We start from the raw sequence: 54,969 nt of genomic DNA on the forward strand, positions 1-54,969 counted from the left end.
TGTAGCTCACAGTGGTTTGTGTGGCGAGATCTAAACGTTATCGTGGCCAGCGTGCCTCTTCCCTCCCTTGGCCGCTTGAGCAGCCGCACGAACCTGAAAGCCGCCGCGTCTTCTGGGCGTCATCGTGGTGCCGCGAAGCCTGCGGACGACGGTGCCGTCGAGGACACCGAGCTCACCTCGTACCTGGCCGCGCTGGCTCCGGACAACGATCTCGAGAGCACCGGGTCCGGCAAGCGGTTCGGTGAAGCGCAGGTGTACCAGCTGCGGATGAGCCTCGTGGCCAGCCAGCAGCTGAAGGACATCGCCGCCGAGCGGCAGATCTCGCCGCAGGCGCTCGCGCAGGAATGGATCCTCGAGCGGCTCAACTGGGAGGGACAGGCCTCCTCCGTCCACGACCAGCGGCAGCAGGCCGGTGCCGGCGAGGTCAGCGACCTCACCGACGAGTTCCACTTCCCCGCCAACGCCTTCGACGCGCCGGCCGTTGCGCGCCGCTAAGCCAGGCGCCGCACCAAGAACCCATGAGAAAGGGCCCCCGGCTGCCGCCGGGGGCCCTTCGCTCAGGCCTTAAGACGCACAAAGGGCCTGCGAGGCTTGTTCAGCCTCGTTTCAGATCGCGCGGACCTTCTGGGCCTGCGGACCCTTCTGGCCCTGGCCGACCTCGAACTCCACTCGCTGGTTCTCCTCGAGGGTGCGGAAGCCGCGGCCCTCGATCTCCGAGTAGTGAACGAACACGTCGCCTTCGCCGCCGTCCTGCGCGATGAAGCCGAAGCCCTTCTCCGCGTTGAACCACTTCACAGTGCCTTGCGCCACCGCTGTACTCCTCGTTACACAGATCCGCTTCGAATGCCACCGAAGCGGCACCCCGACCGTCCCGGGCGGTTCCAACGAGTCGAGTCAAGAGCGTGTCGGCTCCATGGCTCGCGTCAGAAGTTCCGCGAGTGTGAAGCCACTAACACGCAAAACGACGGCCTGAGAGCAGACTACCGGGATCTGGCCAAAGTTGAACCCCGTGATCGAGGCGAAAACCGGCTCTGGGCACCAAGGTCACCGGAACGTCGTAGGGCTCCCGCCCCGTTCTGTCGTACCCACCGGCTAGTCTGACGCAGCACAGCGACACCGTGATCACCGGATACGGCTCGGAGTCGCCCGTGCCCCCTCCGTTAAAGCCCGCCACGACCATTGTGACGTTCGTCACGCCAAGGTTACTCAACGTACCTGGTCCGCGGGGCGTCTCGAAGAGGGGAAGCACCAAAGGGGCAAAGGGGAATGGGTGTGACGGTGAGGACTTCCACGCGGCGCCGGGGCGCTGCCGTGGCACTGGGCTTGGTCGCCGTGCTCACGCTGGGGGCGTGCAGCAGCGAACCGACGGTGTCGGCGAGCGGCACTTCGGGAGGCGGCCCGACCAGCTCGCCCGCCCCCAGTGCGCAGCCCGCGAAGCTGACGGTGACGCCGGCGGGCGGCGCCCAGGACGTCGCGCCCGGCGAGCCGGTCGGCGTCCAGGTCACCGACGGCACGATCACGTCGGTCACGCTGACCAACCCGGACGGCAAGCAGGTCCAGGGGCAGGCGTCCGCGGACAAGAAGAGCTGGGCCACCACCGAGCAGCTCGGCTACGGCAAGACCTACACGTGGTCCGGCCAGGTGCAGGGCGCCGACGGCAAGAACGTGGCCATCGGCGGCGCGTTCACCACGGTCAAGCCGAAGCGCCAGATGGCGGCCAGCCTGAACGTCGGTGACGGCCAGACGTACGGCATCGCGATGCCGATCGCGCTGACCTTCCCGAACCGCGTCACCGACAAGGCCTCCGTCGAGAAGGCGCTGTCGGTCGAGACCACGCCCAAGACCGAGGGCTCGTGGGGCTGGATGGAGGGCGACACTTCGGTGCACTGGCGGCCGAAGGAGTACTTCAAGCCGGGTACCACGGTGAAGGTCAACGCCAAGATCTACGGCGTCAAGCTCGGTGACGGCACCTACGGCAAGCAGGACGTGTCGGCCAGCTTCACCATCGGCCGCTCGCAGATCGTCAAGGGCAACACCCAACAGCACACCATGCAGGTGATCCGCGACGGCCAGCAGATCGCCGACTACCCGGTGAGCTACGGCCTCGACTCCGACCCGGGCCGCGTCACCCACAGCGGCGTGCACGTCGTGATGGGCAAGCAGGCCACGTACGCGATGAGCAACCCGAAGTACCACTACGAAAACGTCGTGGTGCCGTGGGCGGTCCGGATCTCGAACAACGGCGAGTTCATCCACGGCCTGGCCGCCTCGGTCTGGGCGCAGGGCAAGAAGAACGTCTCGCACGGCTGCCTGAACCTTTCGCCCGCGCGGGCCAAGGAGTACTACGACGGCGTGCTCACCGGCGACCCGGTCGAGATCACCGGCAGCACGCAGACGCTGACCGCGAAGGACGGCGACTACAGCGACTGGACCTACGACTGGGCGGGCTGGCAGAAGCTGTCGGCGCTCGCCCACTGATCGAAACGGCGCCGAGACACCGGGAAACAGCCGGGCGGCCGGGAAGTCCTCTGCGGGCTTCCCGGCCGTTCGCGTTTCTCCTCACGGAAACCGCCGAAACCCGCGAAATCCGATGCAACCCCGGTGATCACCCACCGCATGACTTAGGGCAGAGGCGCAGCGATCCCTGCCGCGCCCGCGAGAATGAGGAGCTGTCTTGCGTATCCGCATCGCCCTGACCCTCGGCGCGCTCGTGCTCGCCGGTGGCGCCCTGACCGGTGGCATCGCGCTGGCTTCGGAGGCGCAGGCGCCGGCCGCCCCCACGACCCAGGTGACCCGGCCGGCCGAGCCGACCGTGGCGCCCGCCCCGGCCACCCGGACCCGGCCCCAGCAGGCGCCGAGCGCTGTCCCGGCGACGTCGCGCGCCCCGATCGCCGTCCCGGCTCGCCCTGCGCGCGTCCCCCGCGCCGTGCCGGCCGGCCCGACCGGCGACCTGCACCTGCCTGCCGTGTGGGAGACCCGGTAACCAGGTGATTTCCCGCTCCCGTCCGTCGACCGGGCCGGGCTCGCCGTGGGACGGCGAGTTCGCCCGGTACTTCGGCGAGCGCGCGCACAGCCTGCGGTCGACCGCCTTCCTGCTCTGCGGGGACTGGCACCAGGCCGAAGACCTCACGCAGGCCGCGCTGCTCAAGATCTACCTCGCCTGGCCGAGGCTGTCGCGGCACGACGCGCTGGACGCCTACGCGCGCAAGGTCGTCCTGCGCACGTTCCTCGCCGAGCACCGGCGCAGCAGGTGGAAGCGGGAGCGCCTCACCGATTCGCCGCCGGAACTCCCGGCGGAACCCGCGCGGGACCAGGACCTGCTGGTCCGGCAGGCGCTGGCGGTACTGGCGCCCAAGCAGCGTGCCGTGCTGGTGCTGCGGTACTTCGAAGACCTGAGCGTCGAAGAGACGGCGCAGGCGCTCGGCTGCAGCACCGGCACGGTGAAGAGCCAGGCCTCCCGCGGCCTGGCCACGCTGCGCAACCGGCTCGGCCCGCACTACGGTGCGCTGACGTTCAGCGCACCCACGGAGGGGAGGTGACGAACATGGACCCCGAAGACGACGTCCGCGCGATCCTGACCGGCGCGGCCGGCGGCCCGCAGCCGCCGATGCGCCTCGAAGCCGCCGACGTGATCGAGCGCGGTGGCCGGGTCCGGCGACGACGCAAGCGCTTCGCCGTCGCGGGCACTTCGGCCGCGACGGCGGTCGTCCTCGCGGTGGCCGGTTTCCTGGCCGGCCACCGCGCCGGGCCACCGGAGCCGGTGCAGCCCGCCGGCCCCGGCCTGTCCACGGTCGGCACCACGTCCGCCACCCCGTCGCCCACGGAGCTGCCGGTCCCGGCGACGTCGATCGCACCGCAGCCGCCGTCGGCCGAGCCGGACCAGACCCGCTCGCGCACCCAGCGGACGTCCACCCCGCAGGCGCCGTCCGCGGGCCCGCGGACGGTTTCCCGCCCGGCGCCGATCACCTCCGCGCCCAGCTCCGCCACGGCCACGGCCGCGACCCGGCCGGCCGAGCCGGGAACGAGCACGACGCGCTAGGTGGCCCCGGACGCACGTGTGCCCCGCCCGGTGATCCGGGCGGGGCACACGGCTATCCGGCAGCCGCTCAGCGTTGAGCGGCCGCGGAGGCCAGGTGGCCGCTGTTGTCCTCGGTGTCGATCTGTTCCATCGGCACCTGCGAGGTCTCCGGGATCTTGATGATCGGGATGATCGCGATCAGCGCCGCCGCCATCAGGTAGTACGCCGGCCAGTCCTCGTTGCCGGTGCTCTTGATCAGCGCCGTCACGATGACACCGCAGGTCCCGCCGAACAGCGACGTCGAGATGTTGTAGCCGATCGCGAACGAGCCGTAGCGCACCCGCGTCGGGAACATCGCCGGGAACGTCGAGCCGATCACCGCGAGCATGAACACCAGCAGGATCGCCACGATCAGGAACCCGACGAACAGCCACAGGATGCTGCCGGACTGCATGAGCTTGAGGCAGGGCCAGCTCAGCACCAGGAACCCGATGGCCGCCGTCAGCAGCAACGGTTTCCGGCCGATCCGGTCGGACAGCGCGCCGAGCGGGATGATGATCGCCATCTGGATGACTTCGACCGCGATGATGATCAACGTCGCCGTGTTGTCGTTGATCTTCAACGTGTCGGTGAAGTACGTCGGCATCGTGGTCAGCAGCAGGTAGTCCGCCACGTTGAGCAGCAGCACGATGCCGATCAGGTTGAGGATCATCCGCCAGTTGCGGACGAAGATCTCCTTGAGCGGCGCCTTCTTCGGCGCCTCGCCCGCGGCCTCCATGCGGCGGAACTCGGGGGTGTCCTCGAGCTTGTTCCGCAGGTAGAGCCCGACCAGGCCGAGCGGCAGCGCGACGAAGAACGGGATCCGCCAGCCCCAGGCGTCGACCTGTTCCGGCGGCATCGACAGCGTCACCGACAGCACCACGAGGTTGCCGAGCACGTAGCCGGCCAGTGTGCCGAGTTCGAGGAAGCTGCCGAAGAAGCCGCGGCGCTTCGTCGGGGAGTACTCGGCGATGAACGTCGCCGCTCCGCCGTACTCGCCGCCGGTGGAGAAGCCCTGGATGATCCGCAGCAGCAGGATCGCGATCGGTGCCGCGATGCCCATGCTGTAGCTGCCCGCGTAGGTCGGCAGGACGCCGACCAGGAAGGTGCAGCCGGACATCAGCAGGATGGTGATGGCGAGGACCCGCTTGCGGCCGAGCTTGTCGCCGAGCGGCCCGAAGAACGCCCCGCCGAACGGCCGCACGATGAACCCGACCGCCAGCAGGGCGAGCGACTTCAGGACCGCGTTGCCTTCACCGGGGAAGAACTGCGTGCCGATGCTCACCGCGATCGCGCCCGAGGTGAAGACGCCGTAGTCGTACCACTCGGTGGCGTTGCCCATGGCCGACGCCCACACGGCGCGCTTGACGGTTCTCTCGTCCACTGACGGTTTGCCCGTCGTTGCTGCTGTTTCGCTCATGCCGGCGACGACTCCTCCCGTGCAGTGCCCACTGGGCCGTTCGAGCTCATCAGCCCAGTCTTGACCGGCTCTCCCGCCTCGGCAGTCTGAGCCGGAAATTGTCTACGGTGGGGAACTTTCCGGCTACTGAGAGACGCACGTTGCCGACATACCTCGCGGGTCGGGCGCGACGGCCGGCTACCCGCCGGTTAACGTCAGCGCATGAGTCGTGTTTCTCAACCCTGGCCGCCGGTGCAGGTGGAGCCCGCGGTCCCGCACCCGAAGGCGCCGGAGCCGGGCACCGAGCTCGGCGTGCACTTCGCGGAGTGCTTCGGGTGCGGCGACGAAGCCGACGCCGGCCTGCACCTGCGCTCGACCGTCGGCGAAGGCCAGGTCGTGCACTCGCGGTTCACCGTCACCGCGGCCCACCAGGGCGCTCCTGGGCTCGCCCACGGCGGGCTGCTGGCCTGCGCGTTCGACGAGGCGCTCGGTTCGACGGTCGGCAACCTGATGCGCCGCCCGGCGGTGACCGGCAAGCTCGAAACGGACTTCCGGCGGCCGGTGCCGGTCGGCTCGACGCTGTTCATCGAGGCCCGGCTGGACGGCATCGCGGGCCGCAAGATCTACGTCAGCGCGGACGGCCGCCTCGACGCCGAGGACGGCCCGATCGCGGTGAGCGCGCGGGCGCTGTTCGTCGTCGTCGGCTTCGAGCACTTCAACACCCACGGTGACCCGCAGGCGCTGGAGAAGCTGGCCGCGCAGCACGAGAAGAACCAGCGAGAACGCGCCGAGCGCGACTGGGAAATCAACCCCTGACCGCTCGCGACGGCCTCAGGTGAGGGTGCGGGGGCGGATGGCGTTGGCCCGGTCGACCAGCTCGATGCGCTGCTCGATCGTGCCCGCCAGCCGCGCCAGCGCCCGGTAGCACCGCTCGAGGCCGAACCGCAGTTCGCGTTCCTCGAGCCGGCACCCCAGCACGCGCGCGCCCGGCGTCGGCTTGCCCTGCTTGAGCCATTCGTGCGCGGCTTCGAGCACGCCGGCGGACAGCTGCGTCCGGCGTTCGGCGTCCAGCCGGAGCCGTTCGAGCCGGGCGGACGCGTCGAGCAGGTCGTGCTCGGTGACCGGGGTCTCGCGGCCGTTGGCCTTGGTCGTCGTCGTCTTGATCTTGATCGCCGCGACCTGCGCGTCGACGTAGTGGGTGGAGGACGGCGGCACGGTCTCGAGCACCTCGACCGCGCTGGCCCGCGCGCCCTGCGCCAGGTACACGCGGGCGAGGCCGAAGGCGGCGCTGACGTAGGTGCGGTCGGTGCGCCAGACGAGTTCGTAGAACCGCGCGGCGGCGAAGTAGTCGCCGACGCCTTCGGCGCTGATGCCGAGGGCGAGCTTCGGGGCGACTTCGCCCGGCAGGTCGTCGTAGACCGCTTCGAACGCGACGTGCGCGACCCGCGAACGGCCGCCCGCGAGTTCGATCAGGCCGCGGTACCAGTCGATCCGCCAGTCGTGCGGGAAGCCGTTCTTGATGGCCAGGTACTGCGCGGCCTGCAGCTGCCGCTGCGCCTCGGCGAACTCGCCCAGCTCGACCCGGGCGCGCACGATCCGCAGCCGCACCTCGATCGACTCCCGCGGCGCGCCGGCCAGTGCCTCGATCGCGGCCCGCGGGTCGAGCGCGGTCGTGGTGGCGAGCACGCCCGCGGCCGGGTCGTCCGTGTCGACCTGCGGGATCGGCAGCCCGGCGACGACCTCGTCCGCGCCGGGCAGCGGCACGCTGGCGCCGGCTTCGGGCACCACGAGCTGCACGCCGAACGTGCGGCTCTCCGGGCCGAACACGGTGGACACGCCGGGCCGCGGCTTGCCGGTGCCGAGGGCCATGATCTCGCGCAGCACCCCGGTGAGCTGGTCGGCCATCTCCTCGGCGGAGAGGAAGCGCCGGTCCGGGTCCGCGTGCGTCGCGCGCCGCAGGAACCGGTAGTAGGAACCGAACAGCGTGAACAGCGGGACGGTGTCCGGGCCGGGCAGGGTCGTCTTGAACTTGCTGGTGTAGCCGGTGAACTCGAAGCTGAGCACGGCGAGCGTGCGCCCGACGGTGAACAGGTCCGACGCCACCGACGCGCCCTGCGTCGGCAGTTCCGGCGCGCTGTAGCCGGTGGTGAAGAACAGCGGGCTTTCGTAGTCGTCGGTGCGGCGGACCGCGCCGAGGTCGATCAGCTTCAGCTGCTCGTTGGTCTGGATGACGTTGTCGGGTTTGAGGTCGCAGTAGAGCAGGCCCTGGCTGTGCAGGTAGCCGAGCGCGGGCAGGATTTCCAGCCCGTACGCGATGACCTGGCCGATCGGCAGCGGCTCCGGGCGGCGGCTTTCCCGGTGGTGCGCCAGCGCGAGCTGCCGCAGCGACTGGCCGCCGACGTACTCCATGACGATGTAGCCGGTGGTCGTCCCGCTGTGGGCGTCCGGGTGCTGCACGAAGTTGTGGATCTTGACGATGTTCGGGTGCTCGACCTCGGCGAGGAAGCGCTGCTCGTTGGCCGCGGCCGCCATCGCCGTCGCGTCACCGGTGTCGATCAGTCCTTTGAGGACGACCCAGCGGTCGCTGACGTTGTGGTCCTGCGCCAGGTAGATCCAGCCGAGGCCGCCGTAGGCGATCGCGCCGAGGACCTCGTACTGGCCGCCGACCAGCTCGTGCGGCTGCAGCTTCGGGAGGAAGGAGAACGGCGCGCCGCAGTTCTCGCACTTCCCTTCCGGCGAACCGGGTTGCCCGTCCTTGCCGCGGCCGACCTTCGCGTTGCAGCTGCCGCAGAACCGCTTTTCCTCCGACACCACCGGGTTCGTCAGCACCGCGGACGCCGGGTCGCGCGCGGGCACCGGCGGGACTTCGACCAGCCCGGCGCCGAGCCGGCCGCGGCGCGAGCGTGACGTCCGCGAAGACGTCCGTCGCGAAGTGCCGGGGAACGAGCCGGGTCCCGAGCCGGAGCCGCTGCCGGTCCCCGTTCCGGTGCCGGTACCCGTGCCGGTGTGCCGTCCTTCGCTGGTGCGCTCGGGCAGCACGCTTTCGGTGCCGGGGTCCGGCAACGGCGTGCCCGGCCCGGTGTCCGGCCGGGGCAGCGGCGGCATGATGCTCTGGGTTTCCGGCGCCGGCGCGGCGAGCACGCTCGTCGGCTGGGGCGCGTTGGGGTCCGGGCGCACGGCCTGCGTCGGCTCGACCGGCGGCGCGACGGGGTTCATGCTGCCCGGCGGGCGCGTCGGGTCGTCCGCGCCGGGGATCGGTCCGCGCGCGGGGGCGGGCTGGCCGCGCGGCGGCGTCGGCGGACGGCGCACGGGGGCGTGGAAGACGGTCTCTTCGCCGCCGGACGGCTCACCCTCGTCCAGGCGGCCGGAGATCGACGGCTCCGGCGTCTCCCACCGCACCGGTGGCGGCGGCTGCCAGTTCGGCTTGGCCACCTGCCCCTCGTCCGGCGCGGCGTGCCGAGGACGGCGCGGCTCCTCCGACACTGCTACCTCCCGGATCCCTGCGACGTGCGGAGATCGATTCTAGTCGCGCTCGAGTTGCGTTCACTGGTACTGCGGCGACGGTGGCGAAGCCGGTCCGAGCCGGGCTTCCACCCAGCGGCGGTAGCTGTCCTGCCACACGCCGTTGCCGCGGATCTGGTCGAGCACCGCGTTGACGTACCGGACCAGGTCTTCGCGGTCCTTCGGCACGCCGATGCCGTAGTTCTCCTGGGTCAGCGGGTCACCGCGGACCTCGAGCGTCGAGTCCTGCGCGGCCATCCCGGCGAGGATGGTGTCGTCGGTCGACACGGCGTCGACCTGGCCCTGCTGGAGCATCACCAGGCAGTCCGACCAGTTGTCCACCGAGATCGGCAGCGGTTTGGCCGGGTCCGTCGCGATCTTCGCCAGCGACGTCGACTTCTTGGTCGCGCACACCCGCTTGCCGCTCAGGTCCGACAGCTTCTGCGCCTTCGACTCCTTCGCGACCAGGATCTTCTGGCCGGCCACGTAGTACACGGAGGAGAACGCGACGTCCTTCTTGCGCGCGCAGGTGATGCTGTAGGTCCGGACCACGATGTCGACCTGGTGCTTCTTCAGCACCTCCTCGCGCTGCGAAGACGGGATCGCGCGGAACTGCACGTGGCCGTCGGCCGTGCCGAAGATCGCCTTGGCGATGGCGTACACCATGTCGATGTCGAAGCCCTCGAGGTTGCCCGAGGTGGGGTTGCGGAACCCGAAGAGGTAGGTGGTCTGGTCGACGCCGGCGATCAGCTTGCCGCGCTTCTTGATGTCGGACATCGTCGAGCTTTCGGGGACCGCCGTGCTGCCGGCCGGCGCCAGGCTGGCCAAGGGGTTGCAGCTGGTGTCGGAGCCGCCGCCCGCCGTCGCGTCCGGGCCGCCGACGTGCGCGGGCTGCGGCCAGGCCGCGTTGCTGACCGGCGCCGGGTCGACCGGTTTGCCGGCACTGCCGCAGGCCGCCGCCAGCAGCGCGACGACCGCCAGCACGCCCGCCCGGACCGTGTTACGCCGCCTGCTCACCGGTACTCCCTCAGTCGCTCCCGGATTCCCATGGTGACACCCGCCGCGGCGACGATCGCCAGCACGGCCAGGCCGGGGGCGAGGAAGGTCAGCGCGCGGTCGCCGTTGTGGGTGTCGTCGAGGAAGTCCTGCCTGCCGACGTCGATCGCCGCCTGGAGGCTGTCGTCGAGCCGCCGGAACGCCGGCGCCGAGCCGCCGTTCGCGTCTTCCTGCACGGCGGAGTTCACGGCTTCCTGGTACGCCCCGGCGTTGTCCTGGTCGCGCACCTGTCCGTGTGCCTTCAGCCAGTCGGTCGCGGCCTTCGACGCGTCGTCGACCTTGGTGGCGCCGGCGCCGTCCTTGATCAGGCCGCGGGCTTCGGCGAGGAGGCCGCCCTGGCCGTCTTGGCCGACCAGCTGGACCGCCTTGTCGGCGAAGTCCTTCTCGTACGCGCCGCCGTCGCCGCGGGCGACCAGGGTCAGCGTTTCGTCGGCGCGGGCCTGCAGCGCGGCGATCCGCGCGCGGACGAGCACGTCGACGCGGTGCGAACCGTCGTCCTGGCCGCTGCCGACCAGGCTGCCCTGGACGATCAGCGCGACCGCGCCCCACAGCAGCGAAACCACGACGGCGGCCGTGGCGACGACGAGCCCGACGTTGAGCAGCCGGTTGGTCCGCCGGGTCAGGTAGACCTGGGCGACGATCAGCGCGGCCAGCAGGGCGACCACCAGGATCGTGGCGAGCCACGGGAAACCGGTGGCGCTGTCCTGCTCTTCGATGAGCCGTTCGGTGTCGATCCGGTAGAGGTCCTGGGCGGCGGGCAGGATCTTCGCCCGCATCAGCTCGGACGCCTCGCGCAGGTAGGACGCGCCGACCGGGTAGCCGAGGCGGTTGTTCGCCCGCGCCGTCTCGACGAGCCCGGTGTAGACGGGCAGCTGCTGGTTCAGCATGTCGACCGGGGTGGCCGCGTCGGCGACGTCCGCGGCGTCCGAAGCGGCCTTCGCGAGCGCGGCGCCGGCTTCGGCGATGTCCCGCTCGTAGCGCTGGCGGAGCTCGGGTGGCTCGGTGCCGATGGAGAGGAACGCGCTCGCGGCGGTCGCGTCCGCGTCCGAAAGCGAGCGGTAGACCTGCTGCGACGCGGCGGCGAGTGGTTCGCGGTGGTCGATGACGCCGGAGATCGTGTCGTCGCGGTCCTGCACCGACAGCGTCGCGACGAGCCCGGCGACGAGGGCCAGCAGCACCAGCCCGACGGCGATCACGGTGAGCCTGCCGGGCGTGGTCGCGGCCGACCGGATGACCGCGCGGACCCCCTGGCCCGGCAGGTCGAGCAGCCCCAGCAGGCCGCTGCGGCCGCCGGTGCGGTCGCCGCCGTCCGGTGGCGACGGCTGGGGTGCCGGCGCGGGCGCCGGGGCCGTCGCAGTGCTGGTCATCCCGGAATTCCTCCCCTGCCATCCGGGGCCTCGCCCCAGGCTGGGGGCTTGGCGACCCGGAGCCCCCGAAAAAGATCGCTGTGAGCCGTACCCGCAGAAGGTAGCCGAGTCGCCGCGCGCGCGGGCACCGGCACCGCCCGCTGTCATCAGCACGTGATCTGGGCGGATGTGTTCCGGCGCACACCGGTGATCAGGTCCGGACTTCCGCCAGCACGCGCCACTGGCCGTCTTCGGGGCCCGCCGTCAGCGTGCCGCCGGCGAGGGCGAGCCGTTCGCGCATGCCGGCCAGGCCGAATCCTTCACCTGTCCGGGTGAATCCCGCGAGCGCGTTGCGGACGTCGAGCCGGACGACGCCGGGTGCGTGGGTCAGCCGCATCCGGATGTCCTGGCCCGGCGCGTGCTTGCCGGCGTTCGTCAGGGCTTCCCGCGCGATGCCGACCAGGGCGACCACCGCCGCCGAGGTGAGCGGCCGGGTTTCGCCGTCGGCGTCGAACGCGACGGTGACGCCGTGGTCGCGAGCGTGCGCCGACGCCGTCGCGGCCAGGGTTTCGGTGAGCGGCAGGACGTCCCGGCGGAGCGCGGCGACGGCGTCGCGCGCTTCGGCCAGGCCGTTGGCGGCGAGCTTCCGCGAGCGCCGGACGGACCGCAGTGCACCGTCCACATCGGACTTCTCGGCCAGCAGCGCTTCGGCGAGCTCGAGCTGGACGCCCAGCGCGCCAAGGGAATGCGCGAGGAGGTCGTGGAGCTCGCGGGCGATCCGGGTGCGTTCGTCGAGCGCGGCGGCGCGGGCGTGTTCGGCCTGAGCGAGCCGCGTCTGCTCCAGCAGGGCCTCGCTCTGCGTCGCCTGCACCTCGTACTGGCGGCGGTTGAGCCCGAGCAGCACCAGCAGCAGCATCACGCCGGCGTCGGCGAGGGACTCGCCGAGTGACTGTCCGGCGAGCGCGTGCGACGTCACCGCCAGTGCGACGTCCAGGAGGCCGGCGGCGAGGATCGCGCCGACGCCGACCGAGGTGAGCGTGGCGAGCCGGCCGAGGGCGATGACGGACAGCAGGATCGCCGACGAGTCCCCGGCCCAGCCGACGATCGCCGCCGGCACCGCGCTCGCGGCGGCGAGCAGCGCGGCCGCCGTCCTCGGCCGCCGTCGTGTCTGCAGGACGAAGCCCAGCCAGCAGGCGGTGGCGACGCCGTAGGCGATCCAGACGCGGGGGTCGGCCTCGCGGGCGGTGATCAGGGTCGCGGCGAAGAAGAGCGTGCCGAGCAGCTGCACCACCAGCCAGCTCGGCGCGATGGTGTCGGGCAGGCGGTTCGGCACGCGTCCATGATCGCGTGTTCCGGGTGGGTCAGCCGCGGATGGCCGGGGCGAGCGAGTGCGGGAGCACCGCTTCGGGGTCCGGCGGCCGGCGGACGATCACCTCGACGTCGTCGGCGAAGCGGTACGGCTTCGCGCCGAGGATGCCGCCGAAGTGCCGTCGCAGCCGGGACATCTCGGCACGGACGGTCACCGTCCGGCCGGCGTCGCCGAAGAGGTCGCCCGACAGCTCGGACGCCGACCGGCCGTCGCGGTGGCTGGCCAGCACGTACAGCACCTCGGCGTGGCGCGGGCTGAGCCGGTGCGTCCAGGTCCCGGCGGCACTGGCGACGATGAGCTCGGGTGCGCGCGGCGACCGGACGTCGAGCACGACGCGGGTGGGCGGGGCGGCGTCGTTCTCGGTCAGCCGGAGCAGCCAGCCGCCGGGCACCGGCTCGACCGAGCAGTCGCCGTACGTCGGCAGCCAGGTCCGCCCGGGCCCGAGGCCGGTGGGCAGCGCGACCTTCTCGACCGGCGCGACCCCGGCGGCCGCGGCGACCCAGCCGTGTTCGTCGGCCACCATCGCGCGGCCGCCGACCTTGGCGAGCACCGGGACGGCGAAGCCGCGAAGGCGTTCGAGCTCGGTGAGGTGGGTGGTGCGCAGCTGGGCTTCCGCGAGCCGTGTCACGACGTCGACCAGCGCCAACGTCGTGGCGTGGACGGTCGGGGCCGGGCCGGAGAGGTCGACGACTCCGAGCAGCCTGCCGTCACGCGGGTCGTGCAGCGGTGCGGCCGCGCACGTCCAGGAGTGCTGGGCGCGGACGTAGTGCTCGGCGGAGTACACCTGGATCGGGCTGCGGGCGACCAGCGCGGTGCCGATGGCGTTGGTGCCGACGGACTCCTCCTGCCAGTCGACGCCTTCGACGAACCCGAGCCGGTCGGCGCGGCGGCGGACGGCGGCGCTGCCGTCCCGCCAGAGGACGGCGCCACCGGCGTCGGCGATGACCATGATGTGCGCGGCCTGCTCGGCGAGGCTGATCAGGCCGCCGCGCAGGACGGGGAGCGCCTCGGCCAGGCCGCTCGCCCGGCGGCGTGCTTCCAGCTGTTCGAGGCTCAGGACGGGCGCGGCGGCCCGGCTGTCCGGGTCCAGGCCGAGGCGGCGCATCCGCTGCCAGGACGCGCCGATGACCGGCCGGAGCCGGCTGGGCAGCGCCTGGCCGTTCAGAGCCGCTTCGTGCACCTGCGCGAGGACACGGGCGTGCCGCCGGGGATCCGCCCCGGCCGGCAACGCCGCCTCGAGGTCTCGCTGCCCCAACCGCCGCTCCTAGTGCTGTGCCTCCTCGGAGTCTGCCGTCTCGGCCGGGTGATCGGTAGGTGGCGAGCGTCGCGGTTTTTGCGGTCAGTAAGAGAGGTAAACGTCGGTTTCGAGGTCGTCCGCAGCGGATTCGGGAGCGGAGGCCGAGTTTTCGATCAGCCGGGCGACTTCGGCGTCGATCGCGTCGAGCACCTGTTCTCGCAGCTCACCGCTGTCGGTGACGCGGGTCCGGAACCGCTGGAGGCAGTCGCCGGCGTGCCGCGGGAAGCCGGCTTCGATCAGCGTCGGGCCGCCGCCGCCACGGGCCCGGCCGACCGCTTCCCCGGCGGCTTCGTGCACGGCGAAGAAGTCGGATCCGTCGACGACGATCCCCGGCACGCCGAGCCCGGCCACCCGATCGGCGTAACCGGTGTCATCGGTGACGAAGATGGCGGGCAGGTGCCAGGCCGACGCGAGGTTCAGCGCCTCCAGCGTCGTCCCCGGGCCGTCCGCGAGGAAAGCCACGCCGACGCCGCCGGTGTCCTGCTGTTTGGCGGCGATGGCGGCGCCGCAGATCAGCAGCGGGACTCCACCTCGTGTTTCCGTGGCGGGCAGCCGGTGGTGCCGGACCCCGGCCAGGACGGCCCGGACGTCGACGCCCTTGGCGATGCGGTGGGCCGGCCGGCGGTGGGTGCCGGCGATGGCGTCGCGGCCGTCGAGGTGGAGGCAGACGCCGGCGGCCAGGGCCTCCTCACCGGCGTCGCGGTGGGCGCAGTCCCCGGTCGCGCGGACCTGCTCTTCGACGGCCCGGATGGTCCGCATGACGCGGTACGCACCCCGGAGGGCGTCCGTCATCTGCGACGCTCCTTCCCCAGATCGGTTTCCGCGCGCAACAGGCCTTTTCGCGCCGCCTCCGCCATCGCCGCCCGCACGTCGACGACCCACGGCCCGTCCGGTTTGAGCTCGACGAACGCGCTCTCGCCGGTCTTGAGCTCGAGTTCGCGCTCGCCGTCGAGCGCGATGACTCCGCCGGCCGCGGCGAGTTCGACGCGTACGCCGGGCTGCAGGAGCCCCCAGCCGCGCACGCCGACCGGCCGCACGAGCCCGGGCGCGATCGGCGCGTGCACGACGTACGGCGTCTCCTCGACCGGCCCGAGCTGCAGCGCAACGCCGTCCGGGCTCGAGCGAGGGCTGGGACAGAGTTGGCCTGGAACGCTCGAGAGGCCGATACCGTCCGGCTCGGCGAAGGTGCAGTACAGCTCGGTGAGTGAGGACGGGTCCCACAGCGCCCGTGCCCCGATGTGCCTGCTCAGCGACACGCAAACGTCGACGAGGGCGATCTCCCGGCGGGCTTTGGTGACGACCTCGAGCACGCTGACGCGGTGGGTCACGAGGTCGGGATCGATCTGGCCGGTGGCGATCAGCCCGGCGGCCAGGCCGGCGACGGTCGCCTCCCGCATCTGCGGGAAGGCGTTGTTGGTGCCGGTGGAGAGGGCGAGCAGCGGCACGTCTTCGCAGGCCGCGGCGGCGACGCGGGCGGTGCCGTCCCCGCCGAGGACGACGATGACCCCGGCGCCGGCCTCGACCATGCGGCGCACCGCGTTCGTGGTGTCGGCGGCGGTGCCGGTGATGGCGTCGTCCTCGCAGAAGTCGACCTTCGGCCACGAGCCGCCGCGGCCGAGGGCGCGCAGGACCGCGGCGGAGATCCCGCCGAGGTCGGTCGAAACGAGGGCCCGGTCGAGCCCGGTGACGGCGAACGCCGCCAGCAGCCGCTGGACCATGTTCGCCTTCTCGGCGGTGGGGAACACCGACGCCTGCGCGACCAGCCGGCGGATGTCCCGCCCCGATGCGGGGTTCGCGACGATCCCCGCCACCGTTTCACCCACCGGGCCTCCCGTTCTTTCGCCGGAGAACAGGAGACTCCGTGAACGGGCGAAACGGAAGGGTTGCAGGGCGTTGCAGTGCCGGCGACCGCACGGCCGCGGCGACGCAGATCACACCGCGCGTCTCACCTGGTGATCTCCAGTGGACTGTCCAACCGGGAGTGGCGGGCGGGGAAGAACCAACCGGGAGGGGATCCTGGCCGGGGGCTACGGGACCAGGTCGGCGACGCCGTCGTAGGTGAAGCCGGCCTCTTCGACCGCAGTCCGGACGTTGCCCTCCGGCAGGGCGGATTCGGCGCGCACGAGCACTCGGCCGGCCGCGACATCGACGTCCACTCCGGCCACTCCGGGCAGCGCGGCGATTTCTTCGGTGACCGATTGGGCGCAGTGCCCGCAGCTCATCCCGGAAACGGTGTAACCGTGCTCGATCATGGTGCGCAGCCTACGAAAAGGGCCGCCACCCCGTACGGGTGACGGCCCTTTCCCAAGATCAAAGTCAGATCACGGTGACCGACGTGGCCTGCGGGCCCTTCTGGCCCTGGCCGATCTCGAACTCGACGCGAGCGTTCTCCTCGAGGGTGCGGAAGCCGTTACCCTGGATCTCGCTGTAGTGAACGAAGACGTCGCCGCCACCGTTGTCGGGGGTGATGAAGCCGAACCCCTTCTCGGAGTTGAACCACTTCACAGTGCCCTGAGTCATCAAAAATCTCCATGTGTAACACCAAAACAGGAAGCCACTTCGGCGACCCGGGTCAGCACCCGGACGGTTTGCTTCCTCGGTGAGGAGACACTACGCCCGCTGAATTCCTGCGAGCGTGACTCATCACGAACACAAAAACCGAGACCTTAAGTAGTAAAGCACACCTTGACCAGGGCGGACAAGCCATCTTCACCCGCGCGGGGTGAGCTATTCGCCACTCGCCGGGCGGAGCCCCTCGGTGGCGAACGGCGACCGCCAGGTGGCGTCCCTGTCCGCGGCCACCACGGCGTCGTCGTGGGCCTCTGAGCTGGCGCTGAACAGCACCGGTACGACACCGGAGGACTTCCGCGCCGGTTCGGATGCGTGCTGGTGATCGGTCACGTCGAAACTCCCCTCGTTCCCTGCCCGCTTCGGCGCGGGTCATGACCGTGATGGTGCCGTGCGGCACCGACAGAAACCGGTTGTCTCCCGCCGGGACCCGGCCGGGAAGGTTCAGCGGTGAACCACCACCGGAACACCGTCAGGTTACCCGAGCCAACGCCCTGCTACCACACGACATTCCCGGATTTTCCGGAACGAAACCGAGCAAAACCGTTACTGGGCGGGAGGTTGCGGACGTGCCTGCCCGAGCAGGGCCGAGATCCGCACGTCCGGGGTCACGACGTCCGGGTCCGTGCGCACGTCGATGACGCACGGCCGTTGCCTCACCAGCGCGCTGGCGATGATCGGCTCGAGCTCTTCCCGATCGTCCACGGTGTACCCGGCCGCGCCCAGCCCGCGCGCCCACGAAGCGAAGTCGGTCAACGGGATGGACACCCCGGTGAGCCGACCGTACGTGCGCGCCTGGTGCATGGCGAGCGCGCCGTGCACGCCGTTCTGGAAGACGACCACCATCACCGGCGCCCGGTACCGGACGGCCGTTTCGATCTCCTGGCCGGTCATGAGCGTCCCGGCGTCCCCGACCATGGCCACGACGGTCCGCCGCGGCTCGGCCAGTTTCGCCGCCACGGCGGCCGGCACGGCGTAGCCCATGGCGGCGTTGCTCGGGCCGAGCTGGCTGCGTGGCGCGGTGAAGCACCAGTAGCGGTGCATGAACTGCGCGAAGTTGCCCGCGTCGCTGGTCACGATGGTGTCCTCGGGCGCGAGCTTCCGCAGCGCGCGGACGACGTCGACCGGGTGCACCCGGGTGTTCCCGCTGGTGTCGGGCGGGGTCATGAAGGTGTGAACGGCCGCGTTCGCCGCCGAGGCCCGCCTCGTCCGCGGCGACGCCACCTCCCGCAGCTCCCGCAGGAACGGCTCGACCTCCGAGTCGACGCGGAAGGTCAGCCCCCGCCGCTTCGGGCTGACGTCGATGCCGGTGCCGACCATGACCAGCGTCTGCTGCGCGGTCGGGTAGCGGTAGGCCTGCGTCGTGACCTCGTCGAGCTGGGTGCCGAGCGCGAGCACCAGGTCCGCGCGCTCGAGCGCGTCCAGCTGCCGGGCCGGGATGCCCAGCCCCAGGTGACCGGCGTAGCGGGCGTGGTTCTCGGGGAAGGCGTCCTGCCGCCGGAAGGCGTTGTAGACGGGCAGCGCGAGCTCATCGGCGACGGCGATCAGCTCGTCCCGCGCCGACCGCGCCCGCCCACCGACGATGACCACGGGGTATTTGGCCTCGTCGACCAGCTGCGCCACGGCGTCAGCCGAACGGCCCAGCGTCCCGGACGCGGGCGGCCGCACCCGCGCCATCGGCTTCGCCGCGTCGTAGGGCATCCCCCAGATGTCGCAGGGCACGCCGAGGACGACCGGCCCCGGACGTCCTTCCTGCGACGTCGTCAGCGCGTGCGCGAGCAACCCCGGCAGCCCGTCCGGGTCGGTCACCCGCAATGTCGACTTGGCGATCGACTCGAACATGGCCGTGAGGTCCGACGTCGGCAGCTCCCCCGACGACGACGGCACCGGTTCGATCGCCGGCGTCTCCAGCAGCACGACCATCGGCGTCTCGTCCTGGTACGCCGTTTGGACGCCGATGGCCAGGCTCGCCGCGCTCGGCCCCCGGCTGGCGAGCAGCACGGCGGGCCGTTCGGTGAGCTTCCCCTCGGCCTCCGCCATGAACGCCGCGCCCGCGTCGTGACGCGCCGAGACCAGCGTGATCTCCCGCTCGCGTTGCAGGGCGTCGAGCAGTTCAAGGAAGGACTCACCGACCACCGCGTACACGCGGCGGACACGCGCCTCGGTCAGGATCCGCACGGCCGTCTGGGCGACGGTCGCTCCCAGTTGGTATCTAATGAGGAGAGCTTAGGCGGGCACCGTTCAGTGCAGTCAAGTGATCTTCACCGAAACCGGACAAGGATACGCCGAATGTCCGCTTTGACCGACTGCTAGCCGATCAAGGGAGCGAGGACCGCAGACTTGGCCGCGACCGAACATGAAACTGTTTTTACTTATGGTGCCCCGGCCCTGAAGTACGGCACCGGCGCCAGCGATGAGATCGGCTACGACCTCACCCAGTACGGCGCGCACCGCGTGCTCGTCGTGACGGATCCGCAGGTCGCCGCGACGGGCTGGCCCCGCCGCATAGCCGACGGCATCGCGGGCTACGGCATCGACACCGAGGTCTTCGACGGCGTCCACGTCGAGCCCACCGACGTCAGCATGCAGAAGGCGGTCGACTTCGCCCGCGGAACGGGCCCGTACGACGCCTTCGTCGCCGTCGGCGGCGGGTCGGCCATCGACACCGCCAAGGCGGCGAACCTCCTGACCAGCAACGACGGCGACCTGATGGACTACGTCAACGCCCCCGTCGGCGGCGGCCGCGCGCCGGCCAGGCCGCTCAAGCCGCTGGTCGCGGTGCCCACCACCACCGGCACGGGTTCCGAGAGCACCACGGTCTGCGTGCTGGACGTGCTGTCGCTGCGTGTCAAGAGCGGGATCAGCCACCTCCGGCTGCGCCCGACCCTGGCCGTCGTCGACCCGCGGCTCACAGTCAGCCAGCCACCCGGCGTGACGGCCGCCAGCGGCATGGACATCCTGTGCCACGCCGCGGAGAGCTACACCGCCAAGCCGTACACCGAGTTCGAGCGCAAGCGCCCGGAGCAGCGCGTGCCGTACTGCGGCTCGAACCCGCTGGCCGACATGTTCGCCGAGCAGTCGCTGCGGCTGCTGTCGTGGGCCCTCCCGGCCGCGGTGCGCGACGGTGCCGACCTCAAGGCCCGCGAGGCCATGGCCCTAGCCGCGACGTTCGCGGGGCTCGGCTTCGGCAACGCCGGCGTGCACATCCCGCACGCGAACGCCTACCCGATCGCCGGCCAGGTCAGGGATTTCCACCCGGACGGCTACCCGGGCGACGAGCCCATGGTCCCGCACGGCATGGCCGTCTCGTTGACCGCGCCCGCCGCGTTCCGCTTCACGTTCGACGCGGCACCGGACCGCCACTTGCGTGTGGCCCGCCTCCTGGCGCCCGACTTCGAGTGGCCCGGCGACTTCGCCGACCACCTGCCCGCGGTGCTGATCGACCTGATGCGTCAGATCGGCATCCCGGACGGCATCGGCGCCGTCGGCTACACGGAGTCCGATGTGGACTCCCTCGTCGAGGGAACCCTCAAGCAGCAGCGCTTGCTGGCCACCGCACCTCGCGAGGCGTCGGCGGACGACCTGTCGGCCATCCTGCGCGAGTCGGTGTCACTGTGGTGAACGGCTACCCGCACTGGCAGACGATCCCGTTGCGATGGAAGGACAACGACGTCTACGGGCACGTAAACAACGTCGTCCACTACTCGCTGATGGATACCGTGATCAACACGTGGCTCATCGAGCAGGGCGGCCTCGACATCGAAATCGGGGCGGTGATCGGGCTGTGCGTCGAGTCGCACTGCGCGTATCACTCATCGGTGTCCTTTCCTGGTTCGTTGCGAATCGGGTTGAGGGTGGCGCACCTGGGGAAGTCCAGCGTGCGCTACGAGATCGGGATGTACGCGGCCGACGAGTCCCTGGTCGCGGAAGGGCACTTCGTGCACGTCTTCGTGGACCGCGAGTCCCGCCGGCCGACACCGGTCGCCGGCAAGCTGCGCGAGGCATTGGAAGCACTGCAACCCAGCTGACGTGCACCGCCGCCGTGTCACCTCCTCTCCGACGGCGCAGATCCGGGCTGTGTTCTCACTGCCCTTCCGATCATGCCTCACCGCCCCGACAAAACCGGGCGATCGGCTCGAGTTGTCCACAGCCGACCCGGAAACAGGAGAGTTGTCCACAGATTCGTTTCGAGGGGTTCCACACCCCCTCGGCAGCGATAAGCTCGGAAGCGCATGAAATCGGTCCACAGTGGATGAGCTGTTCCCTCACCGGATCGGCTAGTAACACGGATGGCGACCTAGGCGTCGATCCGGTTGCGGCGGCAGAGTGGTGAGCCGACAGCTTGAGAGTGGTCCCGGACCCGTCGCCGGCAGGCGTCCCTGCGGCGGTCGCGGCACCCGAGCACAGAAGTGGACCAAAGTGGTGGTCGCGCGTCCGCTCCCGGCAGACGCCCCGGGAGCGGGCGCGCCACTGCCTCAGGTGGCCTGGTGGAGATCGCGGCTTCGTCGCCGGAAGGCGTCCCACCGACGACCGCAACCCACCGCAGACGGCCTGGCAGTGGTCGCGAACCCCGTCGCCGGAAGGCGCCCCGGCGGCGGGCCGCACCACAGCCAAGGGGCAGCCGCCTCCCGTTGCTGGGCGGTTGGCTGCCCCGCCGGCCGTCGTGTCGGTACTGATCAGCGACCGGTAGTTGAAGGTGCGGGCGTCCCACCCAGGAAGGGCAAAACCTCCTTGCCGTCAAGGAGCGAGGCGAGAGAGAGGAGAATTCCGGCGCCGCCGGTCTTGACGTCCATCGAGAGGCGCAGCAACCCGTTGCCCGGAAACGCGAGGCCGCCCTTGTACGGCACCGCGTACCAAGCCAACCACGCGAGGTGCCGGTCGATCGCCGCCACCCGGCTCGGCTCATCCACGTCCGGGTTCGCGGCCAGCGCGACCGCCAGCCCGCACCGGCCGTTGAGCAAGCCAGGGTGGAGCACGAACTCGCCGAGGCACGACTCACGCAAAGCGGACAGGCTGTCACTGGCCTCCGCGTCCGGGCAGTGTCGCGCCAGCTGCTCGGCGACCAGGAGGATCCCGGCGCTGCCGACTCCGGCGTACGGCAGGGTTCGGCCGGCACCATCGCGGACCTGCAGCGAGCCGTCGTCGACTTCGATGCATTCTTCGAGGTCGCGGCTCAGCGCCTGGTCGGCGAAGGAGAGCCAGGCCGACTCGCCGGTGCGCTCGAAGAGCCGCACGAACAACAGCGCCGGCCCGGCCCAGCCCGAGAGCAAACCGGCGCGTGCCGAGTTACCCGGCGGCGCCGCCGTCTCCAAGGCCTCGGCCAACCGAACTGCAGTGTTCAGTGCCTGGCGACCGAACTCGTTGTCCTGGCGGACCGTCGCGAAGTGCAGCATGGTCAGCCCGATGCCTGCCAGGCCGCGCTCCAACGAGTGGTCCGTCGTCTGCTCCACGAGCCGTGCGGACGACGCCAGCAGCTTGCCGGCCTGGTCGTGGTACCCGAGGCTCTCCAGCACGTAGGCGATGCCGGAGCTGCCGTCGTAGAAACCAGGCCGGGTCGGCGGCTCCCGGCGAACCGCCTCGACAAGCCAGCGTTCGTGCTCGGGGAAGCGGCCGACCCCGGCGACGTCGAGAGCGTGCAGCACGCCGGCGGCACCGACACCGAAGCACGCACCGCCGACACGGAACTGTTCGACGTCGCCGGGGAACAGCCGATCCTGGCGGGAGGGGGTAGCGCTGGCGAGGATCGCCTCGGCGATCTGCTTGCGAACCAGCGGCCAGTCCGGTTTGTCGTGGTCAAGCTCCGTGTGGATCTGCGCCGAATCCGCTGATACTTCACGCTGGGCCAGCACCGCGATTGCGGCGTCGGCATCCCCCTCGGGCAGCGCGAACCGACGTTCGACGAAGTCGGCGAGACGACGCACCTTGGCCGGAGCAAGCTCGGCCAGTGGCGATAGCGGCAGGAACAACCACAGCCGCAGCGCCGCGAGCGCGTACTCGTCGACCGCGAAGCCGCGGCGGTCTGCCGGAACGCGGAAGCCAGGCGTGCCCGGCACCAGGCGGTCGGCGGCCTCGGCGTCCGCCGCCGTCCCGAAGTCGGTCAAAGAGATCCGGTCGTGGTCGTCCTCGTCGATCAAGATGCTCATGGGGTGCAGGTCACCCAGGACGATGCCGCGGGCGTGGACCTCCGCGATCACCTTTTCCACGCTCGCTACGATGTCCAGCGCGCGCCGCGTGTATGCGGCGACGTCAGCGGTAGTCGCGTTGCGCCTGGTCAGGGGGTAGTTTCGGGTCAGCCAGCTGGCCAGCGAGATGCCCGACAGGTACTCCGTGGCCAGGTAGTGGCGGTCCGAGACGGTGAACTGCTCGACGACCTGCGGCACGCCCGGGATGCCGGCGAGCCGCCCGAGCACTTCGCGCTCTCGGCGCAGCCGTTCAACGCCGTCGATCCGCGCCTCGTCGAAGCCCGCGTTCGGGCGGGCCTCCTTCAGGACGACCTGCTCTCCGCCCGCCTTGGGATCGGCGAGGTAGCTGCCACCGCCGTGCGAAGCCTGCAGTGGCCTCAACAGCCGATAAGGGAACTGGACTGGGACACCCGGTTTGCGCGCGGGGACATCACAGCTTTGTAGACAGGCCGGAAGCTTCACCCAGTCGGGCACGGAAAACGCCAGTTCCCGCTTCTCGGGCACCAGCCGACCGTCCGGCTTGCGAACTGCCGGAACGCGGTCGCCGTTGTGTTCCACCCACTGTTCGGCGAATCCGCCGTAACGCACGTAGAGGGGCCCGTCGCCGTACCGCAAGGCGCTCGGAATAACAGGGCCGCGTTCACCTTCCAAGGGCGTTGACAGGTCGATGAGCACACGTTCGAGTTCGTGGTGGTCGACCGGGTAAATGGTCGCCACTTCGACGACGCCGTCCCGGGATGCGTATTTCGAATTCCGGGCGAGCAAGGTCAGCGGCGAGCGGAGGTGCTCGTAGGCGACCGCGTGCTCGGTACAGGTCTGGTGGACGTGCGCGAGCACCCGGGCCGCATTGTCGAGACCTGCGGAGACGTGGATCTTCCAGCCCTGCGCGGGAAGAACTCGCCCCTCCGGCTGAACCGCGCGCCACACTCCCCGTTCGAATGTCACCCAGTCGGTGCCCGGCACAGGGAGCGCCGTGATGAAGTCTTCGACCGGCGCATCGGTTCCCTGGTGTTCGTCGTAGAACAACGGGTCGGCGAAGCAAAAAGCTTCGTAGCGCAGGTCCATCCGTGATACCCCTCCGTGCGAGCCTCGAGCATCGCAGCCCCCGAGACGAGGAATATTCCCCCATGCCGGACAGCTCTGAGCCAATCCGCCAACCCAGCGGTTCAGCTGGGCTATCCGAGGTAGGCAAAAGAGGCGCCTACCGACCAGTACACGAACTCAGGGTGATTTTGTCCAGTTGAACTACCACACGATAGTGATGTAACGTGAAGATCTTTTCGGCATTTCCGCAGGTCCACCAGAGGATCGGGCCGAATAAGCCACCGAATTGGCAGAATGCCATCAAGCTCGGCAAGTGAGCGACTTTCCCCATAGGTGCCGTTCCCGTAGAGCTCGCTCGCCCGGACCGACGACCACGGCGGTGGCCTGCGCCACCCCGCGACACCTCGGCGAACCGGCCCGCCGGTACCACGGAGTAAGTTGACGGCCGGCGGACCGGAAGGAGGAACGGGTGATCTTCGGATTCGCCGTGACGGTCGCCGTGGCTGCCACGCTCGTCGCGCTCTGGAGCTTCGTCCAGTCGGCTCGGAACCGGCTTCCGGACAACCCGCTCCTGATCGCGCTCGCGGCCATCGAACTGCTGCTGGTCGCGCAGCTGGTGATCGGGATCGTGCTGCTCGTCGGCGGGGACCGGCCCGGCAGCCTGGCGACCTACCTGGCCTACCTGATCGGGAGCCTCGTCGTGCTGCCGATCGGCGCCGCCTGGGCGCTGGCCGAGCGGAGCCGGTCGAGCACCGCCGTGCTCGGCATCGCCTGCCTGGCCATCCCGGTGATGGTGCTGCGACTGAACGAGGTGTGGAGTGGAGCAACAGCGTAGGACGGCCACCGGCCCCGGCCGGGTGCTCGTCGCCGTGTACGCGATCTTTGCGCTGGCCGCGACGTCGCGAGCCGGCGTCCAGATCGGCACGAAGTTCCACGAAGCCCCGCTCGCCTACCTGCTCTCGGCGTTCGCCGCAGCCGTCTACATCGTCGCGACCGTCGCGCTGGCCCGGCGCGGTGACGGCTGGTGGCGCGTTGCCCTCGTCGCCTGCTCGATCGAGCTGCTGGGCGTGCTGACGATCGGCACGCTGAGCCTCGTCGACGCGGCCGCCTTCCGGCACCCGACCGTCTGGTCGGTCTACGGCGAGGGCTACCTGTTCATCCCGCTGGTCCTGCCGGTCATCGGCCTGTACTGGCTGCGCAAGACCGCCCCGGCGAAGATCGCCGCCTGACCGGCAAGCCACCACGCGGCCGGCACACTCGGCCGGCGCCAGCGCGCGTCACTGGACACCGAGAGCGCAACACGGCAAGCCGCCCCAAGAGCGCGGAACAGTACGGGAACTGCACGTAGCCCACTCCGGGAAATAAATACGGATTCGACCGGCGACTTTCGTCGGTTCCGGACATTCACCGAAAACTCGGACAATCTTCGAGTTCGGTCCCCACCGGCTTTCCCCCACGCGGTTCTCTCCCGCGTAAAAGGAGTGAGCGTGAAATTCGGCAAGTTCGTCCTGCTGGCCGCGAGCACCGCGCTGGCCGTCGTCGGCCTCGGCGGTCCAGCGTCCGCCGACAGCACCCCGCAGGCCCAGCCGTCGATCATCGGCGGCAGCACCGCCACCAGCGGCCCCTGGGCGGCCCGGCTGTTCGTCAACGGCCAGCAGAACTGCACCGCGACGATCATCGCCCCGCAGTACATCCTCACCGCCAAGCACTGCGTGAGCAGCTCCGGCACCTACACCTTCCGCATCGGCAGCCTCGACCAGTCGAGCGGCGGCACGATGGCCACCGGCTCCACCATCACGCGGTACCCGGGCTCGGCCGACCTGGCGATCGTCCGGCTCACCACCTCGGTCAACGCCACCTACTCGCCGCTCGGCAGCGTCGGTGACGTCTCGGTCGGCCAGAACGTCTCGGTCTACGGCTGGGGCGCGACCAGCCAGTGCGGCTCCGAGATCAACTGCCAGTCGCGGTACCTGAAGGTCGCGACCGTGCGGGTGAACTCCATCGGCTGCAGCGACTACACCGGCGGCGTCGCGGTGTGCGCGAACCGCGTCGACGGCATCACCGCCGGCGGTGACTCCGGCGGCCCGATGTTCGCGTCCGGCCGCCAGGTCGGCGTCGCCTCGACCAGCGACCGGTCGAACAACACCGCCTACACGAACATCACGCGCTACCGCAGCTGGATTTCGCAGGTGGCGGGCGTCTGATTCCACCTGGAAAGGGCCCGGCCTCGAATGGCCGGGCCCTTTGCCGTCAGGACGTGGAAATATCGTCGAGCTGTTCGGCCGCGGGCCGCACGGGGTAGAGGTCTCCGCCCGGCTCCGCCGGCACCCGCGGCAGGGCCACCCGAGCCGCCTTGTCGCCCGCGTCGGCCGCCGCGTGCAGGACGTCCAGCGCCGCGTACGGCCGGAAATCCAGCTCGGGGTACGGCCACGCGGCCTGCCCCTGCGTGGCTCCCGGGATCAGGAGGTCGACCGCGGCGAACAGCGTGGCCCCGCTCGGCGCCGTGTAGTGCCAGAGGTCGACGCCGACGTGCCTGCCGACCTGCGCGAGCCGCGTCAGCGCGACGAGGTTGAACGCCGAGTAGTGCCAGCTGCGCGTCCGGCTCGTCTCCTGCGGCTGGAGGCCGTCGGCCTGGATCTGCGGCGCGATCCGCTTCGGACCGGCGTCCCGCGCGACGGCCGCCGCTAGGTCTCGCTGTCCCGTGCCGAGGGCGAGCGAGGCGACGAGCATGTCGTAGAAGCTGCCGTGGTTGTTCTGGGCCTTGGCTTCGTCGGTCCCGTTCTTGCTGGTGCGCAACCAGTCCAGGAACTGCGTGTACCAGCCGGTCATGCCGGCCTGATCGGTCTTCGTCCAGCCGGGAGCGCCGGTGGCCAGGATCGCGGTGGCGTCGACGACCTGGCTCAGCGTGTAGGAGAACTCGATGATGCCGATGCCGCGGCCGTCCACCTTGCACGGGATGCCCTGGGCGAAGTTCATGTTCGGGTTCATCTTCGTGGCCGCGTCGAGGAACCACGTGCGCAGGTCGAGCGCCGCGCGCTGGGCGTACCGCGCATCCCCGGTGTAGTACCAGGCCAGCGCGAGGCGGTAGATCGCGGCGAACGCCTGACCGCGGAAGGCGTGGTCGGTGATCTCGTCGACGATCGGGTTGCGCTGGCCGTCGCGTTGCACGAACGGGCAGCCCCAGGGGTTTTCGGCGGTCGGCTGCGTTGTCGGCCACCAGTAGGGCGCCAGGCTCAGGTAGTCGTGTTTGTCGCCGCTGGGCGGGACCTGTTTCTTCGACGTGACGCTCCACGGCCCCGTCGTCAGATCGGTCTTCGCGGCGGCGAGCAGGTTGTTCAACGCGGTGCGGGACGTCTTCTCACCGACGAGCGCGGCGAGCTTGGTGCGAAGCAGCTGCGTGCCATCGAGGACGACGGTTGCCGGCGCGCACACCGGCCCGATGACCGGGACACTGCAGGCGGCGGGTCGCGACGCGGCTTCAGCCGGCGCAGCGAAAGAAGCGACGAGGCCGAGCGCGGCAAGCGCGGCCACGACGGTGTGGCGGAAAACCATGTCCGCTCCATTCACAAATATGAACATCAGCCCTGTGAGTGAATGGAGCGTACGCATGTGAACACAGCCGAGGCAATGCCTGGTCCGGACCTTCGTGTCCGAACCCGTCAGCCGGCGAAGTCGCGCGGCCGGAAGAAGGCGACGAGCCGGGCGGTGCGCAACGCGTCCCAGGGATCCGAGGTCGCGAGCACGGCCGCGGCACCAGTGGGGAACTTGGCCTGGATCGGCAGGGTCTCCGCCCCGTTCCCGGCGAGGTACAGCGTCACCTCGCTGACCCCGGGCTCGTGGCCCACGAGCGCGAGCGTGGTGACGTCGCCCGGCGTCCGGCCGGCGGCGGCCAGCAGCTCGGGAACGTCGGCGCCGTAGAGGTCGTCGTCGTACTCGACGGGCGGCCGCGCGGGGAGTTCGTCGCTCACCCGCCGCCAGGTTTCCCGGGTGCGACGCGCGGTGGAGCAGACGACCAGCTCGGGAACGTGCCCTTCCTCGACGAGCCACCGGCCGAGCCTCGGCGCGTCGCGCAGGCCTCGCGGCGCGAGGGGCCGCTCGTGGTCGGGCAGCCCCTCGGACCAGTCCGACTTCGCGTGCCGGGCAACGATGAGCCACCTGGTCTCGTCCATACCCGCCACCCTAACCGCGACGGGAGGCGCCGAAGCCGCACGCGCGAGCGGAATACAGGGACACCCCTACGCTGAAAACAAATAACCCGATAGGGTGACCCCCCAACAAAGTTGATCTAGCGAACCTGGGGTGGTTGACGTGCGGAAAATCCGGCGTTTGGCAACGATCGCGACCGGTGTTGTGGCAAGTGTGGCGATGGCGGCCGGACCGGCCGCGGCGGCGACGCCTTCGGTCGACCTCCCCGAGGGGATGACCGCCAGCTACCTCGTCGTCGACCAGGAAACGGGCGCGACCTTCGGCTCCGACGAGCACAAGCAGTACCGCTCCGCCTCGCTGGTCAAGCTGTTCATCGCCCTGGACTACCTTGAATCGCACGGCCCCGACTACGAGATCCCGGCCGACGACCTGGCGCTGCTGCAGCCGATGCTGCGCTCCAGCAACGACGACGCCGCCAGCACGCTGTGGGTGCGCGACGGCTGGGACGAGATCGTCAAGCGCATGGTCACGAAGCTCGGCCTCACCGACACCGCGCCGCCGGCCAGCCGGGGCAAGTGGGGGTACACCGCGATCAGCGCCGCGGACATCGTCAAGACGTACCAGTACATCCTGCACGACGCGAACCCGAAGTACCGCGACTTCATCATGGGCAACCTGGCGCTGTCGACCAAGTGCGGTTCGGACGGCTTCGACCAGTCGTTCGGCCTCCCGAGCGCGGTGTCCGGCCCGAAGGCGGTCAAGCAGGGATGGTCCGGTTTCGGTGCCGCGCCCGCACCGGGTCAGGAATGCACCGAGACCGACGCCCGGGTGCTGCGCGTGCTGCGTTCGCCGGAGGTCAAGGCCGCGACCGCGGTGGCGTCCAGCGGCGAAGGCACGCCCGTCGACGCACGGACGTTCGGCACCCAGGACATCGACCTGACCAGCCGCGCCATGCACACGAGCGGCACGGTGGGCGCGAACAACTGCAAGATCGTGGTGGTGCTGACCCTGGAGCCGACCACGCTGTCCTGGCAGGATTCCGCCAGCCGGATCACCAACCTCACCCGGGACGTGTACTTCCAGTCCGCACTCTGAACGCCCGCGGCGCGGGGTTCCGGTTTCCGGCTGGACGCCTATGCGCTGCGATTCTCGATGCCACGAAGGGGCTGCCTGGTCTGCCGGGCAGCCCCTTCAACGCCTTATCTGTCCTTTGTAGACCAAGACAGCGGGCGACGGAGTGCTCAAGCGGCGTGGGTGCCGGGCGGCGAAAGACACGCCCCAGGACGCGCCGACCCCAACGGCACATCCGTGGATCGGACAACTTCCGCAAGACCCACGACGACCGCTCTCGGCGACACGAGCGTGCCAACGCCCCTCCGACCCCAACACCGGGGACAACCCGGGGAGCCGATCCTGACCAGCAGCGACCGGCAGGCCGCTGACCAGGGAGTTTGAGTGGGCCGCCTGGGGCTCGAACCCAGAACCTACGGATTAAAAGTCCGCAGCTCTACCAATTGAGCTAACGGCCCTCGCCACCAGTCTAGCCAGGCCCCCGTCGGCCGCTCACACGCCGGGTCCGGCTGAGGCTCACGGGAAGGTCAAGGCTGGTTCTCCGCTCGCAGACCGGCCATGATGCCTTCTACGTCTGGCCCCGGACCGAGGCCGCCTGCTGCTACGCGCGTGGAGACTACGACGTGCTTCTTCCCAGCCTCGACGTCACCCTCGCTCGGGGCACCGCCCGCGACGCACCGAACTCACCGACGTCGAGCCGCTGAAGGGGATGCACGCCGGCCTTCGTCGGGCTTGGGGAGCTGGAACCGCACGTCATGGACACGTCGGCGCACACCGCCGATGCGGTGCGGGCCCGCTCGGCCGCGTTCGTGCTCTGATCCCCTGTGGACGGACGCGCGGGACCCGAGCCGGGCCCCGCGCATCACGCCATCAGCACTGGACGAACAGGCCCGTGTAAGCCGTGCACTTCTTCGACGCCTTGTCGTTGGCCGCCTCGGGGTCGGCCGGGGCGCTCGCCGCTCGCTGGGCCGTTGCCGTGAAGGCGCCCCATGCGAAGAAGCCGCCCTCCGACGTGAACTTCGCCGTCGTCGACGTACCCGGGGCCAGGGTGCCGATCGCGCAGTTCAGCGCCGCGCCCGCCTGGGTGCAGCCCGTGGTGGAGACGATCGTGCGGGCCGAACCCGGGTTGGCCGTCACGCGGACGCCGGTCGCCGTGGCCGGGCCGGTGTTCGACACCTTGATCACGTAGTCGACGCGGGCGACCAGGCCGATGCGCGGGGTGGCGGTCAGCGCGACCTGGACGTCGGCCTCGTCCGGCGGGGCGATCGTGACGACCGGGCCGTCTTCGACGCCGAACGCGTAGTTGTCGCCGGCGAACTGGTGCTGGAGCGTGAACTGGCCGGGCTGGACGTCGTCCTTGACGCGCAGGGTGAACGTCACCGTCCGGCTCTCGCCCGCGCCGAGGTCGCCGACGCCGCCGCGGAAGCTGCTGAGGTACGGCGCGCACGGTGCGATCGCCCCGGTGCAGGAGACCAGGTCCACCACGTCGGCGATCGGCTTCTCCTTCACGTAGAGCGCCGCTTTCGCGCCCGTGACCGTGAAGTCCGTCGGGTTGGTCAGCTGCTCCGTGACCGTGAGCGTGGTGCCGGCGCGCACGGTGGTCGCGCTGACGTCGATCGTGCTCGGGGGCGCGGCCGCGGACGCGATGGCGGGCGTCGCGCACAGAGCCGCTGCCGTCAGCGCGGCCAGCACAGCAGTTCTTCGTCCGGTTCGCTGCATATTCGTGATCTCCTGGTTCCGAACCGAGGGGTGCGCTCCGACCTGTGACACCGGCCTGCGCAGCGGGGGTGACGAAGATCAGATCGCCGCACCCCGAGATTCGTTACCGGGTTCTCGAAACCGTGCTTGAACTGGGCTTTTGCCACGGTTGCCCGGTCACCGACCGCACCGGTGATCCGAAACTGTCGGACCCCTGTGAGACGCTCCGCGCATGACCGAACACACCACTCCGGTGGCGGCTCCGACCCGCCTGACCGGCCCCAGAACCGACCCGGCGCCGGTCGCGGACGAGCGGCAGGCGCTCAGCGAGAGCCTCGACTACTACCGGCGCACCTTCGAGCTGAAGTGCGCCGGCCTGGACGACGCACAGCTGTCCGAACGCTCGGTACCACCGTCCACATTGACCCTGCACGGGCTGCTGCGGCACCTCACCGGTTGCGAACGCTGGTGGTTCCGGATGCAGTTCGCCGGCGAGGACGTCCCGAACCTCTACTACTCCGACGACGACCCGGAGCAGGACTTCACGGATCTGGGCGGCGACGTCGCCGAAGCGTTCTCGTTGTGGCACAGCGAATGTGCGCGCTCTCGCGAGATCGTCGCGGGCAGCTCGCTGGACCAGACCGGCACCCGGCGCAGCACCGGCGAACCGTTCACCCTGCGCTGGGTGATGCTGCGGATGATCGGCGAATACGCACGGCACATCGGCCAGGCCGACCTGATCCGCGAGCGGATCGACGGCGCGACCGGCGAGTGACGGCTCAGGCGGCGGCCGTCCGGCGGCGGAAGCGGAAGAGGAGGTTGGCCACGATCGGCACGACGATCCAGCACGCGTAGGCCCAGTGCGTGAAGAAGGCGACCGGGATCGAGACGGCGAAGGCGGCGGCCATCGCGCCGACCCCGCGGTAGACCGCGCCGAAGAGCTCCGGCGGGGTGTCCGCGCGGTACAGGTGGTTCCGCTGGATCTGCCAGGCCATGAGGAGGAACAGCGTCAGCGCGACGACCTGCACGAGAGCGTAGAAGACGAAGCGGAACTCGAACACTCCGTCTTCGGCGAGCACCCTCGTGGCGAAGGGCATGATCACCTGCGTCAAGAGCCAGCCGAAGGTGAGGCGGGCCAGCCCGCCGCCGAGCGTGGTGACGTAGTTGAAGAGGCGGTGGTGGGCACGCCAGTGGCCGCCGATGACGACGAAGCTGATCAGGAAGGAGACGTATTCGGACTGGTGATGACCGAGTGACCGCAGCAGTTCGGCGTTGGTGGCGCCCTCCGGCGGCGGCAGCTCGAGCGCGAGCAGCGTGATCGCGATGGCGACGACGGCGTCCGAGAAGAAGGTCAGCCGCTCGGCGGCGATTCCCCGGGATTCGGAGCCGGCGGTGTCCTCGGCGGACGGGGCGCTGGTCATGGCGGATGAGCGTGCCAGAGCCGGTCGGGCGGCCGCCGCCGAGGTCGGCCGCGTGCGATGCTGACGCCATGACCGTCGACCCCGATTCCGGACTCCTGTCCCCGGTGCGGGCCGGCACGCCGGCCGAAGCGTCGACCGGAGACGAGGCCTGGTTGCGCGCGATGCTCGACGCCGAGGCGGCGCTCGCGCGGGCGCAGGCGCGGCTCGGAACGGTGCCGCCGGAGGCCGCGGACGCGATCACGGAGGCCGCCGGCGCGGCACGGATCGACGTCGCCGAGCTGGCGCGTGGGGCGCGGGCGACCGCGAACCCCGTCGTCGGCCTGGTGAAGGCGCTGACGTCGGCCGTCGGCGAACTCGCGCCCAGTGCCGCCGAGTACGTGCACCGCGGCTCGACCAGCCAGGACATCTTCGACACGGCGATGATGCTGGTCGCGGACCGGACGCTGCGGCCGCTGGCCGCCGAGCTCGACGCGACGGCCGAGGCGCTGGCCGGGCTGGCCCGCGCGCACCGGGACACGACCATGGCCGGCCGGACGCTGACGGCCCACGCGGTGCCGACGACGTTCGGGCTGAAGGCCGCGGGCTGGCGGCAGCTGGTGCTGGACGCGGCCGTCCGCATCCGGCGCGTGCTCGACGGCGGGCTGCCGGTCTCCCTGGGCGGCGCGGCCGGGACGCTGGCGGCGTACATCGAGTACGCGCGCCTCGCCGACGAGGCGAGCGGGGGCGGGGGCGGGGGCGGGGGCGGGGGCGGGGGCGACGACACCACACCGGCCGCGGACCTCGGCACCTCGGCGACGGCTCGTGACGCCGGCGTCGGCGACTACGCGGCACGGCTGACCGCCGCGTTCGCCGAGGAGGCCGGGCTGGCCGCTCCGGTGCTTCCGTGGCACACGCTGCGGACGCCGGTCGCGGACCTCGTCGGCGCGCTCGCGTTCGCCGCCGGGGCGCTGGGGAAGCTGGCCGTCGACGTCGAGACGCTCAGCCGGACCGAGCTGGGCGAGGTGGCCGAGCCTGCCGCCGACGGCCGGGGTGGCTCCTCGGCGATGCCACACAAGCGGAACCCGGTGCTCGCGACGCTGATCCGGTCGGCTGCGCTGCAGGTGCCGGTGCTGGCCGCGGGGGTCACGCAGTCGATGCTCGCCGAGGACGAACGGTCGGCCGGGGTTTGGCACGCCGAGTGGCAGCTGGTCCGCGAGTGCCTGCGGCTGACGGGCGGCGCCGCGCACACCGCCGCCGAGCTGGCGCGCGGGCTCACCGCGGAGCCCGAGCGGATGCGGGCGAACGTGGCGTCGACGCACGGGCTGATCGTCTCCGAACGGCTCTCCGCCGTGCTCGCGCCGCTGCTCGGCAAGGTGACGGCCAAGGAGCTGCTGGGCGAGGCGTCCCGGCGGGCGGTGCGCGAAGGCCGGCCGTTGCGGGACGTCTTGGACGAGCTGCCGGCCATCACCGGCGTGCTGACGGCGGCGGCGCTGGACGAGCTGCTCGACCCCGCCGCCTACACCGGCGCGGCGGGCGCCCTGGTCGACCGCGCCCTCGGCGGCCGTATTCCGGACGACCGCGCTCCCGGCGACGGACCGGAGCTGGGCGCTTCCGACTAGCGGCGGCCGCAGGCAGAGCTGCGACTGCAGGCAGAGGGCTGCGGCCGCCGGCGGAGCCGCGGCCCCAGTAGAAGCTGCCCCGGCACCCAACGCCGCGACCAAGGTCGGCGACTGATGATCTCCCCCAAGACCAGGCCACCGGCCCCGCGCGAAAATTCTTTGAACCGCCTCCGGCGGGGGTCCGTGTAGTGGGTATCAAGCAGCCGCACCGAGCGGCCGGGAAACCCCAACGGACACAAGGAGAACTTCCATGCTTCGCACGCGCATCGCCGTCTCCGTCGCCGCGGCGGCAGCCGGGCTGGCAGTGCTCACCGCTTGCTCGGGTGCCGAGACTGCTCAGCCGGTTGTCGCTCCTGCGGCGGCGGGTGGCACCGGTGGCGGCCAGGCCGCCAACGGCCAGGTGGGCAACGCCGCTCCGGCGTCGAACGAAAGCAAACTGGTCGTCGCGGACGTGGCCAACGTCGGGCAGGTGCTCACCGACCAGAACGGCATGACCCTCTACCGGTTCGACAAGGACACCGCGAAGCCGCCGAAGTCCAACTGCGACGGTGACTGCGCCAAGGCCTGGCCGCCCATGCTGGCGACCGGGGACGTTCAAGTCCAGGGTGTCGACAACAGCCTGGTCGGCAAGGTGACCCGCTCCGACGGGACCGAGCAGATCACCGTCGGCGGGTGGGCGCTCTACCGCTACGCCAAGGACACCAAGCCCGGCGACGCGACCGGCCAGGGCGTCGGTGGCGCCTGGTACGCGGCGAACGCCAAGGGCGGGAAGGCCGGGCAGGCCGCCGCGGCCGGCTCCGAAGCCGGTGGTGTCAAGCTCAGCGCCAGCAAGATCGACGGCCTCGGTGACGCGATCGTCGACCAGAACGGGATGACGCTCTACCTGTTCCAGAAGGACACCAAGAAGAAGGCCTCCGCCTGCAACGGCGACTGCGCCAAGACCTGGCCGCCGGTGCTCTCCAAGGGCAAGGTCGAACTGCAGGGCATCGACTCGAAGCTGCTCGGCAGCATCAAGCGCCAGGACGGCACGGAACAGGTGACCGTCGGCGGCTGGCCCGTCTACACCTTCTCGAAGGACACCAAGCCGGGTGACGCGAACGGCCAGGGCGTGAACGGCACGTGGTTCGTCATCGAGCCCGCCGGCTGCAAGCTCGGCAGCAACCCGAACACCGCCGCCGGCCAGCAGCAGGCTCCTGCGGCCGACAGCGGTGCCAGCAACTCCTCGGGTTCCGGTGGCACCACCTACTGAACCACCCCGAACCTCCTAGTGGGCGAGGCCCGGCGGACGCTCTTCGCGAGTGACCTCCGGGCCTCGCCCCTTGTGGTCACGACGCAGGAACGACCGGCGGCGCGGTTCGGCGGTGTCCCCGTCGACCTGGTCGATCCGGTCGGTGCGGCCGGTCCGGTCGATCACCTCGGTGCGCTGCTCGGCGACCACCGGCTCGTCGGCCGTTTCGTCCTCGGGCAGCAGGATGGTGCGGCGGGCCGGCAGGACCGCGATCAGCAGACCCAGCGCGGCGACGCCGAGGTGCAGCCACGTGTCGGCGGGCTCGAGGTCGAGCGGGTTGCCGGCGTTGGCGAACGGGTTGGTCGAGATGAGGCCGTCGATCATCAGGCCCCACACGAACAGCAGGCCGTAGCCGATGAACAGCAGCCAGCCGAACGTCCGCGCGCGGCCCGAGCCGAACGCGAGCAGCAGGCCGACGACGCCGGTCACGACGCGGACCAGGCTCATCATCGGGTTGGCGGAAAACCGCCAGAACCCCGCGTCGTTATGCCCGGCGAAGTTGCCGAAACCGGTCCTTGAGAATCCGATGATGCCGACGACGAGGAACGCGATCCCGGCCAGTCCGGCCAGCACCTGCGCCGGCTGCAGGCCTCGGACCCGGATGCGTGCGCCTTTCGCGTGAACCATGACTCCAGTCCTTCCCAGCGGGTGGTGACGACCGTCACCGCGCTGGGGTACCCCGTGACCACGGTGAGCGAAACGACGGCGCTTGCCCGCAGGCCCCCGGTGCGTTCCCGGATCGGGTCCCGTTCGAGAGCTATCCCACAAACCGGCCCGTTCCGGCGAACAGCGCACGGCCCTCCCGGCAATCCGGAGCATGCGCAAGCTGAGCGGCATCTTCCTGGTGGGGCTGTGCCTGGGGGCGATCGGCGCGGTGGTGGTGACCGCGGGTGACAGCACCGCCGCGGCGCCCCAGCCGATCGCGGTCACCGAAGTCGTGACGACACCGACACCGACGCCGGCCACGACCCAGCCCGCGGCACCGGCGACGTCCGCGACACCGACACCGACACCGACGCCGGCGGCCAAGGCGGATCCGGGCCGGGTGACCGCCGCCGCGCTGGACAAGATCATGCGCGAAGGCACCGTGAGCGCGGTCGTCTTCGACCGGGACAGCGGCAGGACGACCGTCTCCGTGCGCCCGGACCGCGCGTACACCTCGGCTTCGCTCGTGAAGCTGCTGATCGCGCTTTCGGTGCTCGAGCAGGGCGGTCCCGCGGCGGACGTGCAGCGGATGCTGTCCCGCAGCGACGACGACCTGGCGAGCCGCTTCTGGACGGCCTACGGCGGGACGGCGATCGTCCGGCGCTGGGTGGTGAAGCTCGGCCTCACCGGCACCCGGCCGCCCGAGGATCCCGGCCGCTGGGGCGACACGCTCATCACCGCCGCGGACGTCGTGAAGATCTACCAGTACCTGCTGGAGCACAAGTCCACGACGATCCTGAACGCGCTGGGCGACGCGACCGAGCGCGGGTCCGACGGCTTCCGGCAGTACTTCGGCATCCCGGACGCGGCCGCCGGGCAGCAGTGGGCGGTCAAGCAGGGGTGGTCGTGCTGCCGGCCGACGCGGATGCTGCACACCTCGGGCGTGGTCGGTCACTCCATCGTGGCGGTGCTGAGCGAGCACCCCGCCAAGGTCGACTACGCGACCGGGTCCAAGCGGGTCACGGACATCGTTGCGACGCTGCTCCGCTGAGCGCGGGGTTACTGGTCGAGGTCGGCCAGCCCGCCGGCCGCGCCCGAGCGCGGCAGCGGCCACGGCTGCACCCCGCCGGTGGTCTCGACCTGACGGCCCGCCGTGGCGGGTGCGGTCGTGTGCGCACCGATCCAGGTGAGGATCTCGGGGATCTGGGACTTGAAGGTGTTCATGTTGTGGCCCGCGTCCGGGACCTTCCACGCCGAAAACCGGACCGGGGACCGGACGCCGGCGCGGATCAGCTCGGCCGCCGCGCTCTCGAACTTCTCGTTCTCGCCCCAGATGGCCAGGATGTCCACCGGGGACGGGTGGAGGCGGACCGTGATGCCGACGTTGTTGGCGTCGTCGACGTCCTGGCGGCCCTTGTAGAGGTTCTCCGTCTCGGCGTCCATCTGGGCGCGGTCGTAGCCGCTGACGCTGACCGCCTGGCCATACCACTGCGGGTGGCGGGTCACCAGGTTCATCGCGCAGTAGCCGCCGGACGACCAGCCGGCGAAGGTCCAGGCCTTCCGGTCCGCGGCCACGCGCAGCTTCTGCAGCGCCCACTCCCGCAGGTCCGCCGTCAGGTACGTGTCGTTCGCGGTGCCGTTGACCTCGTCGACGCACTCGGTGTCGTGACCGATCTTCGGGACGCCCGTGGGGTCCGGCATGATCACCACGACCGGGGGCAGCACGCGCTTGGCGATCGCCGCGTCGAGCTGGTCCGGGAGCTTGTACCCGTCGGTGACGACCTCGGGCCCGGACGGGTAGTTCGGGATCCACTCGATCGCCGGGAACCGCAGGCTCTTGTAGGCCGGGTCGAAGTGCTGCGGCGGGAGGTACACCGTCACGTCGCGGGTGAGGTTGGTGCGCCGTCCGGTCACCTTCATGTGGACGACGGTTCCCTTGCCGTCCTTGGCGTGCGCGGCACCCACCTCCCGGACGACTTCGAGGTTCTCGCCGTTCTCGCTCGTCTCGGCGTCGATGCTGTTGGCCGCGTAGACGCCGGTGCCGAGCAGCGAGCCGAGCGTGGGGAAGAAGCCGCCGATCATGTTGCCGGCCAGGCCGGTGGTGACGACGATGGAGACGACCGCGCACAGGATGGTGACCGAGCGCCACAGCAGCTTCCGCTTCCACCGCTCCCAGAAGAACGGGACGGCGATGATCGCCAGCAGCGCGACCACGACCACGATGGTCATCGTGATCGGCGAGTCGAGCCGGATTCGGCTGAGGTGCACGGCAACGGTCCTTCCGGGCGGGCGGAAATGCGCGCCCGGATCGCAGGACTCGCGTACATATCACGTTTGAGCCCCACCGCACGTTGCGGACCTGTGAGGTCCGTCATAGATCCACAACGCGCGGCGGGCTCAGGGATTTCTCAACTACTTCGCCAGTGCCCGCGACAGCACGGTGACGGCCTGGGTGATCGCGGCCTCGGCGGCGTGCGTCTCGCGCAGCGCGTTCACCATCACGAAGTCGTGGATGATCCCCTGGTACCGGACGGCGGTGACGGGCACCCCGGCCTGACGCAGCTTCGCCGCGTACGCCTCACCTTCGTCGCGGAGCACGTCCGCCTCGCCGGTGATCACCAGGGCCGGCGGCAGCCCGGCCAGCTCGTCGAGCGACGCGCGCAGCGGCGAGGCGGTGATTTCCGCGCGCTGCGCGGGATCCGTCGTGTACTGGTCCCAGAACCACTTCATGCCTTCGCGGCCGAGGAAGTAGCCCTCGGCGAACTCGTGGTACGACGGGGTGTCGAAGGAGGCGTCGGTCACCGGGTAGAAGAGCACCTGCTGCTTGAAGGTGACGTCGCCGCGCTGCTTGGCCAGGATGGTCAGCGCCGCGGTCATGTTGCCACCGACGGAGTCGCCCGCGATCGCGATGCGCGAAGTGTCGAGCCCCTGCGAAGCACCGTTCGAGGCGACCCACTTCGCGACGGCGTAGCTCTGCTCGATGGCGACCGGGTACCGCGCCTCCGGCGAGCGGTCGTACTCGGGGAAGACGACGGCCGCGCCGGCACCGGCGGCGAGCTCGCGCACCAGCCGCTGGTGGGTGTGGAAGTCGCCGAACACCCAGCCGGCGCCGTGGATGTAGAGGATCACCGGGAGCGGGCCTTCGACGCCGGCCGGCTTCACGATCCGGGTCTCGACCTCGCCGGTCGGGCCGCCCGGCACCTTGATGACCTCGATCGACGCGTCGGCCATGGCGACTTCGCCGTCCTGGACGCCGTCGACGGCCTTGCGACCTTCCTCCGGCGGCAGCTGGAACAGGTACGGCGGCTGGTCGGTGGCCTCCGCGAAGGCCTGCGCGGCCGGTTCGAGGGCCAGGTTGTGCGGGTTGGCGGTCATCTCGTCCTCCTCGGGGTGGAAGCTGATGCCCCGAAGGTAGCTCGCAACTCAGTTGTGCACAACCAAATGATGCTCAATGAGATGCAGCGCACTTAAGTTGCCACCCAGCTCGATCACGGGGACCATGGGTTGTTACGAGAGAGGAGGACGCCATGGCGTCGCTGCGGCTGGACGACCAGCTCTGCTTCGGGCTGTACTCGGCGTCGCGCGCGGTGACGTCGCTGTACCGGGTCGTCCTGGAAGACCTCGATCTGACCTACCCCCAGTACCTGGTCATGCTGGCGCTCTGGGAGCGGGACCACCGCCTGGTGAAGGAGCTCGGCGCCGAGCTGAACCTCGATTCGGGCACGCTCTCGCCGCTGCTCAAGCGGCTGCAGACGGCGGGGCTGGTGACCCGGAACCGGCAGGCCGACGACGAGCGCTCGGTCCGCATCAGCCTGACCGACGCCGGCCAGGCGCTGCACGAGAAGGCGCGCGGCATTCCCGACGTGATCGGCGCCGCGATGAACCTGGACGAAGCCGGGCTCGCCCGGATGCGCGCCGAACTGGACCGGTTGACGGAGTCGGTCAACGCCTATCGGGAGGCGTTGTCCCCCGCGTGATCCTCCCCGTGGCAGCATGGGTCACGAAGGGGTGGCCATGATCAACCACGACGACGCGCTCAAGGCCGTCGAAAGCAGTCTCGACCGGCCCTCGGCCGCGCGGATCTACGACTACTTCATCGGCGGGAACACGCACTACGCCATCGATCGGGACTTCGCCGAGAAGGTCCGCGCCCGGCTGCCGCTGATGGGCGACTACTGCCTGACGAGCCGTCAGTTCCTCGGCCGCGCGGTCCGGCAGTGCGTCCGCGAAGGCATCCGGCAGTTCGTCGACGTCGGCTCCGGCCTGCCGACGGCGGGCAACGTGCACGAGGTCGCCGACGACGCCCGCCCCGAACTGGACACGCGGGTGCTCTACATCGACAACGAGCCCATCGCGCTGGCCCACTCGACGCTGCTGCTCGCCGACACCGCCGACCCGGACCGCCACCACGCCATCGCCGCGGACTTCCTGCAGCCGGACGACCTCTGGGAGCGGGTGAAGGCCTCGGACATCATCGACGTCCGCAAGCCGGTCGCCCTGGTGATCAACGCGGTCATGCACTTCGTCAAGGACGAGCAGAACCCGGACCAGCTGCTCGAGTACTACCGCAGCCGGCTCGCCCCCGGCTCGCTGCTGGTGCTGTCGCAGATGACCAACGAGAACCCGGTGAACGACGACGAGCGGCAGGCGCTGCTCGACCTGCTCGAGTACTACGAGACCACGACGAACCCGGGCTTCCTGCGGACGATGGCCGAGTTCGAGCGCTTCTTCGGCGGCTGGCCGATGCTGGAGCCGGGGCTGGTCTACGCCCCGGCGTGGCACCCGGACGCGCACACCGTGTTCGCCGCCTCGCCGTCCGAGTCGCGGGTGATCGGCGGCGTCGCGCGCAAGCCCTAAGAGGCTTCGCGCAGGCTTTCCAGCACGTCGATAACGGCGCTTTTGCCCAGGTCGACGGCCTTGCGCAGCACCTCCGGGTCGCGCTCCAGCACCGCCACATCCGGTGCGCCGGCCGGTGGACGGATGCTCAGCATGCGCGAGTCGGCCGCCAAGGTCTCCTCGTCCTCGACGTCCCGCCGGTAGGTGTCCTGCCAGGCCGGGATCGCCCCGGGCGCCTGGCGGCGCAGGAACCTCGGCACGACGACGTCGTACGCCCGCGGCGGCGGCACCGGCAGCTCGTCGGCGCGGCGGGTGCGCAGCACCAGGACGTCGGTCGCGCCCTGGGCGAGCGCGGTGCGGTACGGGATCGGCTCGGCCACCCCGGCGTCGACGAACCGGCGGTTCGCCATCGGGATCGGGGGTCCGGCCAGCACCGGCATGCAGGAGGACGCGGCGAGCGCGACCTTGATCGCGTCGACGTCGTCGAGGAACGGGTGCAGGTCGGTGGACTCGCCGGTGTCGGCGTCGGTGGCCAGCGGGTGGAACGTCACCGGGTTGGCCAGGATCGCCGGGAAGTCCATCGGTTCGAGCACCGAGTAGACCTGGTGGACGAGGTATTCGAGGTCGATCACCGCGCGGCCGCGCAGGGTGTGCAGCGGGTTGATGATCCGGCGCATGACGACCGGGTTCCACCAGGTCCGGACACCGGTGGCGGACCGGCCGCAGAGCAGCCAGGCGCCGTTCAGCGCGCCGGCCGACGAGCCGTAGACGGCGTCGAACGCCGGTGTCACGCCGAGTTCGTCCAGCGCCAGGACCATGCCGCTGGAGTAGGTGCCGCGGCTGCTGCCGCCCTCGATCGCGAGCGCGAGCCGCCTGCCGTCGGTGCGTTCGCCCGGGACACTGCCCGCCGCCATCCGTTCGGAGATCAGTTCGAGTACCGGGTGCACTCCTCCCATCCTGGTCTTTTCCCGCACGAAGTCGACCCGTTTTGCCTGACCCAGGGGGGTGAAGTGATGCGCGCCTCGTTGCACTGCAACTCGTTGCATAGGACCCTCCAACCATGGCACTGGAGCACGCGATCCTCGTCTCGCTGTCCGAGCGCGCCGGTTCGGGCTACGAGCTGACGCGCCGGTTCGAGAAGTCGATCGGGCTCTTCTGGAGCGCCACCCACCAGCAGATCTACCGGGTGCTGAAGCGGATGGAAGAGGCCGGCTGGGTGGCCGTCGACGTCGTCGCGCAGTCGGGACGGCCGGACAAGAAGGTCTACACCGTCAGCGACACCGGACGCGCCGAGCTCGTCCGCTGGCTGGCCGAGCCGGACCCGTCCGCCGGGCCGGTCGAGCTGGCCGTGAAGATCCGCGGCGCCACCTTCGGCGACCCGGCGAAGGTGGCCGAGGAGATCGTCCGGCACCGCGCGCGGCACGCGGAACGCCTCGACGTCTACCGCCAGATCGAGAAGCGCGACTTCCCCGCGCCCGCCGGCCTGCACGGCAGGCACCTGCACCAGTACCTGGTCCTGCGCGGCGGCATCCGCGTCGAAGAGGGCCAGGTCGAGTGGTTCGACGAAGTCCTTCGAGCCATGGATGTCCCCCTCCACCACCCGAAGGACGCTCGATGACCCCGTACCCGAACCTGCTCTCGCCGCTGGACCTCGGCTTCACGACGCTGCGCAACCGCGTCCTGATGGGCTCGATGCACACCGGCCTCGAAGACAAGGCCGCGCACTTCCCCGCGCTGGCCGAGTACTACGCCGAACGCGCCCGCGGCGGCGTCGGGCTGATCGTCACCGGCGGCTTCGCGCCGAACCGCACCGGCTGGCTGCTGCCGCTCGCGTCCAAGCTGACGACGGCCGCCGAAGCGAAACAGCACCGGCAGCTCACCGCGCCCGTGCACGAGGCAGGCGGCAAGATCGCGCTGCAGGTCCTGCACGCCGGCCGGTACGCCTACCACCCGCTGAGCGTGTCGGCCTCGAGCATCAAGGCACCGATCAACCCGTTCCGGCCGCGCGCGCTGACCGGCCACGGCGTGCGTCAGCAGATCCGCGCCTTCGCCGACTGCGCCGCTCTCGCGCGCGAAGCGGGCTACGACGGCGTCGAGATCATGGGCTCCGAGGGCTACCTGATCAACCAGTTCCTGGCCGAGCGCACCAACAAGCGCACCGACGCCTGGGGCGGCACGCCGGAGAAGCGCCGCCGGTTCGCCGTCGAAATCGTCAAGCGCACGCGGGAAAAGGTCGGCGACGACTTCATCATCATCTACCGGCTCTCCATGCTCGACCTCGTCCCCGGCGGCCAGCGCTGGGAAGACGTCGTCGCGCTCGCTCAAGAAGTCGAAGCGGCCGGCGCGACGATCATCAACACCGGCATCGGCTGGCACGAAGCCCGGGTGCCGACGATCGTCACGTCGGTGCCGCGCGCCGCCTTCACCTGGGTGACCGGGAAGCTCAAGCCGCACGTGACCATCCCGGTCGTCACGTCGAACCGGATCAACATGCCGCAGGTGGCCGAAGAGGCGCTGAGCAGCGGCGACGCCGACCTCGTGTCGATGGCCCGGCCGTTCCTCGCCGACCCCGAGTGGATCCGCAAGGCCGAGAGCGGCCGCGAAGACGAGATCAACACCTGCATCGCGTGCAACCAGGCCTGTCTGGACCACGCCTTCAAGCGCAAGCTCGTGTCCTGCATGGTGAATCCACGCGCCGGCCACGAGACGACGTTGACGCTCTCGCCGACGCGGCGGTCGAAGCACGTCGCCGTCGTCGGCGCCGGGCCCGCGGGCCTTTCGGCGGCGACCGCGCTGGCCGAACGCGGGCACAGCGTCGAGCTCTTCGAAGCCGACGACGAGCTCGGCGGCCAGTTCGGCATCGCGCGGAAGATCCCCGGCAAGGAGGAGTTCGCCGAGACCATCCGCTACTACCAGCGGCGGCTCGAGGTGACCGGGGTGAAGCTGCACCTCGGGCAGCGGGTGTCCGCGGCCGAGCTGATCGGCTTCGACGAGGTCGTGCTGGCCACCGGGGTCACGCCGCGCGTGCCGTCGCTGCCCGGGATCGACCACCCGAAGGTGCGGTCGTACGTCGACGTCGTCAAGCACGGCAAGCCGGTCGGCGCGCGGGTCGCGGTGATCGGGGCCGGCGGCATCGGCGTCGACGTCAGCGAGTTCCTCACGCACGCGGAGTCGCCCGCGCTGAACCTGGACGCGTGGCTGGCCGAATGGGGTGTCACCGACCCGGAACAGGCGGCGGGCGGGCTCGGCACGCCGCAGCCGGAGCCGTCGCCGCGGCAGGTGTTCCTGTTGCAGCGCAAAAAGTCCGGCATCGGCGCCGGGCTCGGCAAGACGTCCGGCTGGGTGCACCGGGCCGCCCTCAAGGCCAAGCGCGTCGAGCAGCTCACCGGCGTCACCTACGAGCGGATCGACGACGACGGCCTGCACATCACCGTCGACGGCGAGCCGCGGGTGCTCGACGTCGACACGGTGGTCGTCTGCGCCGGTCAGGAGCCGGTGCGCGACCTCGCCGACGAACTGCGGGCGGCCGGGCTGCCGGTGCACCTGATCGGCGGCGCCGACGTCGCCGCCGAACTCGACGCGAAACGCGCGATCGACCAGGGAACGAGGCTCGCCGCCGCGCTGTAGCCCGCAGAGGGTCCGGCACTGGCAGGATGGGCCCCGTGCGAGACGTATGCGTGATCGGGCTCGGGCTCATCGGCGGGTCACTGCTGCGCGCGGCGGCCGCCAGCGGCCGCACGGCGTGGGGCGCCGCGGTATCCGAAGTGGACGCCGACGCGGCGAGCAGAGCGGGCTACGACGTCACGACCGACGTCGAAGCGGCCCTGCACCGGGCCGCGGCCGAGGACGCGATGGTCGTGCTCGCGGTGCCGCTGCCCGCCGTCGAAGACCTGCTGCGGCTGGTCAACCAGCACGCGTCGCACTGCCTGCTCACCGACGTGACCAGCGTGAAAGCGCCGGTACTGGACGCGGTCCGCCGCCGGGTGCCGTACACGCGGTACGTCGGCGGGCACCCGATGGCCGGGACGTCGAACTCCGGCTGGCTGGCCGGGGAGGCTTCGCTGTTCCAGGGCGCCGCCTGGGTGGTCGCCGTCGAAGAGGACACCGACCTCGAAGCCTGGGCCGAAGTGGCGAAGCTGGTGCTGGACATCGGGGCGCACGTCGTGCCGTTGCCGGCGGAGTCGCACGACGAGGCCGTCGCCCGGATCTCGCACCTGCCGCACCTGCTGGCGGCGATCCTGGCCACGATCGGCGCCGAGGGCGGCCCCTTGGCGATGTCGCTGGCCGCCGGGTCCTACCGCGACGGCACGCGCGTCGCCGGCTCGAACCCGCAGCTCGTGCGCGCGATGACCGAAGGCAACCGGGACGCGCTGCTGCCGATCGTCGACGAGGCACTCGGCCGGCTCGGCGCCGCGCGCGGCTCGCTCGCCTCGACCGGGGGGCTCGCGGCCACGATCAACGCGGGATACGAAGGCGCGCAAGCGCTTGCCGCCAGCCTCGACGTCGAGCGCGCCGGCGTCCGGATCAGCCTGGCCGCGCCGGACGCGCGGCAAGGCCTGATCGCCCTCGGGGAACGCGGCGGCCGGATCACCGGCCTCACGGACGGGATCGCGACCGGCGAGGTCCAGTAGGGTTACCGATCCGGTGTGTCGTCGAACTTGTTGAGGAAGTCCTTCGCCTTCTCGACACCGGTGTCGATCTGGCCCTCGTGCCCGAACTTCGACTTCGCGAAGTCGGCGGCCTTGTCGAGGCCTTCCTCGATCTTGTCGTTGTGCTCGCGCAGGGCCTCTTCGGCCTTGCCCTTCAACGCTTCGAAGTCGATTCCCATGGGTGCATTGAACCGCACGAGCCTCAGCCGCGCCTGGGATAGGGCAGGAACCGCCGGACCAGCCCCGGCGGCGGGCGTTCGGCCAGGTCGGGGCCGCGGACGGCGTCGAACGCCGACTCCAGCTGGTCGACCACCCCGGACAGCCGCGGGGCGTCCGGCAGCGGCATCGACCGAGGCTCCCGCTGCTCCCGGACGGCCGACGCGAGTTCCCCCAGCGCCGCCGTCAGCAGCTCGACGTCGGCCGGGTCCGGCGGCGGGACGCCCCGCCCGATCGTCACGCCGACCTCGGTGACGGCGTCCGCGACGCGCTCCTGCGCGGCGATCACCGGCCACCACGCCACCGCCTGCCGTCCGTGCGCGGACGGCTCGACGACGGCCTGCTGGAACGCCGTCCGCAGGTCGGCCAGCGCCCGGTAGGCCCCGCGCCGCGCCCGCGACCGGGCCAGCCGCGCCTCCCCCGACGAGGCCTCGACCAGCGCGTGCGAGACGTACTTCGCCACCGCGTCCAAACCGTCGGCCAGCCGCCCGCCCACCCGCGGGCGACGGCTGCCCGGCCAGAGCAGGTAGCCGAAGACGAGCACGATCACGCAGCCCAGCACGGTGTCGACCAGCCGCGCCAGCACCACGCTCCAGTTCCCGGTGTGGGCCAGGCCCATCTGCAGGATGATCAACGGCGTCACGAAGGCGCTCTGAATGCCGTAGTTGCGCACCTTGCCCACCGCGATGCCGCCGGCGAAGACCGCGCTGAGCACCACCAGCACCCAGCCGTTCGCGCCGAGGCCGAGCACCGCGGCGCCGATCCCGACGCCGATGACCGTGCCGATCCCGCGCAGCACCGCGCGGCCGAACACGGACCCGAAGTCGGGCTTGAGCACGATCCCGACGGTCAGGGTGATCCAGTACGACCGCTCCAGCGGCACGAGCAGGCCGACGACCTCGGCGATCGCGACGCACAACGTCAGGCGCAGCGCGGCGATCCAGGTCAGCGGGCCGGACGCGAGCGACCCCGCCCACGCCCGCAGGCGGCGGTGCCACGGCGTCGGTTCCCGGCGCTTGCGGTCGTCGCCCTTGCCGATCCGGACCAGGCCCGCGTAGAGCGCGGCGAGGACCGGGTCGGGGTCGCCGGGCGGCACCGGCGGCGGAGGCGGCAGGGGCTGACCGGCCAGCACCGCCGCCGAAAGCGCGACGAAGTGGTCGATGACCTCGCGGGGCGGGCGGCGGCCGGCGTTGACCATCGCCACCGAGGCTTCGACGGCGGGAGTCGTCGCCGAGAGCAGGTTGAGCAGGTGCCGGTAGGCGGCGTCGCGGCCGGACAGCCAGGAGCGCGCGGTGAGCAGCTGGTCGTAGGCGGTGTTCATGGCCGTGGTCAGCCGGTGGCGGCCGACCCGCGAGACGGCTTCGTCGGTCGCCGACAGCATCGCGGCCAGCTCGACGTAGACGTGCGCGACGGCGGTGCGTTCGGGGCTGGTCGCCCGGACCGTCCAGGTGGCGAGCGCGACCAGGAAGCTCCAGGCGGCGCCGAGGCAGAAACAGCCGAACAGGATCTCGACGCGGACGCCGGTGGCGTGCTGTCCGGTGGCGAGCACGCAGAACACGAGCATCTGCAACCCGGCGACCGAGGCGTTGCTGCCGGCCGCGCTGATCACCGCGGACACCGCGGCGACCAGGATCACCGCGGGCACGGACAGCGCCGGCGTCCCGCCGGTGAGCAGGCCGACGAGGTAACCGGCGGTCGCGGCGAGCGTCGCCCCGCCGAGCCGCCGGGCGCGGTAGCGGTAGGGCCCGGCCGATTCGGACAGCACCGCGGGCAGTGCCCCGGTGGAGATGAGCGCACCGACGGCGATGTCGCCGGCCGCGTACGCGATCGCGAGCGGGACGGCCAGCGCGACCACGGCCCGGGCGACCATGTTCCACGGCACCGGCACCGGCGAGCTGCGCAGGAGCTGGACGAGCCAGTGCGGCGCGGCGAGGTCGGGGCGCGGCGTGCTCACCCCCTCATCTTGACCTACGCGGCCGGACGCGATTAATTATCGGTCTGTCAACAACGCGGGAGGTTACCGGTGGGTCGCAAGTACTCCTACGAGGTCAACCGCACGAGCACCGCGCCGCCGGAGGCGCTGTTCGCGCTCGAAGCGGACGGCCCGCGCTGGGCGGAGTGGGGAAAGCCACTGATCGTCCAGGCCCGCTGGGCGCGACGGGGCACCGCGGAGCCGGACGGCGTCGGCGCCGTCCGCGAGGTCGGGATGTGGCCGGTGCTGATCCGCGAGGAGACCCTCGAGTACGAGCCGGGCCGCAAGCACGTCTACGCCTTCGCCGCCGGCAAGCCGCTCAAGGACTACCGCGCCGAAGTGTCCTTCACGCCGACGGACGGCGGCGGCACGCACCTGCGGTGGACCGGCTCGTTCACCGAACCGGTCCGGGGCAGCGGCCCGGCACTGGCCGCGACGCTCCGGATCGTGATCCGGCTGTTCTCGGCCAAGCTGGTCAAGGCGGCCGAAACCGGGCGCTGACCTGGGTGCGCCGCACCACAGAAGATCATCTGACGCAACTTCTCCCACCCCTTCGACGTCACTCTTTCGGGTGGTCTTCAGGACCGCCGGGGAGAGAGGGGACGCGGGATGAAGCGAGTGGTGGCGGCACTGGCCGTGGTGGCGTTGGCGCTCACCGCGTGTTCGACGCACGGGCCGGACGAGCAAGCGCCCGGAACGAGCCAGCCGAACCCGGCGCCGCAAGCCGCCCCCGACGTCAAGGTGGCCGCTCCGTACCCGTTCGGCACGGTCCAGCAGAAGGTGCCGCCGATCGAGAACGGCCAGGTCCCGCTGATCCGCCGGATCACCACCGACAAGCCGTACGTCTTCCTCACCATGGACGACGGCGCCGTGCAGGACCCCGACGCGCTGAAGCTGATGCAGCAGAACGGCACCCACCCGGTGCTGTTCCTGAACGAGAAGTACGTGAAGGGCCACGAGGCCTACTTCAAGCAGATCCTCGACGCCACCGGCGCGACGCTCGGCGACCACACGGTCAACCACCCGAACCTCAAGGGCAAGCCGTACGAGTTCCAGCGCAAGGAGATCTGCGACGACGCCGACGACTTCGCCAAGAGCCTCGGCGTCCGCCCGAGCCTGTTCCGCCCGCCGTTCGGCAACTACGACCAGAACACGCTGAAGGCGGCGGCGGCGTGCGGCATGCGCGCGTCGGTGCTGTGGACGGCCGCGGTCAACGACGGGGTCGTGCAGTTCCAGGCCGGGGACAAGCTCAAGCCGGGCGACATCGTGCTGATGCACTTCCGGAAGACGTTCAAAGAGGACTACCTGGCCTTCGTGGAGCGGGCCAAGAAGGACGGGCTCACGCCCGTCCCCCTGGCCGACTTCCTGGGCTAAAGCACGACCGTCGGTGTCACGACGGTCCGGCGGCACGACACGTCGCCGAGGTGCACGAGGATCTGCGTCGTCCCGCGTGGCACGTTGTCGAGCACGAACCGGCCGCCTTCGTCCGCCGTGGTCGACGTCGTCCCGTGCTCGGCCACTCTGACCTCGACGCCGTACTGGCCGGCCGGGACCAGCCAGCCGTCGATGCGGTGCAGCTTGCCCATCTTGGTCAGGTTGATCATCACCGTCAGGTCGCTGACGGTGAACGTGATCGTGCCGGTGCCGCCGCCGCGCACGCCGGCCAGGTTGTCCAGCCGCTCCCAGCGGGCGACCTCGACGTCGAGGTCTTCGAGGGCGAGCGCGAATTGGACCCGCTGCACCAGGTCTCCCGGTGGCGGGTCCAATTCGTCGAGGAAGCGGCCGACGTCGGCCAGCAGTACGTCGTCGCCGAAGGAGGCTTGGCCCCCCGGCGCCCCGAGGTCGTTCATCGGCTTCCCCCTTCACTGGCGAGGAGATCGCGCATCTGGTCGAGGCAGCGACCCCTGGTCGGTCCGACACTGCCGCGCGGCATGCGCAGCGCCTCGGCGACGAGCTGGTACTCCGCGCGACCCGCGAGCACGGTCAGCCGGAGCAGTTCCTGACAGCGGTGGGGCAGCCGGACGAAGGCGCGCCAGACCCGGCGGTCGCGGTCGGCGCGGACGGCTTCGTCTTCGGGTGCCGGTTGGGTGCTCGGCATCGCTTCGGCGACTTCGTCGCTCAGCGGCACCGGCTGCATGCGGCGGCCGAACGGGTGGGTGGCCTCGCGACGGGTGGTGGTGATCAGCCAGGCGGCGAGGGCCTTCGGGTCGCGGAGCTTGCCGAGCTGGCTGAACAAGGCCAGCCAAACGGTCTGGACGACGTCCTCGGCGACCGAGCGGTCGAGGCCGTTGGCCCGGGCGACGTGCCACACGAGCGGGGTCAGCTCTTCGACGAGGCGGGCCATCGCCCGGCGGTCACCGTCTCTGGCGGCCTGCATGCACGCAGCGTGCAGCTCGGCGCCGGTCAGGCCCTCCCAAGGCGGATCTACCTCTGTGGTTTGCACGTCGGTCACCGTATCTGCCCCTCTTCGGAAGAGTCTTCGAGTCGGCAATGGCAGTATCGCGGGTCCTTCGGGGGGAAGGAGCGTGCAGGTGGATCTCGGATACATCAAGGTCACTTACTTCGTTCGGTCGTGCACTACCGGACAGTGTCTTCTTCCACGAGGGGTCACTGCGGGAGGTACCGGCCGACACGGGCGGGTGGACCCGCGCCGGCCGATACTCCCCTCCCTCAAGGACCCGCTCCCCAACGGGCCCCGCCGGATGTCCCCTCCCCCGAAGAGCACCCGGCCAACGGTGTCCGGTAGCCCCCTCGGCTCCCGGCCACCGCGTTCACTGCGAACGCGACACCCCCTGTCGTGTTCCTTTCGTGCTTGGCTGCTCCACAGGACGCAGTGGGGGCACCGCCAGATACCGGAACCGGCGACTTTTTTTGAAAATCGACGCAGCGCGGCTAACTGATCACCGCGCGTGCCAGCGTGCCCGCCCACCGGGCGTAGCCCGCGGGGCCCGGGTGGAAGCGGTCGCTCGCGAAGGCGGCCGGGTCGAGCAGGGCGGGATCCATCGGGAGGTGCCGGACGCCGGGGAGGCGGCCGAGGGTCGCCGCGGCCTTGTCGAGCGCGGCGGAACGGACGGCGAGGACGTCCCGCAGCGGGCGCGGCAGGGCCGGGAAGCGGGACATCGGCGGCACCCCGGCCAGCAGGACGTCGACCGGACCCAGGCGCCCGCGCAGGTCGAGCACCAGGCGCAGGAGGTCGCGGCGGTAGGCCGCGGCCGTCCGGAGCTCGATCGTGTCGTTGACGCCCAGTGCGATCACGACCAGGTCGGCCGGGCGGAGGAGGGGGACGAGCTCGGCGCGGGCCACCCGGGCGTTGGCGCCGGTCCGCCCGACCGCCTGCCAGCGCACCGCCCGGCCGTCGCGGGCCAGTTCGCGGGCGAGGCAGCCGGTGAGCGCTTCCTCGTGGCTCGCCGCGCCGACGCCGTCCACGGTGGATTCGCCGAGGACGGCCAGCCGGAAGGGTTCGCCCTCGCCCGGGACCAGCCCCTCCGCCGGTCCGGCCGCACCCGGGAGCCGCGGGGTCTTGCGCTTGACGTAGAGAGCTTGAGTGACGAGGACCATGCCGGAATTAGAACAGCGGCGCGAAGCGCCTCCGTTGAGGGCGGCGGCGGGGAGGAAGGCGGATTATCCGTGGGCGATCGAGACCTTCGCCCTGATCAGCGTGGGGTCCGCCACGGCGTCGAGCAGGTACGCGGCGACGTCGGCGCGCCGGATGGTGAACGTGCGGACGTTGCCGTCGAGCCGGCTCGCGATCTTGCCCGTACGCGGCCCGTCGAGCAGCATCGGCGGCCGGACGATCGTCCAGTCCAGGCCGCTGGCCTCGACCACGGCCTCCATCGCGAGCATGTCCGCCCAGCCGTGCTTCAGGAAGGTGTTGAGCAGCGGCTTCACCAGCGTGCGCGTGAAGAAGCCGTCGCCTTCGGTGTGCATGCCACTGGCGCTGACGACCAGCAGGCGGTTCGCCCCGGCCCGGATCGCCGCGCGGGCGCCGTCCGCGCAGACCGTGGTCGGCCCGCGGTCGCGGGAGCCGACCGCCGAGATCACCGCGTCCCGGCCTTCGACGGCCGCCGCCAGCTTCTCGTGGTCCTGCAGCCCGGCGACCACGACCCGGGCGGGAAGCCGCAGCTTGGCCGGGTCGCGGACGACGGCCGTGACGTCCCAGCCACGGTCCAGTGCCTGCTTGACGACCTCGCCGCCGACGCCGCCGGTCGCCCCCAGCACGGTGATCTTCATGGGTCTCCTCCTCGGTTAGTGAACACTCACCAGGTAGGGTGAGTGTTCACTAACCGCGCTGAGAACGCACTCAGGGAGCCGCCATGGGAAGCCGCGAAGAGATCGTCGCCGCGGCCGCAAAGGTCATGCGCGAGCAGGGCTACGCCCACGCGACGACGAAGGTGATCGCGCAGACCGCGGGTTACTCGGAGGCGATGCTCTACAAGCACTTCCGCGACAAGACCGACCTGTTCCGCAGCGTGCTGGCCGAGGAGCTGCCCGCGCTGGGCACCCTGCTGGCCGAGCTGACCGCGGACCCCGGGCGGGCACCGCTGCGGGACAACCTCGTCCGGCTGGCCCGGCTCGGCCTGGCGTTCTACGCCGACAGCTTCCCGATCGCCGTCTCGATGTTCTCGTCGCGGGAACTGCTGCGCTCACACCGGGACCGACTGCACGGGCACGGCCCGCACCTGCCCGTGCGGCGGGTCGCGGACTACCTGCGCGCCGAGCGGGCGCTGGGCCGGATCGACGCGGACACCGACGTCGAGGCGGCCGCGGCCCTGCTGCTGGGCGCGTGCTTCCAGCAGGCCTTCCTGGCCACGTTCGAGGAGCGCGAGCCGGCCGACCTCGCCGAGCGGCTCACGGACGTCCTGCTCGCCGGCCTCTAGGCGTTCCGCTCTTCGCGGAGCTTGTGCCAGCGCTCGTACATGCCGTTGAGCTCCTCGAGCATGAACGACAGGAAGTCCCGCATCTCGGCGAGGCGCTTGCCCGACGGCGTGTCCTCCCCGAGGGCGTCGATGCCGTTGTCGGCGGCGTCGCGCCACATGATGATCATGCGGTCGCGCTTGAGGAAGGTGGCGTACCAGAGGTCGTCGTAGAGGCGGTAGTGGTCGCGCCGCTCGCCGGGCTCGCGCTCCTTGGCGACCAGGCCGATCTGCTCGAGCCAGCGCACCGCGCCGGAGACCGCGGCCGGGCTGACCGACAGCTGCTCGGCCAGGTCGGCGGCGGTCAGCCTGCCCTCGTCGGTGGTCATCAGCGCGGCGAACACCCGCGCCGGCATGCGCTGCATCCCGATCTGCGACAGCACGAGCCCGAGGCTCTCGACGTACCGGCGGACGGCGTCTTCATCCCGCTTCACTTCAGGCGTCGTCATCGGCCCATCCTTCCGTACCCCTCCCCCATGATCACTCGATCTAGACATTTTCTTAACTTCACAACTTCGTGAAGCAAGTGTAGCTTCCGAACCATGGAAAACGCCATTTCGGTCACCGGCCTGCACAAGTCGTTCGGCCGGACCAAGGCCCTCGACGGCCTGGACCTGCAGGTGCCCGCTGGGGAGGTGCACGGCTTCCTCGGCCCCAACGGCGCCGGGAAGTCGACCACCGTCCGGGTGCTGCTCGGCCTGCTCCACGCGGATTCCGGGGACGTCCGGCTGCTCGGCGGCGACCCCTGGAAGGACGCCGCGAGCCTGCACCACCGCCTGGCCTACGTGCCCGGCGACGTCAACCTCTGGCCCAACCTCTCCGGCGGCGAGGTGATCGACCTGCTCGGGCGCCTGCGCGGCGGCCTGGACGAGAAGCGCCGCGCCGACCTGATCGAGCGCTTCGACCTCGACCCGAAGAAGAAGGGGCGGACGTACTCGAAGGGCAACCGGCAGAAGGTCGCCATCGTCGCCGCCCTCGCCTCCCGCGTCGACCTGCTGATCCTCGACGAACCGACGTCCGGCCTCGACCCGCTGATGGAGGCGACCTTCCAGTACGCCATCCAGGAGGAGCGCGAGCAGGGCCGGACCGTGCTGCTCTCCAGCCACATCCTCGCCGAGGTCGAGGCGCTCTGCGACAAGGTCAGCATCATCCGCAACGGCAAGACGGTCGAGTCCGGCACGCTCGCCGAGCTGCGCCACCTGACCCGGACGTCGATCACCGCCGAGCTCGCCGGGCCGCCGAACGGGCTCACGAAGCTGGCCAACATCCACGACCTCAAGGTCGAAGGCAACCGCGTCCGCTTCGACGTCGAGACGCGCTCGCTCGACGAAGCACTCCGGCAGCTGACCGAGGTCGGCGTCCGCAGCCTGGTCAGCCAGCCGCCGACGCTGGAAGAGCTGTTCCTGCGCCACTACACGACCGAAGCGAGCGCGAAATGACCGCGACGCTCGAACGCCCGGCCGTGGTGGCACCCGCCCGCGAACTGGCCGGCACCTGGCACCTGACGCGGCTCGCGCTGCGCCGCGACCGGGTGATCCTGCCGATCTGGATCGTGCTGCTCAGCGTCGTCCCGGCGAGCACGGTCAACACGTTCACGCAGTTCTACCCGACCGTCGCCGACCGGCTCGCCCTGCAGGCGGGCGCGAACGCGAACCCGTCCTACGCGCTGCTCTACGGCCCGCCCTTCGACCTGACCACGGCCGGCGGGTTCATCGCCTGGCGCATGTGCGGGTTCCTGGCCCTGCTCACCGGGCTGATGGTCGTCTTCACGGTCACCCGGCACACCCGCGCCGAGGAGGACACCGGACGCGCGGAACTGCTCGCCTCCGCGGTGGTCGGCCGGTACGCGGCGCTCACGGCGGCGCTGCTGGTGGCCGGCGGCGCGAGCGTGCTCACCGGGCTGGTCCAGGCGGTCACGATGATCGGCGCCGGCCTGCCCGCGGCCGGTTCACTCGCCTTCGGCGCGGCGGAAGCGCTGTCCGGGCTGGTGTTCACCGCGGTCGCGGCGGTCGCCGCCCAGCTGGCCGAGTACTCCCGGACCGCCAACGGCATCGGGACCGCCGTGGTCGGCGCCGCGTTCCTGCTGCGCGGCGCCGGGGACTCCACTGTGGACGCCCGCTGGCTGTCCTGGCTGTCGCCCATCGGCTGGGTGCAGCAGGTCCGGGCGTTCGCCGGGGAACGCTGGTGGGTGCTCCTGCTGCCGGTGGGGTGCACGCTGGTCGTCGGCGCGCTCGGGTACTGGCTGCTGCCCCGCCGCGACGTCGGCGTCGGCATCCTGCCGCCGCGACCGGGGCCGGCCAGGGCCGCGGCGAGCCTGCGGTCACCGCTCGCGCTCGCCTGGCGGCTGCACCGCGGCCCCCTGCTCGGCTGGACGATCGGCACGGCCGTGGTCGGCGCGGTGTTCGGCTCGATCGCCAGCGGCATCGGCGACCTCGTCGGGTCGAGCCCGCAGGCGCAGCAGATCTTCGAGCGGCTGGGCGGCAGCCACGCGCTCACGCAGGCGTTCCTGGCCGCGATGGCGGGGATGTTCGCCATGGTGGCGTCGCTGTACGGCGTGCAGGCGGTGCTGCGGATGCGCGGCGAGGAGACCGCGATCCGGCTCGAGCCGGTGCTCGCCACCAGCGTCGGACGGCTGCGCTGGGCGGGCGGCCACCTGGTGTTCGCCTTCTTCGGCACGGCGGCGCTGCTGCTGTCCGG

55 protein-coding genes and 1 tRNA gene (1 of these 56 running past the window's edge) are annotated in these 54,969 nt (G+C 70.9%); 27 read left to right on the top strand and 29 right to left on the bottom strand.

The features are described from left to right. The first annotated feature begins 51 nt into the window (after positions 1-51). Positions 52-495 (top strand): hypothetical protein, encoded by a 444-nt coding sequence (locus tag ACWEGE_RS25430; RefSeq protein ID WP_449662951.1) that lies wholly within the window; start codon positions 52-54, stop codon positions 493-495. Positions 496-606: 111 nt separating this feature from the next. Here ACWEGE_RS25430 and ACWEGE_RS25435 read toward each other — a convergent pair whose 3' ends face one another. Beyond that, positions 607-810, bottom strand: coding sequence for a cold-shock protein (locus ACWEGE_RS25435; RefSeq protein ID WP_003097368.1), 204 nt, complete (start codon positions 808-810; stop codon positions 607-609). 456 nt (positions 811-1,266) lie between these two features. Here ACWEGE_RS25435 and ACWEGE_RS25440 point away from each other — a divergent pair, with 456 nt between their 5' ends. From ACWEGE_RS25440 to ACWEGE_RS25455, 4 genes are all read left to right on the top strand, one after another. Beyond that, positions 1,267-2,478 carry a L,D-transpeptidase gene (locus tag ACWEGE_RS25440; RefSeq protein WP_449662952.1) on the top strand — a complete coding sequence of 404 codons (1,212 nt, stop codon included), beginning with the start codon at positions 1,267-1,269 and terminating at the stop codon, positions 2,476-2,478. Positions 2,479-2,674: 196 nt separating this feature from the next. Next, a complete protein-coding gene (locus tag ACWEGE_RS25445; RefSeq protein WP_449662953.1) occupies positions 2,675-2,983 on the top strand; it encodes a hypothetical protein in 309 nt (102 codons plus the stop codon). A gap of 4 nt (positions 2,984-2,987) precedes the next feature. Further along, positions 2,988-3,539, top strand: a complete 552-nt coding sequence (locus tag ACWEGE_RS25450) for a SigE family RNA polymerase sigma factor (RefSeq protein WP_449662954.1) — start codon at positions 2,988-2,990, stop codon at positions 3,537-3,539. Between the two features lie 5 nt (positions 3,540-3,544). Further along, on the top strand, positions 3,545-4,039 hold the full coding sequence (locus tag ACWEGE_RS25455; RefSeq protein WP_449662955.1) for a hypothetical protein: 495 nt from the start codon (positions 3,545-3,547) through the stop codon (positions 4,037-4,039). A 67-nt stretch (positions 4,040-4,106) separates the two neighbouring features. Here ACWEGE_RS25455 and ACWEGE_RS25460 read toward each other — a convergent pair whose 3' ends face one another. Continuing rightward, positions 4,107-5,441 carry an MFS transporter gene (locus tag ACWEGE_RS25460; RefSeq protein WP_449663097.1) on the bottom strand — a complete coding sequence of 445 codons (1,335 nt, stop codon included), beginning with the start codon at positions 5,439-5,441 and terminating at the stop codon, positions 4,107-4,109. Between the two features lie 237 nt (positions 5,442-5,678). Between ACWEGE_RS25460 and ACWEGE_RS25465 the strand changes: the two genes are divergently transcribed. Continuing rightward, the gene (locus tag ACWEGE_RS25465) at positions 5,679-6,272 is read left to right on the top strand and encodes a PaaI family thioesterase (protein WP_449662956.1); all 594 of its coding nucleotides are present in this window, start codon (positions 5,679-5,681) and stop codon (positions 6,270-6,272) included. 15 nt (positions 6,273-6,287) lie between these two features. Here ACWEGE_RS25465 and ACWEGE_RS25470 read toward each other — a convergent pair whose 3' ends face one another. The 9 genes from ACWEGE_RS25470 to ACWEGE_RS25510 form a co-directional block, all read right to left on the bottom strand. Further along, the gene (locus ACWEGE_RS25470) at positions 6,288-8,939 is read right to left on the bottom strand and encodes a tetratricopeptide repeat protein (protein ID WP_449662957.1); all 2,652 of its coding nucleotides are present in this window, start codon (positions 8,937-8,939) and stop codon (positions 6,288-6,290) included. Between the two features lie 60 nt (positions 8,940-8,999). Then, positions 9,000-9,941 carry a glutamate ABC transporter substrate-binding protein gene (locus ACWEGE_RS25475; protein ID WP_449663098.1) on the bottom strand — a complete coding sequence of 314 codons (942 nt, stop codon included), beginning with the start codon at positions 9,939-9,941 and terminating at the stop codon, positions 9,000-9,002. 29 nt (positions 9,942-9,970) lie between these two features. Continuing rightward, complete coding sequence (locus tag ACWEGE_RS25480; RefSeq protein WP_449662958.1) at positions 9,971-11,380, bottom strand: hypothetical protein; 1,410 nt, start codon at positions 11,378-11,380, stop codon at positions 9,971-9,973. Positions 11,381-11,570: 190 nt separating this feature from the next. After that, complete coding sequence (locus ACWEGE_RS25485; RefSeq protein ID WP_449662959.1) at positions 11,571-12,692, bottom strand: sensor histidine kinase; 1,122 nt, start codon at positions 12,690-12,692, stop codon at positions 11,571-11,573. 28 nt (positions 12,693-12,720) lie between these two features. After that, complete coding sequence (locus tag ACWEGE_RS25490) at positions 12,721-13,983, bottom strand: GAF domain-containing protein (RefSeq protein ID WP_449662960.1); 1,263 nt, start codon at positions 13,981-13,983, stop codon at positions 12,721-12,723. Between the two features lie 84 nt (positions 13,984-14,067). Next, positions 14,068-14,817: a thiamine pyrophosphate-dependent enzyme gene (locus ACWEGE_RS25495; protein WP_449662961.1), complete on the bottom strand. Its 750-nt coding sequence runs from the start codon at positions 14,815-14,817 to the stop codon at positions 14,068-14,070. Further along, entirely contained in the window at positions 14,814-15,848 is a 1,035-nt protein-coding gene (locus ACWEGE_RS25500; RefSeq protein WP_449662962.1) for an ATP-NAD kinase family protein, read from the bottom strand. The genes ACWEGE_RS25495 and ACWEGE_RS25500 overlap by 4 nt, the downstream gene beginning before the upstream one ends. A gap of 204 nt (positions 15,849-16,052) precedes the next feature. Further along, entirely contained in the window at positions 16,053-16,277 is a 225-nt protein-coding gene (locus ACWEGE_RS25505) for a heavy-metal-associated domain-containing protein (protein ID WP_449662963.1), read from the bottom strand. A gap of 64 nt (positions 16,278-16,341) precedes the next feature. Continuing rightward, positions 16,342-16,545 (bottom strand): cold-shock protein, encoded by a 204-nt coding sequence (locus ACWEGE_RS25510; RefSeq protein ID WP_004563013.1) that lies wholly within the window; start codon positions 16,543-16,545, stop codon positions 16,342-16,344. Between the two features lie 238 nt (positions 16,546-16,783). On the opposite strand from ACWEGE_RS25510, the gene ACWEGE_RS25515 reads away from it, so the two are divergent. Further along, positions 16,784-16,918, top strand: a complete 135-nt coding sequence (locus ACWEGE_RS25515) for a hypothetical protein (RefSeq protein WP_449662964.1) — start codon at positions 16,784-16,786, stop codon at positions 16,916-16,918. A 221-nt stretch (positions 16,919-17,139) separates the two neighbouring features. On the opposite strand, the gene ACWEGE_RS25520 is transcribed toward ACWEGE_RS25515, so the two are convergent. Further along, on the bottom strand, positions 17,140-18,798 hold the full coding sequence (locus tag ACWEGE_RS25520; protein WP_449663099.1) for a thiamine pyrophosphate-binding protein: 1,659 nt from the start codon (positions 18,796-18,798) through the stop codon (positions 17,140-17,142). A gap of 135 nt (positions 18,799-18,933) precedes the next feature. Between ACWEGE_RS25520 and ACWEGE_RS25525 the strand changes: the two genes are divergently transcribed. Continuing rightward, positions 18,934-20,214: a hydroxyacid-oxoacid transhydrogenase gene (locus ACWEGE_RS25525; protein WP_449662965.1), complete on the top strand. Its 1,281-nt coding sequence runs from the start codon at positions 18,934-18,936 to the stop codon at positions 20,212-20,214. Beyond that, positions 20,208-20,621 carry an acyl-CoA thioesterase gene (locus ACWEGE_RS25530; RefSeq protein ID WP_449662966.1) on the top strand — a complete coding sequence of 138 codons (414 nt, stop codon included), beginning with the start codon at positions 20,208-20,210 and terminating at the stop codon, positions 20,619-20,621. Before ACWEGE_RS25525 ends, ACWEGE_RS25530 begins: the two co-directional genes overlap by 7 nt. A 648-nt stretch (positions 20,622-21,269) precedes the next feature. Here ACWEGE_RS25530 and lanKC read toward each other — a convergent pair. Next, positions 21,270-23,840, bottom strand: a complete 2,571-nt coding sequence (gene lanKC / locus ACWEGE_RS25535; protein WP_449662967.1) for a class III lanthionine synthetase LanKC — start codon at positions 23,838-23,840, stop codon at positions 21,270-21,272. 448 nt (positions 23,841-24,288) lie between these two features. On the opposite strand from lanKC, the gene ACWEGE_RS25540 reads away from it, so the two are divergent. From ACWEGE_RS25540 to ACWEGE_RS25550, 3 genes are all read left to right on the top strand, one after another. Further along, positions 24,289-24,654 (top strand): hypothetical protein, encoded by a 366-nt coding sequence (locus tag ACWEGE_RS25540; protein ID WP_449662968.1) that lies wholly within the window; start codon positions 24,289-24,291, stop codon positions 24,652-24,654. A gap of 22 nt (positions 24,655-24,676) precedes the next feature. Next, a complete protein-coding gene (locus ACWEGE_RS25545; RefSeq protein WP_449663100.1) occupies positions 24,677-25,048 on the top strand; it encodes a hypothetical protein in 372 nt (123 codons plus the stop codon). 300 nt (positions 25,049-25,348) lie between these two features. Further along, the gene (locus tag ACWEGE_RS25550; protein ID WP_449663101.1) at positions 25,349-26,023 is read left to right on the top strand and encodes a S1 family peptidase; all 675 of its coding nucleotides are present in this window, start codon (positions 25,349-25,351) and stop codon (positions 26,021-26,023) included. Between the two features lie 46 nt (positions 26,024-26,069). Here the strand turns inward: ACWEGE_RS25550 and ACWEGE_RS25555 are convergent, their stop codons facing one another. Together ACWEGE_RS25555 and ACWEGE_RS25560 are read right to left on the bottom strand one after the other, a co-directional pair. After that, positions 26,070-27,371 carry an alginate lyase family protein gene (locus ACWEGE_RS25555; protein WP_449662969.1) on the bottom strand — a complete coding sequence of 434 codons (1,302 nt, stop codon included), beginning with the start codon at positions 27,369-27,371 and terminating at the stop codon, positions 26,070-26,072. A 107-nt stretch (positions 27,372-27,478) separates the two neighbouring features. Then, positions 27,479-27,988 carry a SixA phosphatase family protein gene (locus tag ACWEGE_RS25560; protein ID WP_449662970.1) on the bottom strand — a complete coding sequence of 170 codons (510 nt, stop codon included), beginning with the start codon at positions 27,986-27,988 and terminating at the stop codon, positions 27,479-27,481. A gap of 196 nt (positions 27,989-28,184) precedes the next feature. Between ACWEGE_RS25560 and ACWEGE_RS25565 the strand changes: the two genes are divergently transcribed. Further along, complete coding sequence (locus ACWEGE_RS25565; protein ID WP_449662971.1) at positions 28,185-29,060, top strand: hypothetical protein; 876 nt, start codon at positions 28,185-28,187, stop codon at positions 29,058-29,060. Positions 29,061-29,421: 361 nt separating this feature from the next. Here ACWEGE_RS25565 and ACWEGE_RS25570 read toward each other — a convergent pair. Continuing rightward, positions 29,422-29,494 (bottom strand) — tRNA-Lys (locus tag ACWEGE_RS25570). 412 nt (positions 29,495-29,906) lie between these two features. Continuing rightward, complete coding sequence (locus tag ACWEGE_RS25575; RefSeq protein ID WP_449662972.1) at positions 29,907-30,755, bottom strand: hypothetical protein; 849 nt, start codon at positions 30,753-30,755, stop codon at positions 29,907-29,909. A 211-nt stretch (positions 30,756-30,966) separates the two neighbouring features. Here ACWEGE_RS25575 and ACWEGE_RS25580 point away from each other — a divergent pair, with 211 nt between their 5' ends. Further along, positions 30,967-31,509, top strand: a complete 543-nt coding sequence (locus ACWEGE_RS25580; RefSeq protein WP_449662973.1) for a DinB family protein — start codon at positions 30,967-30,969, stop codon at positions 31,507-31,509. A gap of 4 nt (positions 31,510-31,513) precedes the next feature. Here the strand turns inward: ACWEGE_RS25580 and ACWEGE_RS25585 are convergent, their stop codons facing one another. Continuing rightward, on the bottom strand, positions 31,514-32,155 hold the full coding sequence (locus ACWEGE_RS25585; protein WP_449662974.1) for a TMEM175 family protein: 642 nt from the start codon (positions 32,153-32,155) through the stop codon (positions 31,514-31,516). Between the two features lie 68 nt (positions 32,156-32,223). On the opposite strand from ACWEGE_RS25585, the gene ACWEGE_RS25590 reads away from it, so the two are divergent. Together ACWEGE_RS25590 and ACWEGE_RS25595 are read left to right on the top strand one after the other, a co-directional pair. Continuing rightward, a complete protein-coding gene (locus ACWEGE_RS25590; RefSeq protein ID WP_449662975.1) occupies positions 32,224-33,753 on the top strand; it encodes a class-II fumarase/aspartase family protein in 1,530 nt (509 codons plus the stop codon). Between the two features lie 250 nt (positions 33,754-34,003). Then, positions 34,004-35,002, top strand: coding sequence for an SCO0930 family lipoprotein (locus tag ACWEGE_RS25595; RefSeq protein ID WP_449662976.1), 999 nt, complete (start codon positions 34,004-34,006; stop codon positions 35,000-35,002). A gap of 15 nt (positions 35,003-35,017) precedes the next feature. Here the strand turns inward: ACWEGE_RS25595 and ACWEGE_RS25600 are convergent, their stop codons facing one another. Continuing rightward, on the bottom strand, positions 35,018-35,668 hold the full coding sequence (locus ACWEGE_RS25600) for a DUF4383 domain-containing protein (RefSeq protein WP_449662977.1): 651 nt from the start codon (positions 35,666-35,668) through the stop codon (positions 35,018-35,020). Positions 35,669-35,858: 190 nt separating this feature from the next. Here ACWEGE_RS25600 and ACWEGE_RS25605 point away from each other — a divergent pair, with 190 nt between their 5' ends. Beyond that, positions 35,859-36,737 (top strand): hypothetical protein, encoded by an 879-nt coding sequence (locus tag ACWEGE_RS25605; protein WP_449662978.1) that lies wholly within the window; start codon positions 35,859-35,861, stop codon positions 36,735-36,737. Positions 36,738-36,745: 8 nt separating this feature from the next. On the opposite strand, the gene ACWEGE_RS25610 is transcribed toward ACWEGE_RS25605, so the two are convergent. Both ACWEGE_RS25610 and ACWEGE_RS25615 read right to left on the bottom strand, forming a co-directional pair. Continuing rightward, positions 36,746-37,954 (bottom strand): alpha/beta hydrolase, encoded by a 1,209-nt coding sequence (locus ACWEGE_RS25610; RefSeq protein ID WP_449662979.1) that lies wholly within the window; start codon positions 37,952-37,954, stop codon positions 36,746-36,748. A 144-nt stretch (positions 37,955-38,098) separates the two neighbouring features. After that, complete coding sequence (locus ACWEGE_RS25615) at positions 38,099-39,061, bottom strand: alpha/beta hydrolase (RefSeq protein WP_449662980.1); 963 nt, start codon at positions 39,059-39,061, stop codon at positions 38,099-38,101. A 152-nt stretch (positions 39,062-39,213) separates the two neighbouring features. Here ACWEGE_RS25615 and ACWEGE_RS25620 point away from each other — a divergent pair, with 152 nt between their 5' ends. Then, positions 39,214-39,663, top strand: coding sequence for a MarR family winged helix-turn-helix transcriptional regulator (locus tag ACWEGE_RS25620; protein WP_449662981.1), 450 nt, complete (start codon positions 39,214-39,216; stop codon positions 39,661-39,663). 37 nt (positions 39,664-39,700) lie between these two features. Continuing rightward, positions 39,701-40,543: an SAM-dependent methyltransferase gene (locus ACWEGE_RS25625; RefSeq protein ID WP_449662982.1), complete on the top strand. Its 843-nt coding sequence runs from the start codon at positions 39,701-39,703 to the stop codon at positions 40,541-40,543. Here ACWEGE_RS25625 and ACWEGE_RS25630 read toward each other — a convergent pair. Next, positions 40,540-41,478 (bottom strand): patatin-like phospholipase family protein, encoded by a 939-nt coding sequence (locus tag ACWEGE_RS25630; RefSeq protein WP_449662983.1) that lies wholly within the window; start codon positions 41,476-41,478, stop codon positions 40,540-40,542. The two genes, ACWEGE_RS25625 and ACWEGE_RS25630, sit on opposite strands and share 4 nt — an antisense overlap. Positions 41,479-41,582: 104 nt before the next feature. Between ACWEGE_RS25630 and ACWEGE_RS25635 the strand changes: the two genes are divergently transcribed. From ACWEGE_RS25635 to ACWEGE_RS25645, 3 genes are read left to right on the top strand one after another with little or no spacing between them, the layout of a single operon-like run. Further along, positions 41,583-42,140 carry a PadR family transcriptional regulator gene (locus ACWEGE_RS25635; RefSeq protein ID WP_449662984.1) on the top strand — a complete coding sequence of 186 codons (558 nt, stop codon included), beginning with the start codon at positions 41,583-41,585 and terminating at the stop codon, positions 42,138-42,140. Then, positions 42,137-44,149, top strand: coding sequence for an FAD-dependent oxidoreductase (locus tag ACWEGE_RS25640; RefSeq protein ID WP_449662985.1), 2,013 nt, complete (start codon positions 42,137-42,139; stop codon positions 44,147-44,149). The genes ACWEGE_RS25635 and ACWEGE_RS25640 overlap by 4 nt, the downstream gene beginning before the upstream one ends. 50 nt (positions 44,150-44,199) lie before the next feature. Further along, positions 44,200-45,153: a prephenate dehydrogenase gene (locus ACWEGE_RS25645; protein ID WP_449663102.1), complete on the top strand. Its 954-nt coding sequence runs from the start codon at positions 44,200-44,202 to the stop codon at positions 45,151-45,153. A 2-nt stretch (positions 45,154-45,155) separates the two neighbouring features. Here the strand turns inward: ACWEGE_RS25645 and ACWEGE_RS25650 are convergent, their stop codons facing one another. After that, positions 45,156-45,350, bottom strand: a complete 195-nt coding sequence (locus ACWEGE_RS25650) for an antitoxin (RefSeq protein WP_449662986.1) — start codon at positions 45,348-45,350, stop codon at positions 45,156-45,158. Between the two features lie 23 nt (positions 45,351-45,373). Beyond that, positions 45,374-47,341 (bottom strand): FUSC family protein, encoded by a 1,968-nt coding sequence (locus ACWEGE_RS25655; protein ID WP_449662987.1) that lies wholly within the window; start codon positions 47,339-47,341, stop codon positions 45,374-45,376. Positions 47,342-47,410: 69 nt separating this feature from the next. Here ACWEGE_RS25655 and ACWEGE_RS25660 point away from each other — a divergent pair, with 69 nt between their 5' ends. Together ACWEGE_RS25660 and ACWEGE_RS25665 are read left to right on the top strand one after the other, a co-directional pair. After that, positions 47,411-47,860, top strand: a complete 450-nt coding sequence (locus ACWEGE_RS25660; protein ID WP_449662988.1) for an SRPBCC family protein — start codon at positions 47,411-47,413, stop codon at positions 47,858-47,860. Between the two features lie 108 nt (positions 47,861-47,968). Then, positions 47,969-48,733: a polysaccharide deacetylase family protein gene (locus ACWEGE_RS25665; protein WP_449662989.1), complete on the top strand. Its 765-nt coding sequence runs from the start codon at positions 47,969-47,971 to the stop codon at positions 48,731-48,733. Here ACWEGE_RS25665 and ACWEGE_RS25670 read toward each other — a convergent pair. The 4 genes from ACWEGE_RS25670 to ACWEGE_RS25685 all read right to left on the bottom strand — a co-directional run bounded on the left by ACWEGE_RS25670 (position 48,730) and on the right by ACWEGE_RS25685 (position 51,589). After that, a complete protein-coding gene (locus tag ACWEGE_RS25670; protein WP_449662990.1) occupies positions 48,730-49,209 on the bottom strand; it encodes a carboxypeptidase regulatory-like domain-containing protein in 480 nt (159 codons plus the stop codon). The genes ACWEGE_RS25665 and ACWEGE_RS25670 overlap by 4 nt on opposite strands. Next, positions 49,206-49,811 carry an RNA polymerase sigma factor gene (locus tag ACWEGE_RS25675; protein WP_043788522.1) on the bottom strand — a complete coding sequence of 202 codons (606 nt, stop codon included), beginning with the start codon at positions 49,809-49,811 and terminating at the stop codon, positions 49,206-49,208. The genes ACWEGE_RS25670 and ACWEGE_RS25675 overlap by 4 nt, the downstream gene beginning before the upstream one ends. A gap of 440 nt (positions 49,812-50,251) precedes the next feature. Beyond that, positions 50,252-50,917, bottom strand: a complete 666-nt coding sequence (locus ACWEGE_RS25680) for an SGNH/GDSL hydrolase family protein (RefSeq protein WP_449662991.1) — start codon at positions 50,915-50,917, stop codon at positions 50,252-50,254. 63 nt (positions 50,918-50,980) lie between these two features. Continuing rightward, on the bottom strand, positions 50,981-51,589 hold the full coding sequence (locus tag ACWEGE_RS25685) for an NAD(P)-dependent oxidoreductase (RefSeq protein WP_449662992.1): 609 nt from the start codon (positions 51,587-51,589) through the stop codon (positions 50,981-50,983). A gap of 83 nt (positions 51,590-51,672) precedes the next feature. Between ACWEGE_RS25685 and ACWEGE_RS25690 the strand changes: the two genes are divergently transcribed. Further along, positions 51,673-52,236: a TetR/AcrR family transcriptional regulator gene (locus ACWEGE_RS25690; RefSeq protein ID WP_449662993.1), complete on the top strand. Its 564-nt coding sequence runs from the start codon at positions 51,673-51,675 to the stop codon at positions 52,234-52,236. On the opposite strand, the gene ACWEGE_RS25695 is transcribed toward ACWEGE_RS25690, so the two are convergent. Then, complete coding sequence (locus ACWEGE_RS25695) at positions 52,233-52,721, bottom strand: GbsR/MarR family transcriptional regulator (RefSeq protein ID WP_449662994.1); 489 nt, start codon at positions 52,719-52,721, stop codon at positions 52,233-52,235. The two genes, ACWEGE_RS25690 and ACWEGE_RS25695, sit on opposite strands and share 4 nt — an antisense overlap. A 93-nt stretch (positions 52,722-52,814) precedes the next feature. Here ACWEGE_RS25695 and ACWEGE_RS25700 point away from each other — a divergent pair, with 93 nt between their 5' ends. Both ACWEGE_RS25700 and ACWEGE_RS25705 read left to right on the top strand, forming a co-directional pair. Further along, complete coding sequence (locus tag ACWEGE_RS25700) at positions 52,815-53,711, top strand: ATP-binding cassette domain-containing protein (protein WP_449662995.1); 897 nt, start codon at positions 52,815-52,817, stop codon at positions 53,709-53,711. Beyond that, positions 53,708-54,969, top strand: the 5' portion of a protein-coding gene (locus ACWEGE_RS25705) for an ABC transporter permease (protein ID WP_449662996.1). 373 nt of this gene lie beyond the right edge of the window; only the first 1,262 of its 1,635 coding nucleotides appear in the window; its start codon is at positions 53,708-53,710; its stop codon lies beyond the right edge, outside the window. The genes ACWEGE_RS25700 and ACWEGE_RS25705 overlap by 4 nt, the downstream gene beginning before the upstream one ends.

It is taken from the genome of Amycolatopsis sp. NPDC004747, from assembly GCF_053601335.1.

Excerpts from the sequence above, each read along its gene's own strand:
- ACWEGE_RS25480 (WP_449662958.1), bottom strand. The coding sequence starts at position 11,380 with ATGACCAGCACTGCGACGGCCCCGGCGCCCGCGCCGGCACCCCAGCCG.
- ACWEGE_RS25440 (WP_449662952.1), top strand. The coding sequence starts at position 1,267 with ATGGGTGTGACGGTGAGGACTTCCACGCGGCGCCGGGGCGCTGCCGTG.
- ACWEGE_RS25590 (WP_449662975.1), top strand. The coding sequence starts at position 32,224 with ATGACCGTCGACCCCGATTCCGGACTCCTGTCCCCGGTGCGGGCCGGC.
- lanKC (WP_449662967.1), bottom strand. The coding sequence starts at position 23,840 with ATGGACCTGCGCTACGAAGCTTTTTGCTTCGCCGACCCGTTGTTCTAC.
- ACWEGE_RS25665 (WP_449662989.1), top strand. The coding sequence starts at position 47,969 with ATGAAGCGAGTGGTGGCGGCACTGGCCGTGGTGGCGTTGGCGCTCACC.
- ACWEGE_RS25575 (WP_449662972.1), bottom strand. The coding sequence starts at position 30,755 with ATGCAGCGAACCGGACGAAGAACTGCTGTGCTGGCCGCGCTGACGGCA.
- ACWEGE_RS25690 (WP_449662993.1), top strand. The coding sequence starts at position 51,673 with ATGGGAAGCCGCGAAGAGATCGTCGCCGCGGCCGCAAAGGTCATGCGC.
- ACWEGE_RS25600 (WP_449662977.1), bottom strand. The coding sequence starts at position 35,668 with ATGGTTCACGCGAAAGGCGCACGCATCCGGGTCCGAGGCCTGCAGCCG.
- ACWEGE_RS25700 (WP_449662995.1), top strand. The coding sequence starts at position 52,815 with ATGGAAAACGCCATTTCGGTCACCGGCCTGCACAAGTCGTTCGGCCGG.
- ACWEGE_RS25635 (WP_449662984.1), top strand. The coding sequence starts at position 41,583 with ATGGCACTGGAGCACGCGATCCTCGTCTCGCTGTCCGAGCGCGCCGGT.
- ACWEGE_RS25585 (WP_449662974.1), bottom strand. The coding sequence starts at position 32,155 with ATGACCAGCGCCCCGTCCGCCGAGGACACCGCCGGCTCCGAATCCCGG.
- ACWEGE_RS25605 (WP_449662978.1), top strand. The coding sequence starts at position 35,859 with ATGCGCAAGCTGAGCGGCATCTTCCTGGTGGGGCTGTGCCTGGGGGCG.
- ACWEGE_RS25510 (WP_004563013.1), bottom strand. The coding sequence starts at position 16,545 with ATGACTCAGGGCACTGTGAAGTGGTTCAACTCCGAGAAGGGGTTCGGC.
- ACWEGE_RS25465 (WP_449662956.1), top strand. The coding sequence starts at position 5,679 with ATGAGTCGTGTTTCTCAACCCTGGCCGCCGGTGCAGGTGGAGCCCGCG.
- ACWEGE_RS25625 (WP_449662982.1), top strand. The coding sequence starts at position 39,701 with ATGATCAACCACGACGACGCGCTCAAGGCCGTCGAAAGCAGTCTCGAC.
- ACWEGE_RS25620 (WP_449662981.1), top strand. The coding sequence starts at position 39,214 with ATGGCGTCGCTGCGGCTGGACGACCAGCTCTGCTTCGGGCTGTACTCG.
- ACWEGE_RS25505 (WP_449662963.1), bottom strand. The coding sequence starts at position 16,277 with ATGATCGAGCACGGTTACACCGTTTCCGGGATGAGCTGCGGGCACTGC.
- ACWEGE_RS25565 (WP_449662971.1), top strand. The coding sequence starts at position 28,185 with ATGGCGGCCGGACCGGCCGCGGCGGCGACGCCTTCGGTCGACCTCCCC.
- ACWEGE_RS25595 (WP_449662976.1), top strand. The coding sequence starts at position 34,004 with ATGCTTCGCACGCGCATCGCCGTCTCCGTCGCCGCGGCGGCAGCCGGG.
- ACWEGE_RS25630 (WP_449662983.1), bottom strand. The coding sequence starts at position 41,478 with ATGGGAGGAGTGCACCCGGTACTCGAACTGATCTCCGAACGGATGGCG.
- ACWEGE_RS25615 (WP_449662980.1), bottom strand. The coding sequence starts at position 39,061 with ATGACCGCCAACCCGCACAACCTGGCCCTCGAACCGGCCGCGCAGGCC.
- ACWEGE_RS25455 (WP_449662955.1), top strand. The coding sequence starts at position 3,545 with ATGGACCCCGAAGACGACGTCCGCGCGATCCTGACCGGCGCGGCCGGC.
- ACWEGE_RS25695 (WP_449662994.1), bottom strand. The coding sequence starts at position 52,721 with ATGACGACGCCTGAAGTGAAGCGGGATGAAGACGCCGTCCGCCGGTAC.
- ACWEGE_RS25495 (WP_449662961.1), bottom strand. The coding sequence starts at position 14,817 with ATGACGGACGCCCTCCGGGGTGCGTACCGCGTCATGCGGACCATCCGG.
- ACWEGE_RS25685 (WP_449662992.1), bottom strand. The coding sequence starts at position 51,589 with ATGAAGATCACCGTGCTGGGGGCGACCGGCGGCGTCGGCGGCGAGGTC.
- ACWEGE_RS25560 (WP_449662970.1), bottom strand. The coding sequence starts at position 27,988 with ATGGACGAGACCAGGTGGCTCATCGTTGCCCGGCACGCGAAGTCGGAC.
- ACWEGE_RS25580 (WP_449662973.1), top strand. The coding sequence starts at position 30,967 with ATGACCGAACACACCACTCCGGTGGCGGCTCCGACCCGCCTGACCGGC.
- ACWEGE_RS25680 (WP_449662991.1), bottom strand. The coding sequence starts at position 50,917 with ATGGTCCTCGTCACTCAAGCTCTCTACGTCAAGCGCAAGACCCCGCGG.
- ACWEGE_RS25555 (WP_449662969.1), bottom strand. The coding sequence starts at position 27,371 with ATGGTTTTCCGCCACACCGTCGTGGCCGCGCTTGCCGCGCTCGGCCTC.
- ACWEGE_RS25640 (WP_449662985.1), top strand. The coding sequence starts at position 42,137 with ATGACCCCGTACCCGAACCTGCTCTCGCCGCTGGACCTCGGCTTCACG.
- ACWEGE_RS25650 (WP_449662986.1), bottom strand. The coding sequence starts at position 45,350 with ATGGGAATCGACTTCGAAGCGTTGAAGGGCAAGGCCGAAGAGGCCCTG.
- ACWEGE_RS25670 (WP_449662990.1), bottom strand. The coding sequence starts at position 49,209 with ATGAACGACCTCGGGGCGCCGGGGGGCCAAGCCTCCTTCGGCGACGAC.